This is a genomic window from Oleiharenicola lentus (assembly GCF_004118375.1).
Classification (GTDB): Bacteria; Verrucomicrobiota; Verrucomicrobiia; order Opitutales; family Opitutaceae; genus Lacunisphaera; species Lacunisphaera lenta.
In genome coordinates this window covers 341,740-399,410 of the sequence record NZ_SDHX01000001.1, presented here as the reverse complement: position 1 = coordinate 399,410, position 57,671 = coordinate 341,740, and the positions used below count along the sequence as shown (strand labels likewise).

The following is a 57,671-nucleotide window of genomic DNA, read 5'->3' as shown; positions in this document are numbered from 1 at the left end:
AGGCCCCGACCGCCGACTTCGCCGGCGCCAAGGACCCGGGCGTGATCTCCGTCACCCAGATCTACAGCTATTACAAGAAATTCGGCTACAAGACCGAGGTCATGGGCGCGTCCTTTCGCAACACCGGCGAAATCCTCGAACTCGCCGGCTGCGACCTGCTCACCATTGCTCCAACGCTGCTCGCCGAACTCGCCAAGAGCGAGGCCCCCGTCGTCCGCAAGCTCGACGCCAAGGCCTCCGCGAGCGCCAGCCTCAAAAAGGTCAGCTTCGACGAAAAGGGTTTCCGCTTCGCGCTCAACGAGGACGCCATGGCGACCGAGAAGACCGCCGAGGGTATCCGCCTCTTCTCTGCCGACATCGTGAAGCTGGAGCAACTCATCGCACAGAAGCGCGGCTGAGCCCCCGCATCACCGCAGTTTTCGAGGGCCGGCGCATGCCGGCCCTTTTCGTTGATTGCGCCGCGCGAAGTGCCCGGCCTGAATCCAACCGATGATCCGCGCTTTCCAGTGGGACCTCGCCCGGCAGGTCGAGCGTATCGATTTCCTCAAGAAACTGCTCCCGCGTTACGCGCGTTGGGGCTACGAGGAGCTTTACCTGCATTTGGAGGACGCCGTCCACTACCCCACCCTGCCCGGCATCGGCCGCGATGACGCCTACACCTATGAGGAGCTCGGCGAACTGGTGCTGACCGCCGCCCAGTGCGGCATCCGCGTCGTGCCGATCATCAACCTGCTCGGTCACACCCAGTATCTCATCAAGCATCCCGGCCTGCGCGACCTCAACGAACTGCGCGACGAACGCGGCGGCGCGCTCGCCAGCGGCCAGATCTGCCCGCTGCACCCGCGCACGCTGGGAGTTGCCGAGAAACTGCTGCGCGACATGGCGCCGTATTGCACCGCGGGCAAGGTCCATGTCGGCCTCGACGAGTCGTTCCACCTCGGCCAGTGCCCGCGCTGTCGCGAGGAAGTGGCGCGCCTTGGCCTCGGCGGGCACTTTGCCGGTCATGTCAACCGGCTGCACAAGCTCGTCGGCGGTCTTGGCCTGCAAATGGGAATTTGGGCCGACATGCTCTACTTCGTGCCGGAGGCGATTCCGCAGCTCCCGGCCGGCATCACGGCCTACGACTGGTATTACTACCCGTTTAAACGGAAGCCGCGCGTGGAATTCTTCAATTTCGCCGAGCGCGACCTGCACCCCGCCCTGAAAAAACAGGGCATCCGTTACTACGGCTGTCCGATGAACGGCGCCTTCCGCTACGAGCCGATGCCGGTCTTCGGCGACCGTCTGGCCAACATCCGTTCGTGGTGGCAACGTTGCCAGCGAGTGAAGTCCGACGGCCTGCTCATCACCTCCTGGGAGCCCTACCGGCTCGCGCTGGAGACCACCACCGTCGTGGACGCCGCCGCCGCCACCCTTTGGCTTGAAGCCGACCACGATGATGCGACCACGATGCTCGCTCGGGGGCTGGAACGAGCCCTCGGCTCGAAACAGGCCCGGCCACAAGCCCGCGCCCTGCTGGCCGCTGATGCCCATGCCTTCGCCGGCTACGCCCGTTGGCAGATCAACGATCGCTGGGATGCCTTCGCGGGAGAGGAATCACTCAAGCCCTATTTCGCCGAGGTTAAGTTCTTCGAAAGAATGAGAGCCGTCGCTTATGACTGGCCAACGGCCCTTTCCTTGAGTCTCACGTTCCGGCTCTATCTGGCCAAGCGAGATGCTTTTGTGCGGCAGGCCGCCCGCGATGTGTTTGGATTGCGGCGACTGCTCAAGCGGGGTGAGGTAAAAGCCTTTGATCTCAAACTAAGCCAAATGCTCTTGGCCGGCGCGGCCTTTGCACAAGACTGCAGAAAAGGCCTGCACGCCGCCCGCGCGATGGGGCGTCGCACCCGCCTCGCCACCCGTGGCCAAAATCAAATGGTCGTGGAGACCGACAAAAGTCGTCTGACCGCCTGGATGGGGTGGCTCCGGAAGTTGGCTCGGCAACGTGACCTAGTTAACGGACCCAACCTGATGTGCGGCCCTTGGCAGCTGAACCTGAGGGTGCACAATTTTGCCCCAGCTGTCCAAAAAGTGATTGTCGAGCAACGGAATGCCGACGGTTCTTGGGAAGAGTTAATGGGCCGTTATACCATCGAGTTCCGTGCATATGCCGCCCGAGCCAAGACCAAACTCTGGCGCGAATTATCCGTGCCGATTGCCAACTGCGATGCCGTCCTAAGAATACGAATGGGGGGCGTGGGCCAGGTGCAGTTTAGCCATGCAACCCTGACGAATGGCACTATGCAAAAACGCCTTCAGCCGGCCACAAAACGGAAGCGCTTGGGTCGGCGCGCGCCAGCTCAGGGTTTTCCCGTGCTGGTGGCAAAAGACGAGAAAACATCGGTTTGGGAGCTGCCGAGAGTCTAAAGAGTAGTGTTTTGGCCGGTGTCGGCCGGCGGTAAATATGCGACGAAACGCTAAAATTTCAGGTTGAATGTATGACACAGCCGTGTTTGTTCTTAACCGAACACACAACAGAGCGGCCGCTGAAAAGCGGCGTTCTGTCCTAACACAACACACTACTACTAACTATGAACGCTCGTTCCGTTAGGAATAACGGAGTGCCTAGCGCACTCACGCGCATTCGCCACATGGCGGGTGCTTTTACAATGGCGACCGTGCTTGCGCTCACCTACTCGGTGACCAGCAACACGGTTTACGCACAAAGCACTGCTGGTGCCCTCTACGGCAAAGTCTCGGCCGGCAGCACGATTACTGCGGAGAGCGCAGACACCGGCTTCACCCGCACTGTCACGGCGGCAGCTGATGGCAACTTCCGTATCGGCTCGCTTCCCCCGGGTAACTATAAGGTTACGTTCACCCAAGATGGTCAACCCGTGACCAAGGAAGTTTCCGTTTCGATTGGTTCTAACACCTTGGTCGGATCGGGCAGCGAAGTTCTTGAACTCGAGAAGTTCACGGTCGGTGGTTCTACCGTGAATCCCATCGACTTCGGCAGCGCCGAAGCGGTGACGATCTTCAACGAGAAGCAGATCGACCTCCTCCCGGTCGCCCGTAGCACGACCGCGGTGGCCCTGCTCGCCCCTGGCACCACGCTTGGCGACTCCGCTTTCGGCAACCTCGCCTCCTTCGGTGGCGCTTCGGTCGCCGAAAATGCGTATTACGTCAATGGCATGAACATCACCAATTTCCGTAACGGTTTGGGTGGTGCTACTGTGCCCTTCGAGTTCTACAACCAATTCGAAGTCAAGACCGGCGGTTACTCGGCCGAATTCGGTCGCTCGACCGGTGGCGTCATCAGCTCCACCACGAAGAGCGGTTCCAACGAATATCACGCCGGCTTCAACGTCTACTTCGAGGCTGACGCTGGCCGCGAGAACAGCCCGGACGTCTATCAGAATGGCAACACTGCCACCCCTTATATCTACAACAGCGCCGACTACCGCCAGGATCTGACCGCTAACGTTTACGCCAGCGGTCCGGTTCTGCCCATGCTGCGCAACAAGCTCTTCTTTTACGGCCTCTATCAAATTCGCGACTTCAAGCGTGAAGATGTGGTCAGCTCTGGCGGCCGCCACTCGACCATCACCTCCGATGATCCGTTCTGGGGCGTAAAACTGGACTTCTACCCCCTGGATAACCACCACTTCGAGTTCACGATGTTCTCGGATGAAGAGACCGAGTTGGGCAAGGAAGTTGATTACAACTTCGCCAACAAGACCATCACCGGCACCAATCTGAGCGAAAGCTTCACCTACTTCGGTGGTGACACCAAAATCGCCCGTTACACCGGCACCTTCTTCGAGAACCTCACGGTTTCGGCCATGTGGGGCGAGAGCACCCAGAACCGCACGGCGGTCAGCGGCGATGACCTGATTCCCGCGGTTTACGACGGTCGCTCCGGCAGTCTCCTCTATGTTCAGGGTAATCCTGACATTCTCTACGAGGATGCCGCCATTGACACCCGTGAAGCCAAGCGCCTTGACCTTGAATATTCGTTCAACCTGTTCGGCGCCCATCGTCTTCGTGCCGGTTACGACATCGAAGAAAACGTCTCCACCTCCCTCGCTCAGTATTCGGGTGGCGTCTACTACCGCTATTATGCGATACCCGGCAGCGGCCTCATCAATGGTGTGACGGTCCCGACCCCCAACGTCGGTGCCGTTCGCGTGCGCAAATACAGCAACTCGGGCAGCTTCCAGGTTAAGTCCGACGCGTGGTATGTTGAAGACAACTGGACCCTGATGAACGAGCGCCTGAACCTGCGCCTCGGTCTCCGCAATGAGTCCTTCGAGAACCTCAACGGCGCCGGCGACCAGTTCATCAAGGTCACCGGCCAGAAGGCCCCCCGCATCGCCGCGGCTTACGATCTGACGGGTGACAAGAAGACCAAGATCTTCGCCAACTTCGGCCGCTATCACCTCCCGATCGCGTCGAACACCAACGTCCGTCTGGCCGGCGGTGAGTTCTTCACCCAAGAGTGGTATGCCCTCACGGCGGTAAACAACAACCTGCCGACCCTCGGCGCCAAGCTCGGTTCGACCACCGTCTTCTCAAGCGGCCAGATTCCCGACACCCGCACCATCGTCGACCTCGACATCAAGCCGATGTATCAGGACGAGTGGATCGCCGGTATCCAGCACACGCTCAACAAGGACCTCACACTCAAGGTCGCCTTCACCACCCGTCAGATCAACGGCACGGCCATTGACGACATGATCGTTGACCATGCCCTGACCTACTGGGCGCAGACCAACGGTTTCGGTGGCTACAGCGCTGCGGGCAACAATCACTACGTGCTTGGCAACCCCGGTCGCGATATTCGCACCTTCTGGGACTTCAACGAGGATGGCGACATCAGCGCCAACGAAGAGGCTGTTCTCACCAGGGACATGCTCGGCTATCCCTCCGCCAAGCGTAAATACTACGCCGTGGAAGTGGCCCTCGAAAAGGTCTGGAACGGTAAGTGGAACGCCCAGCTCTCCTACACCTGGTCGCAGTCCTTCGGTAACTACGAGGGCTGGGTTCTGTCCGACAACGGTCAGGACGACGCCGGTATCACCATCCTGTTCGACACGCCTGACCTGACTCTCAACAGCGATGGATATCTGGCCAATGATCGCCGCCATCAGTTCAAGGCTTTCGGCTCCTACAAGCTGAACTCCGAGTGGACCATCGGCGCCAACCTGCTGCTGGCCTCCGGTCGCCCGAAGAACAAGTTCGGCAACTATCCGGACCGCGTGGTGGGTTCGGCCTACGGTCCCGACTACTTCATGGGCTACCGCGGCGCCGCCGGCACCTCCGACTGGCAGTTCAACGCCAACCTGTCCTTCCTCTACAAGCCGAAGTGGGGCAAGGATCGCGTGACCATGGGTCTTGATGTCTTCAACGTTCTCAACAGCCGCACGGTTCTTGAGACGGTCGAGACCTATGAGACCTCCGCTGGCGGTCTGGAACCGACCTACGGTCTGCCCAACGCTTGGCAGCGTCCGCGTTACTTCCGTCTGTCGTTTGGCTACGACTACTAAGTCGACCAGTCATCCCGTCTGACCTTCAACTCCCGCCCGCAAGGGCGGGAGTTTTTTTGTGCCCGCTTCGGACACATGAGCCGTTGGCGCAAAGCGAACTCGCAGTTTAGCGATACAGCTCGGCCTTGGCCACCCGGGCCCGGGCCAAAGCGGACTCTACGTCTCCCGCCAGCACGTTAAAGTGCCCCATCTTCCGCCCGGGACGAGCCTCGGCTTTGCCGTAAAGATGCAGATGCGTGTCCGGACGCGCCCGCAAGGCGGCCCAGTCGGGTTCACCCTTGGCCCAGGCATCACCCAGGATGTTGACCATCACGACCGGTGACCTCAGCGCCGGCTTCACGAGCGGCAGGCCGCAGATCGCGCGCACCTGCTGCTCGAACTGGGACACGTTGCAGGCGTCCATCGTGTAGTGTCCGCTGTTGTGTGTGCGCGGCGCCAGCTCATTGACCAGCACCTCGCCGCCGTGACCGACGAAAAGCTCCACCCCCATCACGCCTACGAGCCCGATGCGTTCGGCTATTTCCTGGGCCATGGCTTCGGCTCGCGACGCCACCGCAGCCGGCACGCGCGCCGGCACGATTGAGAAATCCAGGATGTGATTGGTGTGGATGTTCTCCGCCACGGGAAAAACCTCCATCTCCCCCGCGGCCGAGCGCGCCACGACCGCCGACACCTCGCAGGTGAAATTGACGAACTGCTCGATCACCACCGGCTGGCCGGCAAAACGCTGCAAAGCCGCCGGCACATCCGCCTCGGTCATCACCTTGAGCTGGCCTTTCCCGTCGTAGCCAAAATCCGCCGTTTTCACCACACAGGGCACCCCGGCCTCGCGGATGCCGGCCAGCAGGTCACCGTTGGCCGCAACCTCCGCGAACCGCGCGTGGGGAAATCCGTTCCGCTTCAGCCAATTCTTTTCGCGCGAACGGTTTTGTGCGGTTTCCAGCACATTCCAATGCGGACAAAGCTTGGTCAGGCTTTCGATGGCCCGCAGCGGTGCCGACGGCACATTCTCAAATTCGTAGGTGAGGACATCGCACTCGCGGGCGAAAGCCGACAGCACCGCGATGTCCTCGTAGGCCGCGTTGACCTCCATGTCCGCAACGGCTCCGGCCGGGCACCTCGCCTGCGGCTCGAACACGTGCAGGCGGTAACCCATCCGTTTGGCCGCTTGGGCCAACATCCGGCCAAGCTGGCCGCCACCAAGCACGCCGATGGTTTTGCCTGCGGGAATCACCTGCGCCTCGCTCACGGCAACTTGGTTTTCAGAACTTTCTTGGTCTGGTCGGCGCGAAACTTCCTCCACGCGCGCTGCGTGCGCCCGTCGCTTTGGGCCAGCAGTGAGGCCGCGAACAGCGCGGCGTTGATCGCCCCGGGTTTGCCAACGGCAAAGGTCGCCACCGGCACGCCGCCCGGCATCTGCGCGATGGAAAGCAATGAATCGAGCCCCTTCAGCGCCTTCGATTCCACCGGCACGCCCAGCACGGGCAGCGTGGTCAGTGAGGCCGTCATGCCCGGCAAGTGGGCGGCACCACCGGCCCCGGCGATGATCAGCTTGAGGCCGCGCTTCTCGGCCGACTCCGCGTAAGTCACCATAAGCTTCGGAGTGCGGTGCGCACTCACCACGCGCTTCTCATACGGAACTCCCAGGGCATCCAACGTTGCCGCGGCATGCTGCATCGTCTCCCAATCCGAGGAGCTGCCCATGATGATTCCGACCAGTGCTTTCGCCATAGGCTACAAGGCTGTAGGGGAGAAAAGCCGGACTCGGCAAACGAAAAGGCGGGGCTGAAACCCCGCCTCGCGCCATGGCCTGAAATCCCTGGTTTTACAGCAGCGCCGTGCCCTTCGGCACTTTGACGATGGTCGTGCCGGCAATCTTGTCGTGCCAGCTCTGCTTTTCGTCGTCGAACGCCACCCAGATGAAGCCCAGCCCGGCCACGGCCAGCGACAGGAATCCGCCCAGCGCCCGCACGACGCCCACGCCCCAGTCTAGCGGGCGATCGTCCACTCGCACCACTTTCAGGCCGCAGATGATGCCGCCGATGGTGGTGCCCTTGGTGACCCACATGACCACGCAATAAACCGCGAACCAGAACGGCAGACTGCCGCCCGGAGTGAGCCAACCATGAAGCAGTGACGAAGACATGGCGGTCACGATGCCAAGGAGGATACAGTCCAGAAACGAGGCGGCCACGCGGATCCAGAATCCGGCCCGGGGCAAAGTGACCGCGGAGATCACGGGCAAAACCGCGCCCATCTGCGGAGTCACCGGCGGCGGGGCAGCCTCGGCGGAGGTCGGCGGCACTCCGACCGACTCACTGACGGCACCGGAGGCGACGACAGCCATCGGGGCCGCGGGCGCGGTTGCCATGGGCGCTGCCGGAACCGCAGCGGCGACCGGCTTCACCGGTTTGGGCGGACGGCTGGCCTTGATCTGAAGGATGATGGTGTAAACCACCACGCCCAGACCGAGGATGCCGAGCAGCTTGTAGATGATGAATCCGGCGACCGGCACCGTGTAGAGCCCCAGCACCAGCAGGCCACCGATAAGGACCCCGAAAACCGGGTGCGCCAGCGGCCCGTCGCCCAAGAGGCGGGTGAAGCGCTTACCGAGCCAGGCCAGCATCACGATCTTGCCGAACAACGAGGCGCAGAAGAGCCCGAGGGAGAGGACCGGGATGAGCAGAAACCCGACGACGATGGCCAGCGTGAGCGAGAGCAGGATATAGGCGACCGGCGTGAGCAGCAGGGTCAGCAACGCGGCCAGCAGTGACGAGCCCGGGCGCTGCTCCAGTGTCTCGACGCACTTGTTGACCCCCGTCGGCGCGATCAGGGCGATCAGCGCATAGAAACCCAACAATCCCAGCGCCACGCACCAGAAGATCCAGAGATCCCGATGGAACGCCAGCGGCCGGCCATAGAGCAGGCATTCGTGGAACCAGGTGGTCAGCGCCGTGAAATCAAAGTTCCGACCGGCAATCGCGATGTTCTGGATGTTGCCTTTCAGCACCGCCGTCTCGGCGCGCTTGAATTGCCCGCCGATACACACGACTTCACCGTGCACGATGGCTTTGGGGCCAAGCTCAACATTGCCCAACACCGTCACGACTTCGCCGCGCACCTCGCCATTGATGTAGGTGTTGCCGAGAACTGAAACCACCTCTCCGCCGACGGTGCCACCTTCCACGCGACTGCCGCCCAGAATCGAAACCACTTCACCCTGCACCTCGCCGGCGCTGGTTGATGAACCGAAGATGGAGATAACCGCCGCCGCGCTCTCGCCTTCCGTCAGGGTGCTGTTGCTGCCAAAACTGACGCGTTCGCTGTTGCGCCGATGGTTATTCTGCTCCGGCTTTTCGTCGCCCGCACTTGGCTGGTCCGCAGTCTCCGCCTTTTCTGCAGTTTCAGCGGGAGGGGCCTCGGTGCCGGTTAGCTCGCGCATCTCCGGCTCCTTTTCCTCAATCACCACGGCGGGAGCGGCGACGTCCTTGGCTTCATCGGTCACGACCGCGGGCGCCGGCGGAGCCGCGGGCTTATCGGCTTCGGCGGGTGCCGGAGGAACCGGCGGCGCTTCTTGCGCGCGGAGGGTGCTCCCGAGCATCAGCCCGAGGCCGAGCAGCAGGAACAGAAAATACTTGGAATGACTGAAAGGTTTCATGAAAGGGAACTCAGTTGTTGCGATAAAGGTAGCGGTAGGCGGCGGCCCCCAGGCCGACGAAGGTGGCATACATGGCCGCAATGAAGGCCAGTCCGCCGTAAAGCCAGAGTGGCGGAAGGTCGGCGACGAGTTGACGGCCGAAGTGGTAGGTCCAGGAAACGACTCCGGTGATCCGGCTGATCCAACCGAAGCCCGTGGCCACTTCCTGCATCACGGTCTCGGCGGCGGCACCCTGGCTGAGCAGGTAGAAGGTGGCGACGGCCGCGGCGGCAAACCCGGTGCCGACGGCGAGGAACGCGGCCCGGACCGGTGCGGGCCAGTAGCTCCAGCTCTTGTGATACCAGGCGACGGCGGCGCGGCGCTCGATCTCGGCGAGCACCCGGGCCTCGAAGCCGGCGGGGGCTTTGCGCATCGGGAGCGCCCGCAGCTCGCGGTGGACCAGTTGTTCGAGCCGCACGGGCGCGGCGGCGGACTGCGTGGTGCGGCTGGCCAGCGCAGCCTGCATGCGGGCTTCGAAGCCCGCCGGGGCCTTGCGCGGCGGGAGCGCCCGCAGCTCGCGGTGGATGAATTTTTCCAGTTCTTCAGGGGTCATTTTTTGGTTCATGACACGCCTCCGGTTTCAAATTTTTCGTGGCTGGCGCCGCTCCGCACCAAAATCTTGGCGAGAGCTTCGCGGCCGCGCAGAATGTCGGTCTTCACCTTGCTGAGCGACACGCCGGTTTTTTTGGCGATGTCCTCGTAGGGCAGGTCCTCAAAGTGATAAAGCACCAGCGGGATGCGCTGGTGGTCGGGCAGTTTCTCCAGGGCGCGCTCGACCCACTCGCGACGTTCGCTGCTGTCCACGCCACTGAAAAACGTGTCGGGCGCGGCGAACTCGACCTCCCGCTCCTCGCCCTCGTCGCTCTTGTGGACGAGATCGGAGAAGAAGCTCCAGCGCTTCTTGTAGCGCTGGATGTGGTTGATCGAGAGGTTGGTCGCCACGGTCTTCAACCACCCGCCCGCCGTCGGACTGGTGCGCAGGTTGTCGAAGTGCTCGTGGGCTTTGATGAACACTTCCTGCGCAATATCCTCGGCTTGCGTCTCGTTGCCAATGAGCCGCACGGCCGTAGAATAGACCATGTCTTGGTAGTTGCGCATGAACGTGGTGAAGTCGGGCGGGATCACTCCCTGGGTAGAGTCTTGCACTGTGGGATCGTCATTCACGTTCAGAACACGCCGTCGCGCGACCAAGTTGCAGAAACCTTCTGCCACGCAAATAACGTCCAGCCAAGCCGATAACTCATAACCCCGTTCGCCACGCCGAGTTTGAACCACGTCGGCCTAAACACGCCGATTAGGCGCGATGCTGCCGTAGTCCATGGCCCGCCGGCCCTTGCCTATTTATGACACGTCGGGAAACTCGCGGCAAAAAATCCCCATGTCCGCCTTCCTGACCCCCGACCCCACCCTCGAAGCCGCCATCAAAGCCAAGGGCGAGCGCCTCTTTGCCCTCATGGATCAGCAGCCGCCCCCGGCCCTGTTCTCCAAGAAAGGCGCCTACGCCCGCCTGATGGAGTGGTCCATGAAAGACCCGGCTTTCAAGACCCAGCTCTTCCGCTTCGTGGACGTGCTGCCGACGCTAAAGTCTTCCGGCGATATTGTCCGCCACCTGCAGGAATACCTCGGCGACAAGGCCGTCGAGCTGAACCCCGCGCTCAAGGCCGGCCTCGCTGCCTCGTCCTTCGCCCCGGCTCTCGTCGCGACGCCGGTGAAGGCGCAAATCGTGGACATGGCCAACCAGTTTGTCGCCGGCGAATCCGGCGACGACCTCATCAAGCAACTTCGCCGCAACACCAAGCTCGGACTCGCCACCACCATTGACCTGCTCGGCGAGACCGTCGTGAGCGACGCCGAGGCCGACATCTTTCTCCAGCGCAACCTCGAGGTGCTCGACTCGGTGTCAAAGTTCTTCGCCAAGGAAACTGCGCCCGCGTTCAGCGACCTCGGTCCCAAGGGCCCGCTCCCGCGCCTCAACCTCTCCGTCAAAATCTCGGCCCTCACGCCCGACGTCCACCCGGCCGACCCGGAAAACTCCATCGTGGCGCTCAAGGAACGTTTTCGTCCGATCCTCCGTCGCGCGGCCGAGGTCGGTGCGCTGGTGAACTTCGACATGGAGAGCTACAAGCTGAAGGACCTCACGCTCGCGCTCTTCAAATCCATCTTCGAGGAACCCGAGTTCCGCTCGCAACCAGCCATCGGCATCGCGATGCAGGCCTACCTGCGCGACTGTGAGCGCGACCTGCGCGACCTCGTCGCCTGGGCCCGCCAGCACAACCGCCCGCTCAGCATCCGCCTCGTGAAGGGTGCCTACTGGGACTACGAGACCATCGTCGCCCAGCAGCGCGACTGGCCCATTCCGGTCTGGCAAAAGAAGCCCGAGTCCGACGCCAACTACGAGAAGCTCACGCTCTTCCTCCTCGAGAACATCGACCTCGTCACCCCGAACTTCGCTTCGCACAACGTCCGCTCCTGCGCCCACGCCATCGCCCAGGCCGAGCGCCTCGGGATCGATCCACGTGCCTACGAGTTCCAAGCCCTTTACGGCATGGCCGACGAGCTGAAGCTCTCGCTCCTGCAGATGGGGCACCGCGTCCGCGAATACTGCGCCATCGGCGAGCTGCTGCCCGGCATGGCCTACCTCGTGCGCCGTCTGCTGGAAAACACGTCCAACGAGGGCTTCCTCCGCCTCAAGAACATGGGCGAGGCCACCAAGGACGCCCTGCTCGCCAACCCCGTCACCCAGATCGCCGCCGCACCGAGCCCGCTCTCGCGCAAGGCGCCCGCGCCCGGCTCCTTCGTGAACGCCGCCAACACGGACTTCTCTCAGGCCGCCAACCGCGAAAAACAAAAGTCCGCACTCACCACCGTGTCCGGGCAGCTTGGCCGGAAATGGCCGCTCATCATCGCCGGCAAGAAGATCGCCGACCGCGACTACGTCGCCTCCGTCAACCCGGCCAAGCCTTCGCAGATCATCGGCCATTGGGCCCGCGCGACCGTCGCCGATGCTGATGCTGCGGTCGCCTCCGCGCGAGCCGCCTTCCCCAAGTGGCGCGCCACGCCCGTCGAGGAACGCGCCAAGCTGCTCGAGCGCGCCGCCGACCTGATGGAATCGCGCCGCCTCGAGCTGAATGCGCTCCTCATCCTTGAAGCCGGCAAACCCTGGATCGAAGCCGACGGCGACACCTCCGAGGCCATCGATTTCTGCCGCTTCTACGCGGTAGAGATGCGCAGGCTCGCGAAACCGGCCGTCACTCAAGCCGTGCCCGGCGAGCGCTGCGTGCAGACTTGGACACCCCGCGGCGTCGGCGTGGCCATCGCGCCCTGGAACTTCCCGCTCGCGATCCTCACCGGCCTCGTGGTCGCCCCGCTGGTCGCCGGCAACTGCATCATCATGAAACCCGCCGAACAGACCTCCGTCATCGGCGCGACGCTCATGGACATTCTCATCGAGGCCGGGCTTCCTGCCGGTGTCGTTAACTTCCTCCCGGGCTACGGTGAGGACATCGGTGCGCATCTCACCGGGCACAAGGACGTGGACTTTATCGCCTTCACCGGCTCACGCGCCGTCGGCTGCGCAATTTGGGAAGCCGCCGGCCGCACCAAGTCCGGTCAGGCCAACCTCAAGAAGGTGGTCTGCGAGATGGGCGGCAAGAACGCGCTGATCATCGACAACGACGCCGACCTCGACGAAGCCATCCCGGCCGCGCTCTACAGCGCCTTCGGCTTCAGCGGACAAAAATGCTCCGCGCTCTCCCGTCTCATCGTGCTCGACGAGGTTTACGACGCCTTTGTTGAGCGCTTCCTCTCCGCCTGCCCGGCCATCCCCGTCGGCAATCCCGCGCTGCCCGGCACCGTCGTCGGCCCGGTCATCGACCCCGACGCGCAGCAGAAGATTCTCGGTCTCATCGAACAGGGCAGGAAGGAGGCCCAACTCGCCTTTCAAGGCACCGCACCGGCCGAGGGTTTCTTCGTCCCTCCGACGGTTTTCACCCACGTGAAGCCGTCGCACACCATCGCCCGCGAGGAGATCTTTGGCCCGGTCGTCGCCATCCTGCGCGCCAAGGACCTCGACGAGGCCTTCGCGCTTGTGAACGGCACCGACTACGCGCTGACCGGCGGCCTGTTCTCCCGCAGTCCGCGTGCCCTCGAGCGCGCGCAGCAGGAGCTGCTCGTGGGCAACCTCTACCTCAACCGTGCCATCACCGGAGCCATTGTGGAGCGTCATCCCTTCGGAGGATTCAAGATGTCCGGCGGCGGCACGAAGGCCGGCGGCAAGGAATACCTGCAGAACTTCCTGTTCCCGCGCGTGATCGTCGAAAACGTGATGCGCCGCGGCTTCACGCCGCCGGAAGAAACCTGACCCCTGGCTTATCCGCGCAACGCGCTGATGACCTGATAAGCGCCCAGCGCCGTCATCAGCAGTGACGCGACGATCAGGCAGGTCACCGACAACCCGCCCGCCCGCAGATCGCGGTGCGGGTTCGTGTAGTGGTAGTAGATCGCCGCGCCCGCCAAGAACGGCAGCATCAGCCCCTGCCCGACCGCTCCAACAAACACCAGGCTCACGGGCGCGCCGACGAGAATGAAGACCGTCGTGAACGCCACCGGCAGCGCCACGCAGGCATATTTCAACCAGCGGGCCCGCTCGGCGGGATCGCGGTAGTGCTTCACCTTGAAGAGATCGAGCGCATCCACCGCGAGACGCGCATTCGAGGCGGTCGCACCGAAGATCGTCGAATAGAGCACGGCGAACGCGCCGACGAGAAACATCCAGAAGCTCCACTCGCCAAACACTTCGCGATACATCAGCGAAAGCGTCTCGATCATCCTGGAATTATCCACCTTCACCTGTTTCGCGTGCAGGATCGCCGCTCCGAGGAGGTAGAAGGCGAGCGTCGAGGTCGTGTAGAGCGTGAACGACACCCAAGCGTCCACCCGCATGATCTTCAGCCAGCCGCGCGCGTTTTCCCGCCAAGCCGGCGTGCCGTCATCGGGCCCGATGTGCTTCGCATAGCCTTTCTCGAGGCACCAATACGGATAATAGATCAGCTCCGACGCTCCCACGCCGATGATGCCAAAGGCCGCGAACGCCGTCACCAATTTGTCCGGCAACCCAAAGGCAAAGCCCTCCACCAGCTGCGCACCGGTCACCGCATAATCCGTCCGCTGCAGCATGGCCACCGCCACGAGCGTCGCCACCGTGAACAGGGCCACGAACACCGTGGATAGCTTTTCGACCAGCTGGTAACGACCGATCACGAGCAACCCGGCCGTGCAGCCGCCGATGATCACCGCCAGCGCGTTGACCGGCAGCGTCAGCCCGCCGAGGGAAAACACCCGCGCCACCCCGCCCACCATGCCGGCGACCTGAAACACCAGCGACAGATACATCGCCAGCCACAGCCAGAGCACCCACGACACCACCGCCCGCGGTCCGGGCAGCGTGTTCAGACCGACCAGCGTCGTCTGTCCGCGCAGCACGGCATGACGACCCAGTTCGATCTGCACGAAAACCTTCAACAGGCAGCCGAGAATGATGAACCACAGGAGCTTGAACCCCTCTTCCGCTCCGAGCTTGGGCGTGACGATCAGTTCGCCCGACCCAACGATCACCGCGCTGATGATCAGGCCTGGTCCGATCTGCCGCAACACGCCGCCGAGAGAGCGCGGCGGCGGCAGGCGGACTGATTCTTGAGATGCCATGATGAGGCAAGATGGCCGGTTGGAAACCGGCCCCGCTTCAATGACCCATGCCGGCCTGATGCTCCTGGATGTATTCCTGTTTCAGGCCGAGCTTCTCGGGCGCGTGCAACACCAGCATCTTCATGCGGATGTCGCCCGGCACCTTGGCGGCCGTGAGCTTGGAAACCACGATCATGAGCGTGATGGCCAACGGCACGGTCCAGATGGCCGGTTGCTCGCAGAGGATGCGCAGCAGCGGGTTGGCTTTCCAGAAGTCCGCCAGATTGACCAGCTTGAGGTCGCTCAGGTTGATGATGGTCGTGCAGGCCAGCGCCGCGAGGCCGCCGCCCAGCATGCCCGTGGCCGCGCCGGTCATCGTCATGCCGCGCCACCACACGCTCATGAAGAGCAATGGGAAGTAACTCGCCGCCGCGATGGCGAAGGCCTGGCCGACCATGAAGTTGATCTGGAGCTGCTCGACCTGTGAGCCGAGCCCGATGGCCACCGCACCGATGATCACGGCCGAGACCTTGAACATGAACATGCGTTCCTGCGGCGTGGAATTCGGCCGGAGGATGCGCCCATAAACGTCGTGCGCCAACGCGCCCGTCATCGAGACCAGCAGGCCGGAGAACGTGCTCATGAACGCCGCAAACGCACCCGCGCAGGTGATGCCGCTCAGGATGCTGCCCCACACGCCGCCGACCACGCGCGGCAGCTCGAGCACGACCTTGTCGGTGCCCTTGGCCCCGGTCGCGGCATAGAGTTCGGGCATCAAGTTTCGTCCAATGACACCGAACACCGGCGGAAACACGTAGAAGACGCCGATCAGAATCATCACCCACATCGTCGTCTTCTTGGCCGCGACGCCGTCGGGGTTGGTGTAGAACCGCACGAGGATGTGCGGCAGGCCGGCCGTGCCGCAGACCAGCGCGATGATCAGCGAGTAGGTGTAGAGCAGCGAATAGGGTTTGGCCTGTTCCTCGGAGAGACCGGCCGCCTTGGCGGCCTTCGTCGTCAGCGGTCCGAAGGGCGAGATCCACGGCGTGTCGGCCGGGGCCTTTTCGCTGAGCGGCTTGCGCTCGACCGTCTGCACCAGGGCGGCGGGTTCGCCGGCTGCGACCGGGCGACCGTCGTTGACGCCGAGGTGGGCGTTGTAGAAGCCGTAAACCGACATCACCACGAAGATCGGCACACAGATCGCGAACATCTTGATCCAATACTGGAAGGCCTGCACGAGCGTGATGCCTTTCATGCCGCCGAGGGCGACGTTGAGCGTGATCACCGCGCCGACCAGCACCACACCGCCCCAGTAGGGCATGCCCGGAAAGATGTAGGCGAGCGTCGTGCCCGCGCCCTTCATCTGCGGCATCGTGTAGAAGAAACCGATGAACAGCACGAAGCAGACGGCGATCTTGCGGAACAGCGGCGAGTCAAAGCGGCCCTCGGCGAAGTCAGGAATCGTGTAGGCGCCGAACCGGCGCAACGGGCCTGCGATGAACAGCAGCAGGAAGAGGTAACCGCAGGCATAACACACGGGATACCAGAGCGCGTCGTAACCGCTCGACATCACCATGCCGGCCACGCCCATGAACGAGGCGGCCGAAAGGTATTCGCCGGAGATGGCGGAGGCGTTCCACCCGACCGACACCGAGCGGCCGGCCACAAAGAAGTCGCTGGCGGTCTTCGAGGTCTTGGCGGAGCGGAAGCCCATCCAGACGGTCACGACCACGGTGATGAAGGAGAAACCAAAGATCCAGGGATCGACGCCCTCCATGAAGGCGAGAGGCAGCAGGGAAGTCATGGTCAGCGCGCCTCCGTTTCGGATTTCACTTGCCGCACTTCATCCTCCTCCAGCCAGATGGACCGGCGGATGAAGATCCAAGAGATGGCCCAGACGGCCGGGAAAAACAGCACGCCGAGGATCAGCCAAGTAAGCGTGAAGCCGAAAACCCGCGTCGCCATCAGGTCCGGCGCAAAGTAGTTGGCCAACGGCAGGCCGAGCAGCACCACCAGAAAGGCGGCGGCGCAGGCGATGGAGAGCTTCAGTTGGCGGCGCATCAGCGTATGCAGGAATTCCTCGCTGTGCACCCGGTCGTCGTGGGGGTTCGGGGTGGCCATGAAGCCCGACACCATGCGGATGCCCGGCCGCCTGACAACTCCCGTTATCGGCCAACACTAGCCTGACCGTCCGCTCGGGGTGGACCTTGCTCCGGGATCCGCGTTTGCCGGGTTGGCGCTCAGGCCGCCTGAGACCACTCGATCATCGCAAACCGGCCAAACTGCTGCCGGGCGTCGGCAACGGCGCCCTCGAGCAACTCCGAATCAAGCCCGACGAGGGCCAGCAGCGCATCGTCGCGCTTCCACAACCCGGCGCCTTCGCCCGGCAGGGCGCAGCCCCACTCGGCCGCGAAGCTGCATGCCAGATGCAGGGTGGACGCCCCGGCCGTGAACTCGCCGGCATCGGCCGGATGCGTGTGCGTGCAGACCGCCCCGGAAATATCCAAGGGGAAGCGCCAGTGGTCGAGCAGCATGGCCGTGGCCTCGGGTGAACTCAGGCCGTGCAAAGATTTTTCCCACGCGAACACATCGGGCTGGGCTTCTTCGCCGGGGTAGCGGGCGGCAGCGGCGTGGTTGTTGAAGATGATCTTGCCCAGATTGCGCAGCAGGCCGGCCGAATAAACGCCCGCGCTGTTGCCGCCGGCGCGGGATGCGAAAGACGACCCCAGGGCACCGACCGCCACCGCGTTTTCCCAGAGACGCCCCGCCGGGATGCCGTAGTGGGTCAGGTCACCCTGAAACACCTGGCGCGACACGATCAGGCCGACCAGTTGGTGAATTTCGCCAAAACCCACGCGCGCCACCGCCTCGTCGAGCGAGTGACACCGGCTCTTCAAGCCATAGAGGGCGCTGTTGCTGAGCTTGATGATCTGGAAGGTCAGGGCCGGGTCCACGTGCAGCAGCTCGACGATATCGTCGAGATCGCAGTCAGCGTCGTCCAGCAGCGTACGGAGACGCCCGAAAATACCGAGGGCCGGCGGCAGCTTGCTGCCGAGTGAAATGATGGTGTCGCGTCCCAAGCTCATGGAGGGGGTGTCCTCCCATCGGCACAGTCGCCGCCGACTGTAGCCAAACTGCGACAAATTGCCTCGGGGTCGCCCTCCCTCGGCGAGACCTATCTGTGCAAATCACACCGCCATCGCATCGTAAACGATGACCTTGCTCCAGAGGTGGGAGCATTCGGATACGAACTTCTGGTGCAGCGGGTGGACTTGGTAGGCGTCCTGGCCGGCGACGTCGTCGAAATACAAGATCTCCGACGCACTGAAGCTGTTGTCCACGACGGGACGCTTCTCCGTGCTGGCCGGAACGCCGACGTGGATACCGCGCACGGTCTCGATGGCGGCGAGGCCGCGGATGCCGGCGAGGAGCTTGGCGAGGTCTTCCTTGGAGTCCGGATTCTTCAGCCAAAAGAACACGTGATGGACGAGCTTGGGCGGCGTGTGGGCTGAACCACCGGTGGCAGCGCTGGCCGCAGCGGCGGCTCCGAGGGTGGCGGCGGTGGCGAGGAAGGTGCGGCGGTCGGGGTTCATCGTGGGAGCAGGTTCGCGATTTTGTGGGGATCGGCAAGCCGGGAGGGCACGGCTCCGTCCTGGTCCGACTCGATCCTTCACTGCGCTGGATGACAGGAACGGATATCTCTCCCCGAAGCGTGTCATTCTGAGCGCAGCGAAGAATCAAGCCGCCCGTAGGCGCAAGCCCAGTAGGACGTAGCTGCGTTGGAACGAAGTGACAACGTGGCCGGGCGACTTGGCGCGCGCGGAAGGTCACGCTTTCGCCCGCGTAGGCGGGCCCAGGCGCGGCTACAGGCCGGCGGGGCGGCGGCCCAACCTCACATCGGCGGGGTCGAGCCTTCGGCGCTCACGCGGGTCACGCGGACGCGGCGGACGCGTTCGGCGCTGCACTCGAGCATGGCGAGGCGGTATTCGCCGGAGGCAAACTGGTCGCCGCGCTTCGGCAGGGTCCCGCCGGAGAGTTTCTGGGCCCAGGTGGCAACGGTGTCGCGCGGCGACCATTCCAGCGGCCAGCCGGTCTCAGCCTGCAGCTCGCGCATCGTGAGCGATCCGGCCACGACGATGGCGTGTTCGGTGCGCTCGTAGATCGGGCCGCTCTCGATGTCGAATTCGTCGCGGATGTCGCCCACGATCTCCTCCAGCACGTCCTCAAAGGTGATGATGCCGGCGAGTTTCTGCTCCGCGTCGAGCACCACGGCGAGATGGCTGCGCGAGAGGCGGAACTTCTCGATCATCGTGTGCAGCGGGGTCGTGAGCTCGAACTTGATCACCGGCCGAATCAGCGGCTCGAAGGTGGCATCGGGCCCGAGCAGGCTGATCTGCCAGAGCCACTCGCGGATCAGCAGCAGGCCCTTGACGTTGTCGAGCGAGCCGTCGCACACGGGGAAACGGCTGTGGCCGCTGATCTGCGCGGTGCGGAGGTTCTCGGCGAGGGGCTTGTCGAGCCAGAGCGCGGTGACCTGGTCGCGCGGGCGCATGATCTGCTGCGCCTGGGTCTGCCGGGCGCGCAGGGACTGGACCATGAGCTTGTTGATGGCGGCGTCGCCGGGGTGCGTGTGCCGGGCGTGGCTGAAGACGTATTCGAGCTCCTCGGCGCTGAAGGCGTGCTCGCCCTCCGTCGCGGGCCCGAGGCCGGCCCAGCGGAGGAAGCGGTTGGCCGTGCCGTTCAGGACATAAATGAACGGCAGGAACAGGTAATAGAAGAACATCAGCGGACCCGCGGTCCACAGCGACACGCCCTTGGGGCGCTGGATGGCGAGGGACTTGGGCGCCAGTTCGCCAAACACGATGTGCAGGAAGGTGATGATGCCGAAGGCCACGGCGAACGCGATGGACGACACGGCCTTGGGGTCGGTGATGCCGAAATTGGCCAGCAACGGCTCCAACCGGTGCGCGAGGAACGGCTCGCCTACCCAGCCGAGGCCAAGGCTCGACAGCGTGATGCCCAGCTGGGTGGCCGACAGGGCGGCATCGAGGTGCTGGGTGGCCTTCAGCGCCATGTTGAGCCGCCAGCCGGCCTTGCCCTTCTTGGCCAGCGGCCGCAACTGGCTGGCCCGGACCTTCACCAGCGCGAACTCGGCGGCCACGAAAAAACCGTTGGCCAACACCAGCCCGAAGATGATCAGGAGTTCGAGGGTGATGCCGAAAATGGTCTGCATGGTACGAGGGCCGGTCAGACTACCGGACGGACCCCGCCTAACCAGCGGGAAATTAATTTTGTCCAAGTTCCTGTTGCGCAACGCCTGACGCCGTCCCAAGCTCCGCCCCATGGCCGCCCCCGCCTCCGACCAGCTCGCCAACCGCATCCTGCGCGGACTGGCGGTCGGCGTGGTCCTCGGGGTCGTCACCCTGCTCGCCGGACCGAAGCTCCCGCTGCCGGCGGGTTTGCAGGAGTTGCTGGTGCATGTCGGCGTCAAGTCCTCGGCCAACCTGCTTGAGGCCATGCGCGGGATCTCGACCGTGCTGCTCGATCCTTTTGGCCGCGTATTCCTGCGGCTGCTGTTCTTCGTGATCGTGCCGCTGGTGTTCGCCTCGCTGGCCACCGGCGTCGTCCAGCTCGGCCGGCCCGACAAGCTCGGCCCGCTCGCCGGGCGCACGTTCTTCCTGTTCTTCCTCAACATGGCCATCGGCGTGGCGCTCGGACTGATCATGATGAACACGCTGCAGCCGGGCGGACACATCGACGCCGAGACCAAGGCCCGGCTGATGGCCGAGTTCGGCGGCGCCGCCCAGAAACACGTGGCCACGCAGGCCGGCCAGAGCGGGCTCTCGCTGACGGTGATTGTCGAGATGTTCATGCCCGCCAACCTCCTCGCCGCCGTCGTCGGCTCGAGCACGGCCCGCATCGGCGACGTGCTGCCGCTGATCCTCTTTGCGATTCTCGTCGGCGTGATCGGCATGTCCTTTCCCGACGCCAAGCGCCGCCGCCTGCTCGACGCTCTGGAGCTGGTGACCGAGCTGATGACCGGCATCGTGCACCTGGCCCTGCGGCTCGCGCCCTACGCCGTGCCCTGCCTCATCTACAGCGTGCTGGTGAAGTCCGGCCTCGACATCATCTGGGCGCTGATCTGGTTCCTGCTCGGCTGCGCGGCCGTGATGGCGATCCACCTCTTCGGCACGATGTCGCTCTGGCTCAAGCTCTGGACCCAGTGGAGCCCGCGCGCCTACTTCGCCGCGATCAAGGATGTGATCGTGACGGCCTTCTCGACCAGCTCCAGCAACGCCACGCTCCCCACGGCGCTGCAGAACGCCACGGAGAAGCTGAAGCTCTCGCCCAGCACGGCGGGCTTTGTGCTGCCGCTCGGCACCACGATGAACATGAGCGGCACGGCCCTCTACGAGGGCTGCGTGGTGCTCTTTGTCGCGCAGGTGTTCGGCATCGACCTCACGCTCGGCCAGCAGGTCACGCTGCTGTTGCTCTCCGTGCTCAGCGCGGTGGCCGTCGCGGGCATTCCCGGCGGCTCGCTGCCGCTGATCGCGGGGCTGCTCATCACCTTTGGCATCCCGCCCGAGGGCATCGGCATCATCCTGGGCACGGATCGCATCCTCGACATGTGCCGCACCGCCACGAACGTCGGCTGCGACGTCACGACCGCCGTGGTCGTGGACGAGATGACCAAGCGCGCCGAGGCGCGGAAGGCCGGTAAGTAGCCGTGTTTGAGCCCCACGCCCGCGGGGCGAAAGCGTGGCCTTTGTCAGGCACGGCCGTGTTCCCGGCCACGCTGTCGCCGTTTCGACAAGCTCAAGGCCCCGCGCCTATCGAGGGGCTTTGCTCCAGCGCGGCTACCGCTCTCCCTTACCGCGGCGGCGTATAGACCGCGCCCTCGGCCATGCCGAGGAGCTGCTGGTAGGGCTCGCCCTCCTCGTGGTCGGCCATGATCTGGACCTTCAGGTAAACCGATGGCGCCAGACGAATCATCCCGAGCATGAAAAATTTGTATTCACCGGATTTGGGCGGCAGGCCGACCATTTTGCGGTCCGTCATCACGGCGTAGTAGCCGAAACCTTTGGGCGGATAAAACGGCTTGATCACCGGCTTGCGTTCCACGAAGTCGCCCGAGGACAAAATGCGCTCGGCGACGCGATACATCTGCTCCTGGAGTTTTGCGTCCGTGGGAAAGTCGTCGGAGCCTTCGGTCGCCACGCTGTAGATGGCGCGGGCGTTGATCTTGGGACTGTCGGGCATGAGGACGATTTTGAGCTCGCCCACGTCCTCGCTCGAGAGGGCCCAGCGCCCGACGGGAAACAACTCTAGGCGCCCGCCGTTGGGCAGCTTGAAGATGGTGAAGGCCTCGGCGAGGCCGCCGGTTGCCGCAAGCAGGAACACACAGACTGCCATCCAAGCTTTCACCCCCCTACTAAAAACCAAGTCGTCCGCGGTTTCCAGCCGCGTTTTGTGAAGAGATGGCTACCTGGAGCAACAAGGTCCCAGCTGGAGCTGGGCCCTCCACAAAATTCTAGTTTTTAGATCCCCGATTTTCAGTTTTCACGAACTCCCTTCCCTCACGGCAGCCGCTTCAATCCTTCCGCACGCACCTTCCATGTCCCGTCCTTCGGAATGCCGGGGAACTCCTCGGTGTTGCCGTCCCAGCCGGCGATCATGAGGGCGGCGGCGGCGAGGAAAGAACCGTTGGCGGGCAGATAGACCGCGATCTCGCGTTTGCGGGCGCCGGCCGGGGCGCCGGGGTCAACCTTCGTGTCGCTGCGCACCGGGGCGTGGCCGTTGGGCAGGTAGATGTTGTTGGGGCCATCGCGGAGCAGGATCTCCACGGCGGTCTCGGGCCGGCCGAGACGCGCGGCGGTCATGGCGATCATCGGGTAATCCCAACCCCAGATCTTCGCCGCCCAGTCCCAATGCGCGAGCACGGCATCGAGCGTGCGCTCCATCGTCGGGCGGTCCGTGTAGGGCGCCTGCGGCGGCAAAAGGCCGATCGGGGCGAGCATCGTCGGGTGATCGTGACGGCTGTCGATGTTGTCCCAGGTGTCGGGATGCGAGCCGAGGGCGACATATTTGCCGTCCTTTTCGGGAATCGGGGCGAGGTGCGCGATGACGTGGTCCCATTTCTCATCGCGCGGCAGGCCGAGGCGTTCACGCCACTGCTGGGCGAGGCCGAGCGTCCAGCGCCAGTAGGCCAGCTCGAAGGAGGGGTTCTGGCTCGTGGCCTGGTCGTAAATTTCCTGCGCGATCCAGAGCGGCGGGCCGAGGTCGTATTGTTTTTTGGCCTCGTTCCAATGCGCCATCGTCGCGAGGCAGTCGGCGGTCTCGAAGACGAGGTCGCGGTAGTGCGCGAGCGTCACCGGCGTGGGCGAGTTGCGGTAGAGCAGCTCGGCGAGGTAGATCGGGTGCGGCTGGTTCCAGATGATAAGCGGGTTTCCGCCCGGGCTCTCGCGCATCTCGGGCCCGGTCATCTTGGCCCAACGCGCGCCCTTCAGGCCGCGGCTCGCCGCGAGCGCGCGGGCCGCGGGGAGTTGGCGGATGAACCAGTCGAGGTTCTTCGCCAGCGCGGCGTCGTGGCCCCAGAGCGCGAACTGCGCCGTGTGCCACCAGATCATCTCGGTGTGGTGCTTGCCATACCAGGTGTTGCAGGTGAGCCCGCTCTCCTGCGGCGGCACGTCACCCACGGACTGCACGGCGGTCAGGTAGCGCGAGAGGACGATGCGCTTCTCGAACTTCTCCGCCAGCGGGTTGGTGCTGCCGGAGAAATCGACGGCGGCGGTGGTGCGCCAGAACTTCTGCCAGTGGGCGGCGCTGGCCTCGAGCACATCTGCGGTGGGCGCAACCATCCGTTCTGAGCCTTGATAGAACTGAAACGTAGTCTCTATACGGCCGCTAGCTTCCAACGCTTTTACCTGAAACCGGTGTGCCCCGACAGGCTTGAGCTTGTTTTTATGGGACACCGATACCACGTATTCGAGTCCACCCACCGAACGCTCCACTGTATTGCTGTTCTCTCCGTGCTTTAATCGCGAGACATGCCCCTCTGGGTGCGCCCAATCCAGAGCCGGCGTATTCTTGGTGTTGATGTCATGACCCCGAGGGAAAGTCAGTAGCAGGCTCAATTCTCCTCTCTCAATCAAGGGTGAGTCGATTTTCACTGCCACACGGTCTACGCGAACCCCTCTGTCGTGAGGTGGAGCACACGCCGTCACCACCGTCACCGGCACGCCGCCGAGCTTGAACTTGCTGGTGAGGATGCCGGTCCAGAGGTCGAGGGTCTGTTCAGGTTCCTGGATGTCGGCGGGGGTGAAGGCGGAGCCGTCGGGCTTGTTCCACACGAGCTGGAGCTGGCCGACGGGGAAGGCGCGCGGGTTCTTGCGCAGCCAGTCACCGGCGGGGACGGACGAACGCGTGGGGAAACCCAGCACGCGGCCGTCAGGGAGCGTGAAGTCCTTGTTGGCGTCCTGCAGCGTGTAGTTCTCCGGATTCTCGTCGCTGACCCAGGCCCAGCGGGCCTGCGTCTCGGTGGGCACGCCGTGGCGGTGGTAGTCGTAGGCGAAGGTCTGGAGGCCGGTGATGTCGGCCGTGAAGGCGAAGCCACCGTTGCCGACGGTGAGCGGCGAGTCGTAGTCCACGCTGCGGACGACGGGGTTGTGCCGGCGCACGAGCGCTTCGCGATCAATGGGGGCGGCCCCGGCGAGCACGCCGAGGAACAAAAAGAGGGGCAGACGGATCATGGGGCGGGGAGCAGCAATGTTCCCGACTTTGCCAAACCTGCAACCCCGCAGTGCGACCTACCGTCCCGGCGCCGAGGTGCGGATCGCGTAAAGCGAGCCGCGCGCGGCAATCAGCAGCGTGCGGCGGTCCTCGCCGGCGAAGGCCAGCGCGCTGGGGCGCTCGGGCACCTCGATCACGCCAAGCGGATTGCCGCTGGGATCGTAAACGAAGACCTGCCCCGCACAGACATAGACGTTGCCCGCCGCATCCACGGCGGTGCCGGCCTCGCCCTCCTCGGCGTGCAGCTGAGGCGAACCGAGCGTGCCGTCGGCGTCGGGCGTGAAACGCCACGTCGTCTGGCCGAACTCGTCGGAGACGTAGAACGGTTCGCTGGCGCGGGCCGGACCGAAGGCGTAGGCGCGAGCAATGTCGATCGTGCCAAACCAGCGCCCGCCCGAGGCGGGAATCTTGGTGAAGATCTCCGGTGCGGGAATGAACACCGAACCATCGGGCGAAACGTAGTGCAGCGACTCGCGGCGCGTGTTGGCGTCGAGCCAATCGTGGCCGTCGCGCCAGCGATTGAGCGGCAGCCAGGCCGTGGCGCCCGGACGCGGGGCCGCGGGCTGGGGTTTCAACACGGTGATGCCCGCATCGCCCAATGCGGGATTGAACGAGTAGACGCTGCCGTGCCGGGCAACGACGAGGAGGTCGCCGTTGCGTGCGGGCACGAGCGCCACGGGCTGCGGAATCGCATCGGTTGCGAGGAGCAGGCCTTTGTCCGCCGACCAGCGGAAGATACGCCCTTCAGCTTGATCCACGAACCACGCGACCCCGGCCGCGTCGGTCACGAGACCGTCGGCGTTCGTGAAACCGGTGGCGACTTGGGTGAGCTCCGCTTGGGGATCGTTGGAGGGCACTTCTCCTGATGTGCCGCGGTCCAGCGGGAACTGGGCCCTCCAGGCTGAGGCATTTCCCGACACATCGAGCCGAGCGATCTCACGGGCACGGACAACCGCTCCAGTGGTGCGGTCCACGAGCGTGTTGTCGTAGCTGAGCTTGCCGGGGCTGTAGACGTGTACGCCGCGGAACTGCAACCGGCGGGAGTCGGCGAGGCGGATGCCGGTCTCATACGGGATCGGCGTGTCCACGCGGTAGATGAAGAAATTGGCGAAGAGCAGATCGGACGAGGACTCGATCTCCAGCGGCAGCATGCGCGGACTCTCGTGACGCTCGGCCTCGGTCTGGAGCGCGTAGAACGACCAGTTCGCCACGTTGCGGAGCTTCACCTCGGTGCGGACGTGATGCTCGCTCGACAGCGCATAGACGCGCCCCCGCGTGGCGGTGTCGGAGACAAATAAACCGGCTGACGAATACGGGCTCGGCGTCCAGATGCCCTTGAACACGCCACCGCCTCCCGCCGTCACCCACAGGCTCGCATGCTGTGAGTCCCAGCGGCGGCGCGAATCGGGATCGCCACTGCGAGTGTCGTTGTAGATGCGCAGATAAACGCCATCGGGGCCGTAGGTGCCGTGGCCGCCGAGGAAACGCACGTCGTTCACGTTGGATTTTTCTCCGGCCATCCACTTGAGGCCGACCGCGCGGTTGTTCACGCCACCGGTGTCGAGACCCAGTCCGTTGACGAGGTTCAACCCGCCAGCCGGGGCCTCGATCAAGGCCATGGGAGCAGCGGTGCCGGGGAACGACGGCGGGATGCCCCAGCGCGGATTCGTCGGCGGGGCGGGCGGACCGGGCGGGGCGTCGGGACTTTGGAAGGCCGGGGTGTAATCGTGGATCAGGATCTGCGTGGTGATCGGGTTGAGCCCGATGAGCACGGTGTCGGGGCGGAGCGTGATCGTGTCGGTGACGCGATAGCGGCCAGTCGGCAGATAGATCACGCGGTGCTGGGCGATGGCGGAGCGCAACGCGGCGGTGTCGTCGATCTCGCCGTCGCCCTTCGCCCCGAGCGTGCGGAGGTTCACCCACTCCGCCATCGGCGGGAGCGGGATGAGATCGCTGGGCACCGGCGCGGGCACGGCGGCGACGGCCGTGGCGTCCCAAGTCGTGCGGATGGCCGGATTCGCCCCGAGGTCGTCGAGGTGCAGGCCGTGGGAAAATTCCTTCACCACGTAGCGTGTCCCCTTCCCTTCCACGCGCCGGCCGCTCTCGCGGAAATGCGCAAACTCCGGCACGTTCACGCAGGAGAGGTTGCGGACATTGATCCAGGTGCGCGCGCTGGTCTCGTCGCTGATGACCAGCGCGGGACCGGAGAGGTTCTCGAAGCGCGAATCCTCCAGCCAGAGTTCCTCGCAGCGATCAGGGCGGACGAGAAGGGCGGTCGGCGTGTTCTTCACGGAGAGCCGGATGAGCGTGAGCCCGCCCTCTTCGGTCTCGATGGCGGCACGGCGCTGGCCCTCGAAATGCGTGTCGAGCAGGACAAAGGGCCAGCTCGGCGACGGCTTGTGCGTGGTGATGCCGAACTCGCCGCCGAAGAACCGCAGGTGCGAAAACTCGTTGCCCACCTCCTCCACGCCGGCGCGGCCCTGCCCGATGTGGAAATCCATGTGGGAGAGGAAACCGTGCTGGGCGAAATGCGAACGTACGCCCACGGCGGCCGGATTGCCGTCGCGGATCTCGATGTCTAGGTTGCTCATCGCCGAATAGAACGTGCCGGGGTTGGCGTCGCGCACCGGTTGGTCGGGCGAGGCCGGCCGCTCGCTGACGAAGTGCACGAGATACTTCCGCTCGCCCTCCTGGTAGCCGGGCGTGTTTTCGCCGAGCACGAACACGGGGCGGGTCGGTCCGTAGCCGATGAGGCGGATGCCGCTCCAGACGAGCAACGCCGACGTGAGCCGGTAGCGGCCCGAAGGGATGAACACGATGCCGCGCCGCGTCGTCTCCTGCACGCGGTTGATGGCGGCCTGCAACGCAGCGGTGTCGTCGCCCATGCCGTCAGCTTTCACCGCAAAGTTCTCCGCCGTGACGTATACCGCGGCGGGATCGTCGGGGCGATGGGTGAAGACGGAGGGCCCGGCGAAGAGCGCGGGCGCCAGCGCCGCGAGGAGCAGGAGGCGACGGATCATGGGGAAAGGAATTCTTGATCACGTTTCCTGCATGTAGGGTCGCTACTGGCGGCGACCTTTCACGCGAGGTCGGCGCAAGCGCCGCCCCCACAGCGGAAGCTACGCGAGCGAGTAAACCCGCACGTAATCAATGCGGTATTCCTGCGGGAACTCCGTCGTGGCGTCGGGATAACCGGGCCATTTGCCGCCGACGGCGAGATTGAGCAGGAGGAAGAACGGCGTGTCGTCGAAGACCCAGGGCGCACCCTTCGGCAGGTTGCTGGGCGTAAGCGTGTGGTAGAGTTTGCCGTCGAGCAGCCAGTCGATGCGACCCGGCTGCCAATCCACGGCGAAGACGTGGTAGGCATCGGCAAAGGTCGTGCCGGCGGGCAACTCGGTGAACTTCACCAGCCCCTCACCCGCGGAGTAGCCGGGGCCATGCAGCGTGCCGTAGAGCGTGCCGGGCTGGTGGCCGATCATCTCCATGATGTCGATCTCGCCGCAGGCCGGCCAGGGCACGCGGCCGAAACCGTCCCCGAGCATCCAGAAGGCCGGCCAGATCCCCTGTCCGCGCGGCAGCTTCAGGCGCGCTTCAACGCGGCCGTGGGTGATCGAAAACTTGCCCTGCGTGTTGAGTCGCGCGGACGTGTAGCCGCCGGCCGCATCGCGCACCGCCCGGATGACGAGCGCGCGGCCGTTGAGCGCGGCCGCGTCCTCGACGACTTCGCTGTTCGCGCGCTCCGCCGTGTAGGCTTGCAACTCGGCGTTGCCCCAGCCGCTCGCGCCAAGGTCGTGCGACCAGCGGGCGGAATCGGGCCCGGTGCCCAGCGGCTGGTCGAACTCATCCCGCCAGATGATCGTCCGGCCGGAAGGCGTCACCGCGGAACTGACGGCAGAGGGGTTCAGGGGACTTTCCTCCGGTAAACGCGCACATAGTCCACTTCCATCCGGCGCGGCCAGATGGTCTCGTCGATGCCCTGGGCGCCGCCCCAATCGCCGCCGACGGCGACGTTGAGCACGAGGTGGAACGGACGGAAAAACGGCCACGAGGTCCAGTCGCCGCCCTCCTTGCGCGAGGTGAAGTAGTGACGGTCGTCCACGAACATGCGGATTTCGTCCTCGTCCCATTCCAGTGTGTAGGTGTGAAAGGCCTCGCCGGCATCGGGCACCTCGATTTTGGCCGTGCGCTGGGTGTTGATGCGCCACTGGTGCTTCTGCGAATGCGTCGAGGCATGGACGACGCCGGGGTCGTAGCCGACGTGTTCCATGATGTCGATCTCACCCACGTCGGGCCAGTCGCCGTTGCCGAGGTCCCATTTGGTCGGGAGCATCCAGATGGCGGGCCAGGTGCCGCGGCCGAGCGGGACCTTCGCGCGGATCTCGAAGCGGCCGTAGGTCCAGTCGCCCTTGTTCTTCGTGACGAGGCGCGCGGAGGTGTAGTCGTTGCCTTCCCACTTCTCGCGGCGCGCCTCGAGGATGAGATGGCCTTTTTCGATGCGGGCGTTTTCCGAGCGGGCGTCGGTGTAGAACTGTTTCTCGCGGTTGCCCCAGCCCTTGCCGCCTACGTCGTAGCTCCACTTGGCGGGATCGGGCTGCGTGCCAGAGTCAAATTCGTCGGACCAGACGAGGTCCCAGCCGGAGGGGGCGGCGGAGAGGGAAGGCAGCAGAAGTGCCCACAGAACACACGGAAGAAGCCGTTTCGCGCAGGGAATTGCATCGGCCCAAACGCGTTGGAGAACGCGGGCGAAGCTACGGGAGGAGCGGGCGGTGAAGATCCGGTGGGGTTTCATACTGTGTGTTCCGTGTGTTCCGTGGGCCATGACTCAGGCCGGGGCGGGCACGCCCTTGCGGGCGGCGAGTTCGCGCTCGATCTCCTTCATCTTGGCCTCATCGAGCGGGTAGAGGATCGAGACGAGACCGGCGCCCAGCGCGAGGATCCCGGGGAGCACGTTGAAAATGAGGGATATGCCGTGCAGCACCCGCGGGGTTTGATCGAGGTTGGCGACGAAGCCGTAGTAGGCCAGGAGCCAGCCGATCATGGCGCCGCCGAGCGCCATGCTCATCTTGTGGGCGAGCACCATGGCCGAGATAAGCAGACCGGTGGCGCGACGGCGGAACTTCCATTCGCCATAGTCGGCGGTGTCGGCGTAGAGCGACCACACGATGGCGGGGGTCGGGCCGGCCGCGAAGCTTGCGATGATGTTGCAGGCGTAGAGGAGCGGCAGGTTCTGCGGATCCACGAAGTAGCAGGCGAACATGCCGCCCCCGTTGACCAGGGTCAGCACGATCAGGAGCGAGCGGCGCGACCAGCGCGCGGTGAAGAGCTTCGTCGCCAGCGCGCCCGCGATGAAGCAAAGGAAGCCGACCTTGTTGAAATTGCCCATGGCCGCCTCGTTGCCGTGGACATACTTGAAGTAGTAGGCGCCGGCGCCGCTGCGCAGGCCGACGTTGGCGAGATTCAGGAAGCCGACGAAAAAGAGGACCATCCACGGCCAGTTTGACTTCAGGTCGCCGAGGTCCTCGCGCAGCGAGCTTTTCTGCTCGGGCGGGTTCACCACGCGCTCCCGCGTGTTCCAGAAGGTGAACAGGAGCATGGCAACCGAAAGCACGGCGAAGATCGCCATGGTGTTGCGGTACCCGTCGGCCGCCGAGCCGCCGGCGGGCGTGAGCGCCGCCTTCAGGTCGGGCACGAAGCCGCCGATCAGGAAGGCGCCGAGAAAGGCGCAGGCAAAGCGGTAGGAATTGAGCGAGGTGCGGTCATCGGAGGAGGGCGACATCACACCCATCAGCGCGCCGTAGGGCGTGTTCACGACCGCATACACCACCAGGATGAGCGTGTAAGTGACGTAGGCGTAGGCCAGCCGGCCGCCCGGGCTGAGCGAAGGGCTGGCGAAGAGCACCCAGGCCAGCACCCCGAGGGGCAGTGCGCCCCAAAGAATATAAGGCCGGAACTTGCCCCAGCGGGTCTCGGTGCGGTCGGCGAGCGCGCCGATGACCGGATTGAGAAAGGCGACGACGAGCGGGACGACGAACATGAGCGTGCCGGCGGCGGCGGCATCGAGCCCGAAGGTGTCCGTGTAGTAGATCGCCAGGAAGATGTTGATCGCCTGGAAGCAAAAATTGCAGGCGGTGTCGCCGAGGCCGTAGGCGAACTTTTCCCGGAAGGAGAGACGGGCGGGGGGAGTGGTGGTCACGAGGGGGATGGGGTGGGAAGGACGGTGGCGCGGCCACCGCCCGGACCCGACGATGCGCCCGCTGGGCGGGCATCGGAAGTGGAAAAGCCGGCGGGGAGTGGCGCGCACCGGACCCAATGCCGGTGCGCGCCCGTTAACCCAGTTTGACCTTAGACTTGTTGGCGGGGTAGCCGCGCTGGAGGCGAAAACGAAAGCGTGGTCGGACGGACCCCACGTTGTCGCTCCGCCTCAACGCGGCTACATTTCATAAGAACCTTAGAAGCTGTAGCCGAACTCGACCTTGATGTTGCGCCCGGGGGCGTAGATCAGGCCGTAGAGGTCCTTGTCGTCCGCGATGTTGTTGACGTTGAGCTGCACGAACGCGTCGCGGTCGCTGATCTTGAACGGATAGCGGACCATGAGGTCGGTGTTGAGGCGGGCCTTGTGCTTGAGGATGGTGAGCTCGCCCTTGCCGTTGGTCTGCTTCTGACCCGCGACCGTGATGCCCGAGAAATACTCGCGCTCGGATTCCCACTGGCCGCCGATGCCAAAGGTCAGGCCGTTGAGCCTGCCCTCGGTGAAGCGGTAGCTGGCCCAGCCGCTGACCGAGTGCTTCGGCGTGTCGTCGCGGCTCTGGCCCGCGCCCCAGCCGATGCCGGTCCAGGTGGAGGTGTCAGCCGGGTCGGTGTAGACCTCGTCCAGGGAGTAGCCGGTGAGGCCCCAGTTGCTGTCCGGGAAATACCAGATGGCCCAGCGGTTCTCGGGATGCGGATACTTGATGAACTTGCCCGGGTTGGTGATGGTGCGCTTGGTGTGGGCGTAGCTCAGCACCACCTGGATGTTGTCGTTGGGCGTGAACATCAGCTGGGCGTCCCAACCGTCGGATTCGTCCTGCTGCTGCACATAGGACTGGTAGCCGTTGCCGTCACCGCGGTCTTCCCAGCTGTTGTTGGTCTCGGCGTCCGCGATGTAGAGCCAGCCCGGCCAGCCGGGGTTGGTGGTCTTGGTCAGGTTGAACACGCGGTCGAGATACGCCGCGCCGGTGGTCTGGGAGGCGTTGACATACCATTGGCCGTTTTTCTGGTAGATGGCGCCCGCCGTGACGCCGGCGTTCCATTGCGGGAGGGCGGCGTCGGCGGCGCCGTTGCCGCCGTTGCTGCCGCCGGGCACGCTGCCGGGGCTGAAGTTGCCGACGTTGTAGATGATGGGGCGGTTCGCGTCGAAGGTGTTCTTCAACGTGGGCATCCACCACTGGCCGAAGGGCACGCCGGAGCGCTCGATCTTGAACTTGCTGATCGTGCCGGAAATGCGGCCCTCGAAGAAATCAACCTTCATGCCGACCTCCTTGCTCTTGGCGATCGTGGGCCCGAGGGGATCGCCCGCGGGATCACGGAGGCCGTCGAAGTTGGGCTGCAGGCCCTCGGCTTGGAGCGCGTAAACACTGATGCGCGGGGTGATCCGGAAGGTCACGCCGAACTGCTTGGTGTCCTCGCTCTGGGAAGGCCGGCTGACCGAGCTGGTGCTGGGCGTCGGGTGGAAGACCGCGGTGTCCACGGTGTTGTCATTCTTGTCGCGGCGGAGGCCGGCTACGAGCACCAGGCGATCATCGAGGAATTTGCCCTGATAAATCGCGTAGTCGCCGGTGTTTTCCGCCATGGCGTTGATGCGGTTGATGTCCAGCGTGCCCACATCGGGCGTGCCGTCGCCCTGCTTGCCGTAGCGGATGTAGGAGGTGTCCGTGGGCTTCTTGTAGTTGAAGAGGCTGTTCGGGTTGCGATTCAGCCGGGTCATGCGGTCGGCCTTCTCGACGGAACGGCCCACGAGGAAGCTGTTGTCGATCTTGAGCCACTTGCGGTCCTCAAACAGCTTGAACGCCCAGTTGAGTTCGACGCGGGCCTGCTCACGGGTGTTCTCCTCCTTGTTGTGCGACCAGAGGTATTCGAAGATCGTGTTGGGCGCCTGCGAGCGGGAGAACTCGCTGCTGCCGTTGGCCACGTCGATCGGGATCACGGTGATGGTGTCGCGGAGGGCGACGGGGCCGATGTTCTGCCGCATGGAGCCGTTCACGTCCCGCACGTAGAAATCCACGTTGGAGCGGTTGTAACCGGCGAGCAGGTTCAGGCCCGGCACGAGCTCCTGCGTGAGCTGGATCCGGAGATTGTCCGAATAGGAGCGGCGGAAGGTGTCGGGACCGGACCAGCGGAAGGTGCGGTTGTCCTTGCCGGCAAACTCGACGAAGCCGGAGCTCTGGAGGCGGTCGGCCTGGCCGATGCCGTCGATGTCGGACCGGGCGCGCACGCTCAGGAAGCCGAGACCGGTCATTTCCTGTTCGCCCGCCTCGAAGTCGACCGTGATGTCGGTCTTGGGGAAGGGCTTGAAGTTGACGCTGGGGGAGATGAACCAGTGATTCTCGTTGAAGAGCTCGGTGTGGTCGCCGCCGTCCTGCCAGGCGGCGGTGACCCGGTAGGCGGCCTTGCCGTCGCCCATGAGGGGGCCGGTGGTGTCGAGCCAGGCGCGCTTGAAGTCATGGCTGCCATAGACGAGGCCGAGGTCCGTGTGCTGCTTGGATTGCGGGGTCTTCGGCAGGTAGTTCACAATGCCGCCGAAGTTGCCGATGCCGTAAAGCAGCGCGGCCGGTCCGCGGATGACCTCCACGCGGCCGATGTTGATCGAATCGGTCGCGCTCTGGCGGCGGTAGCCGTCGCGCAGAACCACGTCGGAAATGTAGCCGCGAATCTTGTAGGACGACTGGGTCTTGTTGGCCGTGACGCCCTCGGGGTTGTGGACGCCGCCCGCACCCGAGAAGGCATTGGAACCCTGGTCGTTTTGCGACTGCAGGATGATGCCGGCGCTGTAGCGGAGGCTCTGGCGCAGGTCGGTGGAACCGGTGTCGCGCAGGAACTGCTCGGTGATGACCTCAATGGGCATCGGCAGCTCCTTGATCGCCGTGTCGAGGCGCGTGCCGGAGATGGAGTTGGTGGCGAGGTAGCCCTTGTCCTTGGTCGTGGTGACGACGAAGGGGGACAGGTGCACGACTTTTTCCTCTTCCTCCTTGGTCGGAGTCGAAGATGTGGCCGCCTGCTGGGCGGAAGCCACGAGCGGCCACGTCGAAAGCGCGGCCGCGCCAATCATTAATCCCGCGTAGTAGGCGGAACGCTGTTTGAGGTTCATGGGGGGTGGTTTGGTGAACTCGGAGCAACTCACGGCGACGATTTCCAACGACGGAAACAAACGCACGTCAGCAGACCGAGAGGGTTGGGGTTGGGGAGGATTGCATTCGGAGGGGACCGAATATCTGCCTAAAAGGGAGCGCCCGATGTGCACATCTGTCAAATTTTATGTGCATAGTTTGTTGCATTACTGTTTTTATACTAGAGCATACTTTAAGTTACTAACTTACAATATACTTAAAGTTATTTAAGTAATTCTATGCGTACATTTCTAAGCAATTGTGTTTATTTTGTTGCACAACTTTTCCGAGCGACTGTGCTTTCCGACATTGAAGCCCCTGCCCTACTCCGCGAACCCTCAACGCGCCCCCCTCGGGCGCTCCCATGAGCATGTCACGCGTTAACCAGGAACTCATCGCACAACGGCTGAATCTCTCGCGCGCCACCGTCTCGCGCAGCCTCGCCAATCATCCCGCCATCAGTGCAGAAACCCGGCAACGCGTGCAGGAGCTGGCGGAGAAGCTCGGTTACCAGCAGACACCCGGTCGCATGGGGCGCCGCGGCCGCAATTCCCGTGCCCTCACCGTCGGCGTGCTCATCGGCGTCCCCGCGGGCAACGTCGTGATGGCCACCTTCCCCTATATTTTGAAGGGCATCCGGGACCGCGCGGAGATTGAGCATGTCACGATCGACGTCTGCTACCAGGCTCCCGTGGATTTTCACCCTGAGACCGGCCGCCAGCCCGTGATCCGCAACATGCGCCAGGGCAACTGGCGCGGCGTGATCCTGATCTACCCCTTCGCTGAAAAAGCCGTGGAAATGATCTCCCAACGGCTCTGCACGGTCGCCGTGCTCGAGAGCTACAACCAGCCGGGCATCGACATCATCGACACCGACGACGCCTCGGCCATGGTCGCGCTCGTCGAGCGGCTCGCCGATGCCGGACACAAACGCATCGGCTTTCTCTCCTGGGACTACCCGATCGGAGGCCACTGGGTGGCGCGACGCTTCAGCGGCTACGTCGAGGCGCTCTTCCTGCAAGGCCTGCCCTTCCGCCCCGAGTGGGTGCTCAACGTGGACAAGAACACGCCGCGCCTGTCGCCCGCGCAGACGGCCGACGCCGTGGCGCGCATCGTGCGCGAAAACCAGGTCACCGCCTGGGTCTGCGCCGCCGACCACCAGGCCTACCAGCTCGCGATCGACCTGCCGCTGCGCGGCCTGCGCGTGCCCGAGGATGTCTCGATCACCGGCTTCGACGGCCTCGACCCCGCCACGGGCCAGAAGCGCATCACCTCGATGCGCGTGCCGCACGAGCAGATCGGCTCCGCCGCGGTCACGCGCCTGGTGAACCGCATCCAGCACCCCACGGCCCCGCGCCGCAAGATTCTCGTCGAGGCCGAGCTCGTCGCCGGCGAGACGATCGCGAAGCCGGGCGGCGTTTGAAATGACCGCCGGCCGCAGGCCGGGCTTTGTTTTTCGGAAGGTAAATTGGCTCGCGCCCCCGCAACCGGGTCGCACATTTCTGGCTAGACAGGGGCTTGTAGCTCAACGGTTAGAGCAGGGGACTCATAATCCCTTGGTTCCGGGTTCGAATCCCGGCGGGCCCACCAAAATGAGAATTTTGAGAAATTCTCGAACGTTTCCCCACCCCCCGCGTCTTACACTACGTTCAATCGTTCATTTTGGTGTTAGGGTAAATTCAGTGTGTGTTAGAAATCAAAAGGCCGCTCAGGGGTGAGCGGCCTTTTCCTTGTCCAGGTCGGACTTTCGGCAACCAAGCGGGGCTACTTCAACGCCTGGTAGATCGTGACCTTGAAACGCTGGTTGAGCTTGTTGCCGCCGTCGGGATTGAGCTGGCACATGAGCAGGCCGATCAGACGCTCCTTCGGGTCCACGAAATACTGCGGGAAATACGCGCTGCCCCAGCCGTAGGCGCCCTCGCCCATCAGCTCGCCCTGCGCGCCGGGATCCTGGTTCACCCAGAAACCGAGGCCGAAGGCCTTGGTGTCCCACTTGAACAGGTCGCGCGTGTGGTTCTCGTGCATCAGCGCCACCGTGCGCGGGCTGAGCAGGCGCACGCCGTCGAGTTCGCCGCCGTTGAGCAGCATCTGGAGAAAACGGCCGTAGTCCGACGCCGTGGAATAGAGCCCGGCTCCGCCGCTGAAAAGTTTGCGCGGGCCGTCAATGAAATCGCTGCGCGTGGCGTCCTCTTTGCGCACCAGCTTGCCGCCCTCGAGCCCGTAGAGCACCGCGAGGCGTGCGGCCTTCTCCTTCGGCAAAAAGAAACCGGTGTCCGGCATCCGCAGCGGGCCCAGGATGCGCTCCTGCACAAACCGGTCGAGCGGCATGCCCGACACCACCTCGACGAGGTGGCCGAGCAAGTCGGTGCCGTAGCCGTATTCGAAGGCCTCGCCCGGTTGGGCGCTCAGCGGCAGCGTGGCGAGCCGCTTCATCGCGGAGGCGAGCGTCTCGTCGTGGCCCATGAGATACCAGCCCTGCAGGTTGGCCTTCTTGTAGTCGTCGGCCACCAGCCCCCAGCCGTAGCCGAGGCCGGCGGTGTGGGTCATGAGATCGCGGATGGTGATCGCGCGCTTGGCGGGCACCGTCACGTATTTGAGGTCGGCGGGCGAGCCCGGCGGCGGCGGGACGGCGACCACGGATTTCGAAAATTCCGGGATGAACTTGCCGACCGGGTCGTTGAGCAGGAAACGGCCCTCCTCGTAGAGCATGAGCGCGGCGACGGTCGTCACGGCCTTGCTCATCGAGGCGATGCGGAAGATCGCGTCGGTGCGCATCGGCACCTTGTTTTCCACGTCGTTCGCCCCGTAGGCCTTGAGCACGGCATCCTGCCCGTCGCGCTTCACGATCATCACCGCGCCGGCGAGCTGCCCGGCGGCGATGTCACGCTCGATGACCTGGTCGAGCCGCTGCAGGCGGACGGGATCAAATCCCAGCGCGGCCGGGTCGGCGGCGCGGGCGAGCCAAAGCAGGGAGAGAAACAGGAAGACCAGTCGGGGTGTTTTCATGGGGCAGATGACTTCCGACTATCTGGGGCCACGAGGACGCTTCACGCAAGACTGCGAAAATTCACCGCGCCGCGGATCGTCCGCCCCCCGCGGCTTACTTCTGCTCCGTGCGCCGGCGCAGGTAGTCGAGGAGGACGGCGGCGATGATGATGCCGCCGGTCACGATCTCCTGCACCCAGTTGGAGAGACCAAGCTTCGTGCAGCCGTTGGCCACGACGCTCATGATGAGCGCACCGACCAGCGTGCCGGTGATCGTCCCCTGCCCGCCAGCGAGGCTGGCGCCGCCGATGACGACCGCGGCGATGATGTTGAGCTCAAGTCCAACGGCCGTCGTGGGGTCGCCGCCCGTGAGATATGCAAACTGCAGCACGGCACCCAGGCCGGCAAAGACGCCGCCGAGGAGATAAACGAGGACCTTCACCCGCTCGACCGGCACGCCGCAGAGACGGGCGGTGAGTTCGTTGGAGCCGACGGCAAAAACATGACGGCCGAAGCGCGTGTAGCGCATGGCCAGCGCCACCAGCACCGCCAGCACCAGCATCAGCCAGACGCCGCCCGGCAGGCCGCCGACGCCGCCGAGCTGCATGAGACCGTTGAGCCAGGTCTCGTCGGGATACACCGGCTGCTCGTTGGCCACGCCTTTGGCCGCGCCGCGCAGGGCGCCCATCATCCCGAGCGTGACCACGAAGGGCAGCAGGCGCAGGCGGGTGATAAGCAGACCGGAAATGGCACCGCACAAAGCCGACACCCCGATGCCACCCAACGCGGCGACCAAAGGTGAAGCCCCCTGCTGGAGCAGCAGTGCAATGACCACCGTGCCGAGCGCGATGATGGATCCAACGGAGAGATCGATGCCACCGGCGACGATGATGAGCGTCATGCCCAGCGCCGTCACGCCGATGACGGCCGTCTGCTGGAGGATGATGGCGAAGTTGTCGCGCGTGACAAAGGTCTCGAAGCGCAGCGCGGCGAAGAGCACGCACACGGCCGCAAGCCCGATGAGCGGCCCGAAGGCGGTGAGCGCGTGGCGCAGCCAAGAGGTTTTGGGGGTGGGGTCAGACATCGGAAATGACGGAGGACAGAAGCTGGAGAACGGAAGGTGTAGAGCCAAAAACAGATGTCCCACATGGCGTGTCATCCTGAGCGAAGCGAAGGATCCAGCAGGATGCGCGAGTCCCACTGGATTCTTCGCTGCGCTCAGAATGACAGGTTATGGAAGTCATGGGATGTTCTGGAGCCGGGTCTTCAATTTTCGGTTCAGCGTCCTCAGTTCTCCGCTCCGGCGGCCGTCCCCGTTGCCGCGAGCATGATGCCGTGTTCGGTCCACTCTCCCACCGGGCGGGCGGGGCCGAGCACGCCGCGGCACATCACGGCGATGCGATCGCAGGTGCCGAGGAGCTCGGGCAGGTAGCTGCTGACCATGAGCACGGCCTTGCCGGAGCCGGCGAGCTCGTCGATCAGACGGTAGATGTTCTGCTTCGCGCCGATGTCCACGCCGCGCGTGGGTTCGTCGAGCAGGAGCACGTCGGCGCCGTTGCGCAGGAGGCGGCCGAGGGCGATCTTCTGCTGGTTGCCGCCGGACAACGCGCCGATTGGCTGACCGGGACCGGCGCAACGCACGCCGAGCTTCGTGATCCAGGAGGCCGTCTCCGCCGCCAGAGCGGCCGGTCGGATAAAAGGGTCGAGGCGCGGGAGCGTGAGATTGTTCTCCAGGCTCAGGTTGAGCGCGAGGCCCTCGGTCTTGCGGTCCTCGCTGAGTATGCCGAGGCCCTGTTTCCAGCGCAGCAGCGGCGAGGCCGGACCGGCGTGCACACCCACGCGCACGGAACCGGCGCGTACCTCGTCGAGCGCGAAGATCGCGCGCAGCAATTCGCTGCGGCCCGCGCCGACCAGGCCGGCCAGGCCGAGCACCTCGCCGCGCCGCAGCTGCAACGACGCGGAGGCCGGCTTCACGGGGCCGGCGAGGTTGTCCACGGTCAGGAGCGGCTCGCCGGGCGTGCGGGCGTGGCGCACATAAAGCTCGTCTACCGTCCGCCCGACCATGAGCTGGGCGATCTTGTCCATCGTGATGTCGGCGGTGCGGCCCGTGGCCACGCTCCGGCCGTCGCGCAACACGGTGTAGCGGTCGGAAAGCGCCGACACCTCCTCGAGGAAGTGCGAGATGTAGATAACGGACTTGCCCTGCTCCCGCAGGCGACGGACGAGGGCGAAGAGCTTCTGCACGTCCGCCTGCGTGAGGCTGCTGGTCGGCTCGTCGAGCACGAGCACGCGACAACCCAGCGCGAGGGCGCGGGCGATCTCCACGAGCTGCTGCTCCGCGATGCTCAGCGTGCCCGCCGGCACGTGCAGCGGGATGTCGGGCCGGCCGAGTTCGGTCAGCGCGGCTCCGGCGATGCGGCGCGACTCGGCGTGTTTCACGAGGCCGCCGCGGCCGGGCTCGGCGCCGAGCACGATGTTTTCCGCCACGCTCAGGTGCGGTGCGATGGCCAGCTCCTGGTTGACCATCACCACCCCGGCGCGGCGCGCCTGGAGCGGACCCTCCGGTGCATAAGCGGCGCCGGCCAGCGTCATGGAGCCGGAGTCGGCCGCATGCGCGCCGGAGAGGACCTTCATGAGCGTGCTCTTGCCCGCGCCGTTTTCGCCGACGAGCGCATGGACTTCGCCGGGCGCGACCTCGAAGCTCACGCCATCCAGCGCCACCGTCGCGCCGAAGCGCTTGCGGATGTCGGTGAGCTGGAGGATGGCGTTCATGAACGATTGCCCACGGAACACACGGAAAACTGTCCTTGGACCGCGCCGATGGATCGGCATTCCGTGTGTTCTGTGTGTTCCGTGGGCTCTCCTAAGATTAAATCATTTCCCGATCACGGCTTCGACCTCGGGGGTGTGGCGGTTTTCCTTGGTCACGAGCACGCACCCGGTGTCCACGACGGTCTCGACCTTTTCGCCGCGCAGGTGCTTCACGGCGGTGACAACGCCGAGGTAACCCATGCGGACGGGATTCTGGGCAACCAGACCCTGCACGTCGCCCTTGGCGAGGGCACCGAGCAGGAAGGCCGAAGTGTCGAAGCCGACGAATTTCTTCTTCCCGGCCAAACCGGTCTGGCGGAGAGCGAGGATCATGCCCTGGGTGGAGGACTCGTTGGGGCAGAAGATGCCGTCGGCCTCGCGGACCTTGTCGATGAGGTTCATGGAGGCGTCCTGCGCCGAGCTGATCGTCGGCCCGGCGTAGCGGTTGTCCACAATCACGGTGATGCCCGGGTGCTTCTTCATGACGGACATGAAGCCGGCCTCGCGCTCCCCGGTGCTGGCCGAACCTTCGGCGTAGCGGAGGAGCACCACCTTACCCTTGCCGCCGAGCAACCGGGCGAGCTCTTCGCCGCCGATCTCGCCGCCGCGCGTGTTGTTGGTCGCAACGTAGCTGAGGAAGTCCTTGCCGGGCTCGCCCTTCAGGGCCGAGTCGAAGATCACGACCGGGATGTTGCGCTCGGCGGCGCTCTTCACCGGCCCGCGCAGCGCGGTGTCGTCGAGCGGGGCCAGCACGATGGCATTCACGCCAGAAGAAACGAACTGCTGGACCACGGCGATCTGCTGGGCGCGGTCGTCCTCCTTGAGCGGACCCTTCCAGATGATCTCGGCCCCGAGCTCGGCGCCGGCCTGCTTGGCGCCGGACTCGACGGATTTCCAGAAGCTGTGGGTCGTGCCTTTGGGGATCACGGCGATTTTTTCGCCGGCGGCAAAAGCAATGAGGGGAGCGAGGGCGAGGGGCAGGCAACGGAGGAGTTTCATCGTGGGGAGTTTTGGGGGGAGTAAGGCATTACCATTTGTCATCCTGAGCGCAGCGAAGGATCCAGCGTGATAGGTGCGCGTCTGGATTCTTCGCTGTGTTCAGAATGACAGGGGGTGGAGGTGACGGGGAAGTTTGCTGGTTTTTCCCGGTTTCGCGAACACGGCGCAAACAGAGAGATGTCGAAGGGTTAGACTAGACCGGCTCCAGCGCCACGGAGTTCGTGAGGGCGCCGATCTTTTCGATCTCGATGGTGACGGAGTCGCCGGGGCGGAGCCAGCGGGGCTCCGGCTTGCGGGCCATGCCGACGCCCTGCGGGGTGCCGGTGAGGATCACGGTGCCGGGCACGAGCGTGGTGCTGCCGCTCAGATACTCGATGATGGCCGGCACGTCGAAGATCATGTCCGAAGTGTTGGAGCCCTGCACGCGTTCGCCGTTCAGCGTGGTGGAGATGGCGAGGGCGTTGGGATTCGGAATCTCGTCGGCCGTGATCAGCCGCGGTCCGAGCGGGGCGAAGGTGTCGAAGAACTTGCCGCGGCACCACTGGCCGCCGCCGAGCTTGATCTGGTGGTCGCGGGCGGAGACGTCGTTGGCGCAGGTGTAGCCGAGCACATGGCTCAATGCATTAGCGCGGGTGACATTCTTCGCCGGCTTGCCGATGACGACGGCCAGCTCGCATTCGTAATCCACTTCGTCGCTGCGCAACTTCTGCGGGATGAGGATCGGGTCGCCGGGATGGGCGAGGGTGTTGATGCCCTTCACGAAGAGGATTGGCCGCTCGGGGATCTTCGCCTTGGTCTCCTCGGCGTGCTGCCGGTAGTTGAGGCCGATGCAGAGGATCTGGGCGGGCACGACCGGAGCGAGGAGCTTGCGCAGGTCGGCGCGCTCGGTGGTGACGCGATGCGCACCGTAGATATCACCCTCGATGCGGAGGGCGGAGCCGTCGGGTTGTTCGCTGCCGAAGTGGGCGCGGCCGGCGGAGTCGAGGTAGCGGATGATCTTCATTTTTGGGAAAGGAGTTTCTGCCAGACGGCGCCGTGCGGGTAGGTGTGGTCGGCGAGCGAGGCGGGTTTCATGGTGATGCTGGTGCCGGGGGCGCGGGGCGTCTGGTAGCGTCCGCCCTTCACGACACAGGGGTCAAGGAAGTGTTCGTGCAGGTGGTCCACAAACTCGGTAATACGCCCCTTCAGCGAGCCGCTCACGCAGATGTAGTCGAAGATGGACTCGTGCTGCACGTATTCGCAGAGGCCGACGCCGCCCGCGTGCGGGCAGACCGGCACGCCGAATTTGGCCGCGAGCAATAGAACGGCCACGACTTCGTTCACGCCGCCGAGGCGGCAGGAATCGATCTGGCAGTAGGCGATGGCGCGCGCCTGGAGGAGCTGCTTGAACATGACGCGGTTCTGGCAGTGCTCGCCGGTGGCCACGCCGATGCCGAGCGGCTCGAGCGCGCGAGCAATGGCCGCGTGGCCGAGCACGTCGTCGGGTGAGGTCGGTTCCTCGATCCAGAGCGGCTTGAACGGCGCGAGCGCCTTGGTCCATTCGATGGACATGCCGACGTCCCAGCGCTGGTTGGCGTCGATCATGAAACCGCGGTCGTAGCCGAGCACCTCGCGGAAAATGGCGGCGCGGCGCAGGTCGTCGGCGCGGTCGGCGCCGACCTTCATCTTGAAATGCGTGAAACCCTCCGCGATGCCCTCGCGGCAGAGGCGGCGGATCTTCTCGTCGGAGTAACCGAGCCACCCGGCGGAGGTCGTGTAGGCGGGATAACCGTCGCGCAGCATCTCGGCCTCGCGGGCGGCGCGCGTCGGGGCGAGCTTCTCCAGCATCGCCTGCGCCTCGGCCGGCGTCAGCGCGTCGGTGAGGTAGCGCCAGTCCACCATCTCCACGATCTGCGCGGGCGAGAGGTCGCTGAGGAGTTTCCACAGCGGCTTCTTTTCCAGCTTGGCCCAGAGATCCCAGAGCGCGTTGACGACCGCGGCCGTGGCGAGGTGGATCACGCCCTTCTCGGGTCCGATCCAGCGCAACTGCGAGTCGCCGGTGAGGTGTTTCCAGAACGCGCCCGGCGCCGACGTGAACGCCGCGATGGACTGGCCGACGACCAGCGGTTTCAGCGCCTCGATCGCCACGGCGATGATGTCGTTGCCGCGACCGATGGTGAACGTGAGGCCGTGGCCCTCGACGCCGTCACCGCGATCCGTCGTGAGCACGACGTAGGCCGCGGAGTAATCCGGGTCGGGGTTCATCGCGTCGGAACCATCGAGCGACAGCGAGGTGGGGAAACGCACGTCGAGGACGCGCAGACCGGTGATTTTGCCAGGGTGATTCAAGAGTGAAAGACGGTTAACCACTAATGAACACTCATGGGACACTAATGGACTGATAGATTAGTGGGATCTTAGTGGAGATTAGTGGTTAAACAGGTTTGCTCAGGCTCATTTCCCGGCGGACCAGCCGCCGTCAATGAGGAGGTTGGAGCCGGTGACCATGGACGACTCGTCGGCGGCGAGGTAGAGCGCGGCGGCGGCGATCTCGTCGGGTTGGGCCATGCGGCCGTTCAGCTGGGTCGAGGCCATCTCGCGGTAGGCCTTCTCCGGGTCGGGATACTCGGCGAGGCGCGACTTCACGAACGGCGTCTCCACGCGCCCGGGGCAGATGGCGTTGAAACGCACTCCCGTGTGCGAATGGTCGAGGGCCAGCGCCTTGGTCAGGCCGACCACGGCGTGCTTCGTGACCGTGTAGGCGAGGCGGTCGCGCACGGCGACGACGCCGCCGATGGAGGCGAGGTTGATGACGCTGCCGCGCTTGCGCTCGAGCATGGCGGGGACGAAGGCCTTGCAGAGGTTGAACGGGCCGCGAACGTTCACGGCGTGCAACCGGTCGAGGTCGGCGGCGGCGGTGTTGAGCAGGCTGCCCACGTGGCCGATGCCCGCGTTGTTCACGAGGAGATCGAGCGCCGGCAGGCGCTTCGCGAGCGCGTCAACGGCGACGGGGTCGCTGACGTCGAGCTCGGCGTAGTCGGCCTGGCCGCCGGCGGCGCGGATCTCGGCGACGACGGCGGGGCCGGCCTTGGGATCGCGGTCCGCAATCCAGACGAAGGCACCCTGGCGGGCGAAGAGCAGCGCGATGGCGCGACCGATGCCGGAGCCGGCTCCGGTCACGAGGGCGGTTTTGGAGGCGAGGGAGAACATGGGAAAATCAGGCGAGGAGGTAAACCCGGAGCGCGTTGCGCCGGAAAATGGCGTCCTGGTCGGCGATGGGCAGATGCGACACCAGGGAGCGGGCCGTGTCGAGCCAGCGCGGGTAGGCGCCGGCGAGCTTGGCCACCGGCCAGTCACCGCCGAAGAGCAGGCGTCCGGGTCCGAAGGTGGCCAGCGCGTGGTCCACGTAGAGCTTCAGATCCGCCGGCGTCCACGCCTGGTGGTCGGCCTCGGTGATGAGGCCGGAGAGCTTGCAGTCCACATTGGGCAACGCGGCCAGCTCGGCGAAGTGCGCGCGCCACGGATCAAGGAGCTTGGCACGGATGCCGGGCTTGCCGAAGTGATCGAGGATGAAACGCGTGTCCGGACAGGCCTGCACGAGGCGGACGACGGCCGGCAGCTGGTGGTGAAAACAGCAGAGATCGAAGCTCAGGCCCGCCGCGCCCACCGCGCGCACGCCGGCGATGAATTCGGGGCGCGCCGCGAAATCCGCATCGGGCTCGTGTTGCACCAGATGGCGCACGCCGCGCACGAGCGGGTGCTTTTTCAGCTCGGCCAGGTTGGCCACCGTCGTCGCGCCTTCGTTGACCATGCACTTGGCCACTATGCCCGCGATGCGCGGCTCGGCCGCGGCGAGTTGTTCCACCCACTTCACCTCGTCGAGCCAGGGCGCACCGCATTCGACGAAGACGATCTTCTCGGGAAAACGTCCGCCTGCCTCGGCCTGCAGTTCCGCCGGCCGGTGCGGCCCGGCGATGGCCGGCACCTCGTCGAGCCACGGATAGGGCAGGTGGCCGCGGTCCCAGAAGTGGACGTGGGTGTCGATGTAGGCGAAGCTCATGGGACGAGATGGTCTTTTGTAGGGTCGCCGCTTGCCCGTTCGACGTGCTCAGGGCCCCGAGCCAGTCGAGGGGCGGCGACCTCGTGCGCAAGGTCGGCGCAAGCGCCGACCCTACATTCACGGAGCTGGCACACGCCGTTCATCGCTCAATCCTGGTGAAACACCTCTTCCATCCGCGACCACCATTCGCCGGAGGCGCGGTCGGGATAGGGCTCCTGCATCGGCTCCATCAGCGCCCACCACTTCTGCGTGGTCGGATCGGCGGCCATCCGTTTCATGTCGGCGGCGAAGTCGTCGCCCCAATACTCGAAGTGCGAGAACAGCACGCCGTCGCGGTGGTAGATCGTGTAGTCGCGGATGTGGCAGGCGGTGATCATGGCGAGCACACCCGGCCAGACGGCGGCGTGGTGCCGCTTGTATTCCTCGAACCGCTCCGGGCGCACGCGGAGGGTCATGCCGTAGCGGACGGGTTTCTTGGAATTCATTCGGAAAGAAGTGGCGTAAATTTCACCGGAGGAAACCAAGAGGGTTTTGTGCCGAGGCTCTCTGATATCTCCGTTAGCTCCTGTGCAACGGGTTGGCTCAGGTGCTGGCCTTGGTCGTGCAGGCGCGGTCGAAGTGCACGTAGCCGCCGTCCACGTAGAGGATCTGGCCGGTGGTGTGTGACGAGCGCGGGCTCGCCACGAACACAACGGTGTCGGCGATTTCCTCCGAGGTGGTCATGCGGCGCTCGAGCGGGATCGTGGCCTTGATCGCGGCGAGCGACGCAGCCGGATCGGGCCGGGTGGACAACCAGCGCTCGTAGAGCGGCGTCATGACCTCGGCGGGCAGCACGGCGTTCACGCGGATGCCGTGCTTGGCGAGGTCGAGGGCCCACTCGCGGGTGAGGCCGTTCATCGCGCCCTTGGCGGCGACGTAGCCGCTGGTGCCGCCCTGCCCGGTCACGGCGCACTTCGAACCGATGTTGATGATCGTGCCCTTGCTCGCGATGAGCGCGTCGAGGGAGGCCTGCACGAGCACGAAGCACTGGATGATGTTCTTCTCCAGCGAGGCGCGGAAATCGGCGACCGGGCTGCGCAGGCCCACGCCGTCGTTCACGCCGGCATTGTTCACCACGCTGTCGATACGCCCGTATTTCTGCTGCACGGCGGCGACGGCGGCGCGCACGGCCGGCTCGTCGGTCATTTCGCAATGGAAGCTGTCGGCTTTGCCGCCCTGGGCCGCGATCTCGGCGACGAGCGCGGCGGCCTCCTCGCGATTGCGTCCGAAAATGCAGGCGACGGCGCCCTCGGCCGCGAAGGCCCGCGTGATGGCGGCGCCGATGCCCTTGGCACCGCCGGTGATGATGGCAACTTTGTGTTCGAGTCCGAGGTTCATGGGGAAATGAGTTGGATCCAGGGTCTGGGTCTAGGACCTGGGGGTGATGGCGGGGGCGGCGGCCGCGAACGGCCGGAGGAGTCAGGATGACGAATCAGAGCCCGGCTTCCACCCCTTCCCAATGTATATAGCGGGCTATGGGATGGATATTCTTGCCAAGTCTTGCCAAGACCCGGGCGACCGGCCTACCCCATTGGCGTGCCCCGCCCCACCCCCAGCGACGCCGTCCTCTCGACCCAGGTCTCGGGTTCGCGCTATTTCTTCCTCGGGCTGACGGGCACGAGCAAGGCGGGGGTGCTGCCCGCCTATGGCGGCTTCGAGCAGTGTGATCCGGACTACGTGGTCCAGCGCGAGCACTTCGCCTTCTGCTCGCTGGAGTTCGTCGTGGCCGGAGAGGGCACGGCGCAGCTCAACGGCACCACCCACCCGCTCCGCGCCGGCAGCCTGTTTCACTACGACCAAACCACGCGCCTCGAAATCCGCACCGATCCGGCGAGCCCGATGGCGAAGTATTTCCTGTGCCTCACCGGCGCCCGCGCCCGCGCCCGCCTGCGCGCGGCCGGGCTCAGGCCGGCCGGGTTGGTGCAGCTCGCCATGTTCACCGAGGTTCAGCGCCTGTGGGACGATCTCATCCGCGAAGGCGGCCACCACCGGCCGACCGCCGGTCGCCTCTGCGCCGCGCTCACCGAGGTGCTGCTGCTCAAGATCGAGGAACTGGCCGGGCTCTCCGTCTCGCCCGGACAGGCGGCGGAGGAGAGTTTCCTGCGCTGCAAGAGCGTGATCGAGACCCAGGCCGCCACGCTCGGCACGCTGGCCGACATCACCCGCGCCGTCGGCGTCGGCCCCACCCGCCTCAGCCGGCTCTTCCGTCGCTACCAAGGCCTGAGCCCTTACCAGTTCCTGCTCCACCGCAAGATGACGCTCGCCGCCGAGCTGCTTATGAACCCCGCCACGCTCGTGAAGGAAGCCGCCGCGCAGGTCGGTTTCGCCGACCCCTACCACTTCTCCCGCTGCTTCAAGCAGGTCCACCGCGTCGCCCCGAAGGATTTCCAGCGGTCACTCAAGCACGTTTGAGCGATTGGACCAATGACCTTGAACACAAAGGAGCCAAGCAACCAAGGGTCTGGCTTTGCTGCTTGGCTGCTTCGTGTCAGTTCTCACTCCGACTTCGCCCTCTGACTTCTGAACTCTGACTTCTGAATCCATGCTCACCATCGTCCTTGAGAAACCCGGCCAGTTCACCGCCGCCGACCGCCCCGAGCCCGCCGCCGCGCCCGGCACCGCCCTCGTGCGCGTGCACCGCATCGGCGTCTGCGGGACCGACCTGCACGCCTTCGCGGGCAAGCAGCCTTTCTTCACCTACCCGCGCGTGCTCGGTCACGAGCTCGGCGTCGAGGTGATTGACCCGGGCGACGAGCCCCACGGCCTGCGCGCCGGCGACCGCTGCTCGGTCGAGCCCTACCTGAACTGCGGCACCTGCATCGCCTGCCGCCGCGGCAAACCCAACTGCTGCACCGGCCTCCAGGTGCTCGGTGTGCACACCGATGGCGGCATGCGCCCGCAGTTCCGCGTACCCGCGCGCAAGCTGCACAAGTCCACCAAGCTCGACTACGACCAGCTCGCCCTCGTCGAGACGCTCGGCATCGGCGCCCACGCCGTCGAGCGCGCCGCGCCGACGAAGGACGACTTCATCCTCGTCATCGGCGCCGGTCCGATCGGCCTCAGCGTGATCCAGTTCGCCAAGGTCACCGGTGCCACGCTCGCCGTCATGGACGTGAGCGACCAGCGCCTCGAGTTCTGCCGGAAACAGCTCGGCGTCCAGCACACGCTCAAGCCCGGCGCCACCGCCGTCGAGGAACTCAAGAAGATCGGCGGCGGCGACCTGCCGACCTGCGTGATCGACGCGACGGGCAACCCCGCGTCCATGATGGGTTGTTTCGACCTGCCGGCGCACGGCGGACGCATCGTCTTCGTCGGCCTCTTCCCGGGCGACGTCACGTTCAACGACCCGAACTTCCACCGTCGCGAACTCACCGTCATGGGCAGCCGCAACGCCCTGCCCGGCACCTTCCGCGAGGTCATCCGCCTCGTCGAGGAGGGCCAGGTGGACACGCGTCCGTGGATCACCCACCGCTTCAAGCTCGCGGAGACGCCGACGGTGTTTCCCCGCGACATCGCCGGCAACCCGGCCGTGCTGAAGGCGATGATCGAAGTCGGCTGAGCGCACGGAGGAAGGACAAGGGACCAAGGACTAGGGAAAAAGGACCGAATACGACCGCCAGCATTCTGCATGGCTCCGGTCCGTCACCTGACCACGCTTCGTCCCGCGGCTGCGGGGACTTAAGCGCAGCTGCGACTCTCATGAAGCGCAGTAGTCCATGGTCGTTCGTCCCTTGTCCCAGGTCCTCCGCGCTGTCCTGCCGGCAAAACATGCGGACTGCGCGGACTGCCCCGGCTTCAGCGTGGACGCGTCGCCCGGCCTGCGGTTGACTGCCGGGCATGACGACCCCCGCCGCTTCCGCGATCCGCTTCCTGCAGGCCGACCTTGAACGCCCCGACCACCAAGCCGCGGTGCTGGCGATGGTGGACGCCTACTCGCGCGACCCGATGGGCGACGGCGCGCCGCTCTCGGCCGAGGCCCGCGAGCGCCTCATTCCCGGCCTGCGCGCACACCCGACCACCCTCGTCTTCCTTGCCTACGACGGCGACACGCCCGTCGGCGTGGCCGTAAGCTTCCTCGGCTTCTCGACCTTCGCGGCCAAGCCGCTCGTGAACCTGCACGACGTCTGCATCGTGTCCACGCACCGCTGCCGCGGCATCGGGCGCGGCCTGCTCGCCGCCGTCGAGGCCAGGGCCCGCGCACTCGGCTGCTGCAAGCTCACGCTCGAGGTCCTCGACCAGAACCATCACGCGCTGAAGACCTACACCGCCGCCGGCTTCAAGCGCTACTCCCTCCAGCCCGGCGCCGGTGAGGCGATCTTTCTGACGAAACCGTTGGCGTGAGATGAAACCTTTCCTCCAGGTTAAGCGCGCTGCTCCCCAGCGCGCTGGTTTGTAGCCGGGGAACAGAAAGCGCCTTGAGGAGCAAGTCGCTCCACCTCGTTTGCCTGCTTCCGGCCGCGGCGCCTTCAGCTCTCCTCGCTTTCGAGGAGCAGCCTTCCGGGGCCGCGGAACTGGACGCGTTCCTGCCATTGCATCGAGCCGGGGACCAGGCGCGCGCGCGGCAGGTGCGCGAGCAGGGTCTCGAGCACGATGCGCGCCTCCATCCGCGCCAGCGCCGCGCCGAGGCAGAAATGGATACCGTGGCCGAAGGAGAGATGCTCGATTTTCGGACGGTGGAGGTTGAACACCTCGGGCTCCGCCATGTTGGTCGGGTCGCGGTTGGCGGCGCCGATCACCTGGAAGACCATCTGGTTCTCGGCGAACTCCACGCCGGCGAAGGTGTGGGCCTTTTTCACGCGCCGGAAATTTCGCTGCTTGGGCGCCTCGTAGCGCAACGCCTCCTCGATGGCCGGCGCGATCAAGGTGGAATCGTCGCGCAACGCGGCCCACTGTGCGGGGTGCAGCAGGAGCAGATGCACGAGGTTGCCGATCAGGTTGGTGGTCGTCTCGTGCCCGGCGGTCAGGATCGTGTTGCAGGTGGCGAGCAATTCGTCGCGACTGAAGCCCTGTCCGCCTTCCTCCGCCAGCGCGAGGGCGGTGATCAGGTCGTCGCGGGGCGTGCGGCGGCGGTCGTCGATCAACGCGTTCATGTAGGCGAACATCTCGACCAGGCTCTTTTGCGAAACCATTGCCGGTCCGAACGTCGTCTGCCCCGTGCCCTGAAACCCAAGGATGTCGGCCGACCAGCGCTTGAACAGGTGCCGGTCCGCCACCGGCGCGCCGAGCATCTCCGCGATGAGCACGACCGGCAGCGGGTGCGCGACCTCGTGGATGAAGTCGAAACGCCCGGTGCGCACGGCGGGGCCGATCAGGTTTTCGGCCAGCTCGCGGATGCGCGGCTCCAGCGCGGCGATGGTCCGCGGGCTGAAGGCCTTCTGCACGAGGGCGCGCATGCGCGTGTGGTCCGGCGGGTCGGAGCCGATCACGTCCTTCTGCGCGAAGTAGTGCCGCAGCGGACAAAGGCTCTGCCGCTCGTCGTCGGTCAGCCCGGCGAAGAGCAGGGCCTGCCGGTTTTCGTTGGAGAGGTTCTCCTTGTCCTTGAGCGAGGCGGCCACGTCGGCGAAGCGACTGACGACCCAGGCGTTCCAGCGGTCGCTCCAGAACACCGGCTGCTCCTCGCGCAGGCGGCGGTAGGTCGGATAGGGATCGACCATCATGGCGGGCGCCACCAGCAGGGCGTCGAGGGCGGGATCGGGGCAGGTCGGCGAGCGGCGGCGAAAGAGCATCGGGGTGTGCCGAGGAAAACACGCCGGCCCGCCTTGGCCGCAAAAAAGCGGGTGAAATTTCATCCCGCCGCCGGATTCTTTGCCGCGGGCGCGCGGGCGTCAGGCGAACCGGCGCGACCTAGAGGTCAAAGGGAAACGGATCCACGCCCTCGAACCGGGCGCCAGGCATGCCCTTTTGCTTGGCCCAATATTGCAGCCCGGAACCGCCGCAGAACGTGCAGGCGCGCACCATGCCCTTGCCGGCCGAGTTGAGCCCGAGGCCGTTGCAGGTCTCGCAGAGGGATTCGAGAACCTTGCTGAGCGAGGCGGCATTCGCAGCGTTGGCCGCCTGACGCGTGGTGTAATAGGGACGACGGGCGGCGGAGCCTTCCCGCACGATCTCATCGCGCGCGACGCCCAGGCTCTGCAGATAGCGGATGCGCTCCCGGGCCTGGTCGGCGAGTTCGCTTTCGCGGCGCTGGCGCGCGAAGATGCGCTCCTCGGCGATCCGGCGGGCTTTCGCGTCCGCCTCGGCGGCGGCCTGGCGTTCCCGCGCCAGCCGCTGGGCGCGTTCGTGGTTGGAGATGAGTTGTCGCGCCGGCTCGAGCTGGGCGGGGGTGGCCCCGGCTTCCGCCGCGGTTTTTACCGTGGCGCCCACCTTCTCCCAAAGCGCGGGCGCCTCGGCGGCCGGCGCTTTTTCCGCCTGTTGCGCAAGGACGGTGGCGTCGCAGGCCAGCAGCCGGCCTTGTTGCGCCGCGATCACGCGATTCTGCGGGGCCTCGCGTCGGCAACGCTCGACCAAGGCGCGGAAGGTGCGGCCCTTGACCTCCGCCTCGGTGAGCCCGTCAAGAAAGGCTTCCTGGAAGACGTTGCGCTCCAGCAGAGCCTCGTAAGCCTGCCAATGCCGCGCTTCCGGCACGTGGTCGGCCGGCACCCGCGCAAAGAGCTGGGCGTAGAGGTTGAGCCGCTCGCGGTCGCTGTTGAGCACGTTGTCGGGATCGGCGGCGAGCTGCTCCGGCGTGTAGCCCACGCGCGCGCGGGTGATTTTGGCCAGATAAGCGTGGTCGGCCCGGCGCTGTTCCTCGCTAACCGGCCGGTCGGCCAGGCTGGCGAGACTGAACTGGATCCGCAGGTCGTCCGGGGCCATCCGGGCGAGGTGCGTGATATAGGCCAGAGCCACGGGCAGTTCGGCAAAATGCTGCACCAGCGCCCCGTTGATCCGGAGCCACGCCTCGTCCTGCGCGTGAGCGGGCGCCTGCGCCAGCACCAGCGGGAGGGCGCGCCGCGGATCGCCCGCAAGCTTGGCCAGCGGGATCTCCAGCTCGGCGTCGGCGATGCGCTGCGTCTCGTCCAGGGCGCGCACGGCGTCGATCAGGCGCAGGGCATGATAGGCGTCACCGGTTTTGCCGAATTTCACCGCGAGCCGGGCGTAGGTTTGCAACCGTTCCGGATAGTTGTCGCCAAGCCCGTCGGAAATTTCGGCGAGCGCCGCGCGCCCCTCGGGCGACAGGCCCGGGCCGCCGTCGGCCGCGAATTGTTTCCGCCACTCCGCGAGACGCCGCCGGGAAGCGAGCAGGCCCTGCCGCAGGATGATCAGCCGGGCTTCGTCGAATTCCGGTCGGTCGGGCAGCACGGCGAGGTGCGCCGCCACATTGCTTGGCGAACTGTCGGATCCGACGGACGGCAGCTCTGACGCACGTCGCCAGACGGCAATCTCGTCGTCGGAAAGACGCGCATGCTGCGTGTCTCGGAGCAAGGTATGTTCATCCCGTGGGGCGCCGAAGGCGAAAAGGGCGCGCAGGAACGGGCGGTTCCGCTGGTGTTCCAAATGCCGTTGGATGACCGCCGCCCGGTATTCATCTTCGCCGTCGTAGAATTCGCCGATGGAGCAGGCGAGAACCAAAAAACGGCGGTGATAGCCCGGCCGACCTTGCGCCGCCCGGTTCGTGGCGGCCTCGATCTCCCGCCGGGCGGTGGCGAACAGTTTTTCCGCGTCGGGGTGCAGGGGCCCGAGTTGGCGCCACTGGATGAAAGCGTCGAGCGCCAGAAGGTAATGCGCCGCGGGATGGTCAATATCCCGGCGTTGATAACCTTTGACCAATCTCAGGGCCTGATCGCGCTCCCCTTGAAAAAGCCAGGCCACCCCCGCGATCCACACCAGGTTGCCCTCCACCGGAGCGTGCTCGTCTGCCTGCTCCATGAAACGGATGGTCGCCGCCGTATCACCCGCGTCGAGGGCCGCGAGCGCGAGCCGGGTTTGATAGTCGTAGGGCGTGACCCCGGCGGGCACAGGCGGGATTTCTCCCTTGAGCAACTCCGCCAGCTCCTCGCGCTCGCCGAGTGCGACCGCATTCTGGACCCGGTCAAACCACGGAGCGGGCGGCGTGCCCGGGACCGGGTCCGCGCTCAGCGCCGGCAGGATTCCGAGACTGAGCAGAAGCAGAAGGAGGAAGAAATGGCGCATGAAAATGATCGTAGGTCGCCCTGCCAGATTCGGCCCGTGCACCGTGAGGTCAAACGCCGGCTCAAATTCCCGCCTGCGTATTGCTACGTAGGCCAGCGTCGGCGAAGCGATCTTCCTGACTAAGCCGCTGGCTTGAGATTTTGAACACGAAGCAGCTAAGGAGCTAAGTCCGAACTTTGCTGCTTCGCTCCTTTGTGTGTGATCGCCCAACTTTGGCCACGGATGACACAGATGGTCACAGATCAACCAGTCACTTTTGCTCCGTCATCCTGAGCGTGCGAAGGATCCAAGCCGATGTGCAGATTCCCTTGGATGCTTCGCCCGGCTCAGCATGACGCGCCACAAATTATTCCTCTATCCGTGCCCAACCGTGTATTCCGTGGTCAAGCAGCCGCCTGCCGTCCTCAGCCCTCAGGTTTGCTCCTTCGCCTGCCCACAGGGCGCCCGACTCAGTCGGCCTCCGGCCATGGCTTCGCCATGCCATCTTCGCGCTGCCGCGCTCCGTCAGGTTTCTCTGAAGATCTTCTCCATCGCCTTCCCCTTGGCCAGTTCGTCGATCATCTTGTCCAGGTAGCGGATTTCCCGCATGAGCGGGTCCTCGATCTCCTCCACGCGGTAGCCGCAGATGAGGCCGGTGATGAGCTTGCGCTTCGGGTTCTTCTTCGGCGCGTCGGCGAAGAAGGTTTCGAAGTCGGTCTGGGCCTTGAGCACTTTCTCCAGGCCCTTGGCCGTGTAACCCGTCAGCCAGCGGATGATCTCGTCCACCTCGGCCTGCGTGCGCCCCTTCTTCTCGGCCTTGGCCACGAGGAAGGGATAGACGTTGGCAAAGGGCATGGTGAAGATGCGGTGCTTGGTCGTCGTGGGCTTCGGCATGGGCCCGAGTTGAACACAAAGGAGCGAAGGAGCAAAGGCCTGAACGGGGTTAACCACCGAGCCGTTCTTAAACCACTAATCTACACTAAACCCTCACTAATCATTAGTGCTTCATCAGTGAAAATGAGTGGTGACCACGGCTTGGTCACGTCACGGCATTGATGCCACCATCCTTCTCGGCCTGCTTGACCAAGCTCATGGCGACATCGAGGTTCAGGTCTTCCAGCTTCTTGAAGTTGATGCAGCTGCGGCCGCACTTCACCTTGCCGAGTTTCTTGGCGTTCTTCTCGACTGAGTAGCCCTCGCTGCCGCCCGAGCAGATGTGGAGGCTGTAGTAGGCCTTGCCTGCGGCCAGGCCGATGAGGAACCACTCCCCTTCCCGCCCGCTGGCCGACTTGTAGCGGTATTTGCCGTAGCCGATCAGGCCCAGTCCCATGCCCGCCGCCACGAATGGCTTCTGCTTCGGCACGGTTTTCTTGATGGCCTGGTGCACCGCCGTGATCGTGGCCCGGCGGTCAGCCGGCAGGGAGGCGAGAAACTCTGCGACGGTGGGAGGTGTAGCTGATTTAGGCATATGCTTTCAGGTCTCAGGTTCAGCCCTCAGGTTTCTCTGTTTCGTGTCGCCTTGTGCACTCAGCGACGATGGGGGCGATCTTGGGCATGGCTGCAACATTAACCACGGAGGCCCGAAGGCACAGGAAAAACACCGGGCGATTTTGGCCACGGAATACACGAAACTCCGATCCTGTTTCCGAGCCGTTTGGCACCACTAATCGACCCTAATGGCACACTAATCTCAGAGCCATCGATCACTTTCTAACGAATCACCACAGTTACTTGATGAACCCGGCAAAACCCGTCTCCTGATTGGTGCCCGATTAGTGAAGACTAGTGGTTAAACTCCGTCTTGGTCCGACGCTTTCGTGTGTCTTGTGTATTTAGTGGTGACCATGGCCCGGAATCGGGAGCTGCTTTCCGGTGAGTTCCCGTTTAGGCAGTGTGGGCATGTCCGATCCACCACCGGATTGCCTGCGCTGCGGGGCCTGTTGCCACTCGCCGGCGGAGCGTTTCGTGCGGGTAACCGGAGCCGACTGGGCGCGCCTCGGCGACGCCGCGGAGCGCGTCGCGCATTTCATCGGCCGGGGCCACGAAGCCTACATGAAGATGACGGCCGGCCACTGCATCGCCCTCGAGATCCGCCCCACGGACGACGGCGCGCCGGAATATTTCTGCACGCTCTACGACCGCCGCCCGCAAATCTGTAGAGACCTCGCCCGCGGCTCACCCGAGTGCGCCGGCGAACGGACCGTGAAGGCAACCTGCGCCCGAACGATTTGACGCGAAGGACGCGGAGAGCGCGGAGATGAAACCGATCAGGGCGGCGGCTTGCCGTGCTTGCGGGCGAATTTGCGCAACGCGATCAGCTCGCGTTGCCGCGCTTTCCGGAAACGGCGCTGCCGCTCGGCGTTGACCCGGCGCTTTTCCTCTGGCGACTTCGCCGGCCGCCCGGCCCGCAGCCGCAGCGGCAGATCCACCGCGGGCGTGAAGATGTTGCGCCGCTTGAAGGCCAACGGCGACCGCGCCAACGCCAAGGCCCGCAGCGCCGGGGTGTCGCCACCTTCGTCAAAGAGCGGTTCCGCCGCGCTGCGCTCCGGGGCAAACGCCCACGCCGGTGCCGCGACGCCGAGTTTGCCCGCCAGATGCTCGGCGTAGGCACCCAGCCAGGCATCCGCCACCTCTCCCTGCGAAAATTTCCCGGCCAAACGCGGCGGCTCCTCCGCCACGGCCGCCGCGGCTTGCGGACGCGACGAAGCCCGCCGCAGCTCGTGCAGCCAGTCGCGCAGATGCAGGCCGAACTCCGCCAGCGACGCCGACTGCGCGGCGACTTCCTTCAGGGTTTTGGGCCGGGGGTTCATGACTTGGCCGGAAGAGCGCTCTTCACGACTTCCCGGGCGGTTTCCGAAAGTTCATCGTGCGGAAAGAATTTGTCATGGACGGCCTCGGCTTCCCGCACCGAGCCGAGCGCCATTTTCTTCACGAGAAACCGGATGTCGCCGTAATCCCCGGCGTAACCCGGCAAGGGCGGACGACAGGCCCGCAGCTTCATGGCCAGCAGGTAGGCCGCCGTCGGCACCGACACCCGGAGACCGGGTCCGAAGTCCACTTCGATCAACTGCCGCTTGGCCTCCTTCTCGGCAAGAAACTGCTTCACATCGTCGTTGAGCCAATCCTCCGGCAGCCCAAGCTCCTTGGCCACCTGCCGGGCGAGCTTCTGCGCCACCGCACTCTGGCGCACAACCGCATCCACGTCCTTGGTCGCCTCCCGCGCGCCATAGACCAGGGTGAAAACCGCCCCGCCGTAGAGGGACACCTCCAACGTCACCTTCTGCCCGTGCGCCAGCTCACCCAGGCGACGCAGCGCTTGGGCGAGGCGTTTTCGGTTGAGAGGCTCGTAAGGCATGGTTTTATAGTTACGTAACGTTTTATCCAAAGACAAGCCTCATCCAGACGTCACTTAATAGGTGACATGTGCGCGACCTTGCCCGCGGCTCGCCGGAGTGCGCAGGGGAACGCGCCGTGAAGGCGGGCTAACCGTCCTGCGTGTTTGATTTGCCCTCTGCCTCTTTCTTTTCGAATGCGCCGACCATGCCCTCGAGCTTGACCCTCTGTTTCTTGGTCAAACCCGACTCCAGGTTGTTGAGCAGGTTCATTGCCAGGTAGAACTCCTCGGTCGTCTGGATCGTCCCCCGCTTCAGCATCCTGGCCTCGGCGCGGTTCAACTGCGCCTCCATTTCCGCAAGGCCGGGCAACCCCTTCCCGGCCAACGCCGCGTCGATCGCGCCGGCCTGCAGCCAGATATTGCTGAAGTCAGACGCCGCACCTCGTGTGGTGTTCAATCACGAACCCGATTTGGGCAACACGCTCTCGAGACCTGACGTCTTTGGTTTCGCCCGCCGGAAGGAAAGTGAGGCCGGTCAGTTGACCTTCAGAACCAGCGGCGCAAGCGAGCGCCACCATTCACTGTAGGCGACGAACGGGCTGATCACGGTCAGCGGCACCATTGTGCCAATCAACCACCACGTTGCCGGATGGACGCGTCCAAGTGTGCGCCGGTCATAGATGGCGAGGACGATGAGGAAAATCTGGGCGGTGAGGTTCGGCGCCATTTCGGTAAACAGCCCCGGTTCCGGCACCTTCACGAACCAAGGCCCGAAATACCAACGGGAGATGGCCGGCCCAACCAGGCTGATGGCCGCGCCATAAGTCAGGCGCCGATGCCACGGCAAGTGGCGGGTGACGGCGGTAATGCTGGCGGTCATCAGGATCGTAAAGCTGGCCAGGTCGCCGAGGTTATACCAAGCGTAGTCGAAGGGATGGGCGTGGCCGGCCTCGATCCGGCGTTGGATGGCGAGGAGCGTGGTGTCCACGCCCAGCGGCAACAGCAGGGCGGAAATCGCAATGCCGGCCAGGCCCAGCTCGCGGTGCCGTCCGGTGCGCCCGGTGACAACGAGATGCGTCTGCCAGGCGTAGAGCCCGATCCAGGCAAAATAGAGCGCCGCGTGGATGTGGTGCGTCAGGTGAAAGGGCCGCGACCCGGTGACCAGAGGCGAAAAATACGAGAGCGGAAACGCGCTGAGGACCATGACGAGCATGATCCAGGCGGTGCGGGCAAAGAAGACCGGGCGAACGGCAGAGCC

At 65.0% G+C, this 57,671-nt stretch carries 46 protein-coding genes and 1 tRNA gene (2 of these 47 only partly in view); 11 read left to right on the top strand and 36 right to left on the bottom strand.

Features of this window, described 5'->3' with window-relative positions; translation table 11 throughout:
• The 3 genes from tal to ESB00_RS01620 all read left to right on the top strand — a co-directional run.
• Positions 1–398 carry the 3' end of a transaldolase gene (gene tal, locus ESB00_RS01630; RefSeq protein WP_129045987.1) on the top strand. Its footprint begins 547 nt before the window's first position, so only the last 398 of its 945 coding nucleotides appear in the window; the start codon falls outside the window, past its left edge; it ends in the stop codon at positions 396–398.
• A gap of 91 nt (positions 399–489) precedes the next feature.
• Positions 490–2,406, top strand: a complete 1,917-nt coding sequence (locus tag ESB00_RS01625; protein ID WP_129045986.1) for a family 20 glycosylhydrolase — start codon at positions 490–492, stop codon at positions 2,404–2,406.
• Between the two features lie 242 nt (positions 2,407–2,648).
• On the top strand, positions 2,649–5,528 hold the full coding sequence (locus ESB00_RS01620; RefSeq protein ID WP_164975979.1) for a TonB-dependent receptor: 2,880 nt from the start codon (positions 2,649–2,651) through the stop codon (positions 5,526–5,528).
• A gap of 106 nt (positions 5,529–5,634) precedes the next feature.
• On the opposite strand, the gene ESB00_RS01615 is transcribed toward ESB00_RS01620, so the two are convergent.
• From ESB00_RS01615 to ESB00_RS01595, 5 genes are all read right to left on the bottom strand, one after another.
• The gene (locus tag ESB00_RS01615; protein WP_218938658.1) at positions 5,635–6,777 is read right to left on the bottom strand and encodes a 5-(carboxyamino)imidazole ribonucleotide synthase; all 1,143 of its coding nucleotides are present in this window, start codon (positions 6,775–6,777) and stop codon (positions 5,635–5,637) included.
• A complete protein-coding gene (purE, locus tag ESB00_RS01610; protein WP_129045984.1) occupies positions 6,774–7,259 on the bottom strand; it encodes a 5-(carboxyamino)imidazole ribonucleotide mutase in 486 nt (161 codons plus the stop codon). The genes ESB00_RS01615 and purE overlap by 4 nt, the downstream gene beginning before the upstream one ends.
• 94 nt (positions 7,260–7,353) lie before the next feature.
• Positions 7,354–9,186 (bottom strand): RDD family protein, encoded by a 1,833-nt coding sequence (locus ESB00_RS01605; RefSeq protein ID WP_164975978.1) that lies wholly within the window; start codon positions 9,184–9,186, stop codon positions 7,354–7,356.
• Positions 9,187–9,196: 10 nt separating this feature from the next.
• A complete protein-coding gene (locus tag ESB00_RS01600) occupies positions 9,197–9,778 on the bottom strand; it encodes a hypothetical protein (protein ID WP_129045982.1) in 582 nt (193 codons plus the stop codon).
• An 8-nt stretch (positions 9,779–9,786) separates the two neighbouring features.
• Positions 9,787–10,323: an RNA polymerase sigma factor gene (locus ESB00_RS01595; protein ID WP_129045981.1), complete on the bottom strand. Its 537-nt coding sequence runs from the start codon at positions 10,321–10,323 to the stop codon at positions 9,787–9,789.
• Positions 10,324–10,603: 280 nt separating this feature from the next.
• On the opposite strand from ESB00_RS01595, the gene pruA reads away from it, so the two are divergent.
• Complete coding sequence (gene pruA / locus ESB00_RS01590) at positions 10,604–13,585, top strand: L-glutamate gamma-semialdehyde dehydrogenase (protein ID WP_129045980.1); 2,982 nt, start codon at positions 10,604–10,606, stop codon at positions 13,583–13,585.
• A gap of 8 nt (positions 13,586–13,593) precedes the next feature.
• Here the strand turns inward: pruA and ESB00_RS01585 are convergent, their stop codons facing one another.
• The 6 genes from ESB00_RS01585 to ESB00_RS01560 form a co-directional block, all read right to left on the bottom strand.
• A complete protein-coding gene (locus tag ESB00_RS01585) occupies positions 13,594–14,928 on the bottom strand; it encodes an Nramp family divalent metal transporter (protein ID WP_129045979.1) in 1,335 nt (444 codons plus the stop codon).
• Positions 14,929–14,965: 37 nt separating this feature from the next.
• Complete coding sequence (locus ESB00_RS01580) at positions 14,966–16,711, bottom strand: solute symporter family protein (protein WP_129045978.1); 1,746 nt, start codon at positions 16,709–16,711, stop codon at positions 14,966–14,968.
• Positions 16,712–16,713: 2 nt separating this feature from the next.
• The gene (locus ESB00_RS01575; RefSeq protein ID WP_164975977.1) at positions 16,714–17,028 is read right to left on the bottom strand and encodes a DUF485 domain-containing protein; all 315 of its coding nucleotides are present in this window, start codon (positions 17,026–17,028) and stop codon (positions 16,714–16,716) included.
• Positions 17,029–17,147: 119 nt separating this feature from the next.
• Positions 17,148–17,993 carry an HDOD domain-containing protein gene (locus ESB00_RS01570; RefSeq protein WP_129045976.1) on the bottom strand — a complete coding sequence of 282 codons (846 nt, stop codon included), beginning with the start codon at positions 17,991–17,993 and terminating at the stop codon, positions 17,148–17,150.
• 102 nt (positions 17,994–18,095) lie between these two features.
• Positions 18,096–18,500 (bottom strand): Dabb family protein, encoded by a 405-nt coding sequence (locus ESB00_RS01565; protein ID WP_129045975.1) that lies wholly within the window; start codon positions 18,498–18,500, stop codon positions 18,096–18,098.
• A 299-nt stretch (positions 18,501–18,799) separates the two neighbouring features.
• Complete coding sequence (locus ESB00_RS01560) at positions 18,800–20,140, bottom strand: hemolysin family protein (protein ID WP_129045974.1); 1,341 nt, start codon at positions 20,138–20,140, stop codon at positions 18,800–18,802.
• 109 nt (positions 20,141–20,249) lie between these two features.
• On the opposite strand from ESB00_RS01560, the gene ESB00_RS01555 reads away from it, so the two are divergent.
• Positions 20,250–21,632 (top strand): dicarboxylate/amino acid:cation symporter, encoded by a 1,383-nt coding sequence (locus tag ESB00_RS01555; protein WP_129045973.1) that lies wholly within the window; start codon positions 20,250–20,252, stop codon positions 21,630–21,632.
• A 145-nt stretch (positions 21,633–21,777) separates the two neighbouring features.
• Here ESB00_RS01555 and ESB00_RS01550 read toward each other — a convergent pair whose 3' ends face one another.
• From ESB00_RS01550 to ESB00_RS01520, 7 genes are all read right to left on the bottom strand, one after another.
• The gene (locus ESB00_RS01550; RefSeq protein WP_218938657.1) at positions 21,778–22,308 is read right to left on the bottom strand and encodes a hypothetical protein; all 531 of its coding nucleotides are present in this window, start codon (positions 22,306–22,308) and stop codon (positions 21,778–21,780) included.
• Positions 22,309–22,484: 176 nt separating this feature from the next.
• The gene (locus ESB00_RS19520) at positions 22,485–24,656 is read right to left on the bottom strand and encodes a hypothetical protein (protein ID WP_164975976.1); all 2,172 of its coding nucleotides are present in this window, start codon (positions 24,654–24,656) and stop codon (positions 22,485–22,487) included.
• Positions 24,657–24,713: 57 nt separating this feature from the next.
• Positions 24,714–27,716 (bottom strand): glycosyl hydrolase family 28-related protein, encoded by a 3,003-nt coding sequence (locus tag ESB00_RS01540; protein ID WP_129045971.1) that lies wholly within the window; start codon positions 27,714–27,716, stop codon positions 24,714–24,716.
• 99 nt (positions 27,717–27,815) lie between these two features.
• Positions 27,816–28,574 (bottom strand): glycoside hydrolase family 16 protein, encoded by a 759-nt coding sequence (locus ESB00_RS01535; protein ID WP_218938656.1) that lies wholly within the window; start codon positions 28,572–28,574, stop codon positions 27,816–27,818.
• A 23-nt stretch (positions 28,575–28,597) separates the two neighbouring features.
• Positions 28,598–29,485 (bottom strand): glycoside hydrolase family 16 protein, encoded by an 888-nt coding sequence (locus ESB00_RS01530; protein ID WP_129045970.1) that lies wholly within the window; start codon positions 29,483–29,485, stop codon positions 28,598–28,600.
• Positions 29,486–29,518: 33 nt separating this feature from the next.
• On the bottom strand, positions 29,519–30,889 hold the full coding sequence (locus tag ESB00_RS01525) for an MFS transporter (protein ID WP_246026390.1): 1,371 nt from the start codon (positions 30,887–30,889) through the stop codon (positions 29,519–29,521).
• Positions 30,890–31,144: 255 nt separating this feature from the next.
• The gene (locus ESB00_RS01520; protein WP_129045969.1) at positions 31,145–34,039 is read right to left on the bottom strand and encodes a TonB-dependent siderophore receptor; all 2,895 of its coding nucleotides are present in this window, start codon (positions 34,037–34,039) and stop codon (positions 31,145–31,147) included.
• Positions 34,040–34,422: 383 nt separating this feature from the next.
• Between ESB00_RS01520 and ESB00_RS01515 the strand changes: the two genes are divergently transcribed.
• Positions 34,423–35,481, top strand: a complete 1,059-nt coding sequence (locus ESB00_RS01515; protein WP_129045968.1) for a LacI family DNA-binding transcriptional regulator — start codon at positions 34,423–34,425, stop codon at positions 35,479–35,481.
• Positions 35,482–35,572: 91 nt separating this feature from the next.
• Positions 35,573–35,648: transfer RNA gene (locus ESB00_RS01510), tRNA-Ile, on the top strand.
• A gap of 174 nt (positions 35,649–35,822) precedes the next feature.
• Here the strand turns inward: ESB00_RS01510 and ESB00_RS01505 are convergent.
• The 10 genes from ESB00_RS01505 to ESB00_RS01460 all read right to left on the bottom strand — a co-directional run bounded on the left by ESB00_RS01505 (position 35,823) and on the right by ESB00_RS01460 (position 46,269).
• Complete coding sequence (locus ESB00_RS01505; protein ID WP_129045967.1) at positions 35,823–37,064, bottom strand: serine hydrolase domain-containing protein; 1,242 nt, start codon at positions 37,062–37,064, stop codon at positions 35,823–35,825.
• Between the two features lie 94 nt (positions 37,065–37,158).
• Positions 37,159–38,127, bottom strand: coding sequence for an ABC transporter permease (locus ESB00_RS01500; protein ID WP_129045966.1), 969 nt, complete (start codon positions 38,125–38,127; stop codon positions 37,159–37,161).
• Between the two features lie 203 nt (positions 38,128–38,330).
• On the bottom strand, positions 38,331–39,815 hold the full coding sequence (locus ESB00_RS01495) for a sugar ABC transporter ATP-binding protein (RefSeq protein WP_129045965.1): 1,485 nt from the start codon (positions 39,813–39,815) through the stop codon (positions 38,331–38,333).
• A gap of 102 nt (positions 39,816–39,917) precedes the next feature.
• On the bottom strand, positions 39,918–40,853 hold the full coding sequence (locus ESB00_RS01490) for an ABC transporter substrate-binding protein (RefSeq protein ID WP_129045964.1): 936 nt from the start codon (positions 40,851–40,853) through the stop codon (positions 39,918–39,920).
• A gap of 193 nt (positions 40,854–41,046) precedes the next feature.
• Positions 41,047–41,856: a fumarylacetoacetate hydrolase family protein gene (locus tag ESB00_RS01485; RefSeq protein WP_129045963.1), complete on the bottom strand. Its 810-nt coding sequence runs from the start codon at positions 41,854–41,856 to the stop codon at positions 41,047–41,049.
• Positions 41,853–43,181 carry an L-fuconate dehydratase gene (locus ESB00_RS01480; protein WP_218938655.1) on the bottom strand — a complete coding sequence of 443 codons (1,329 nt, stop codon included), beginning with the start codon at positions 43,179–43,181 and terminating at the stop codon, positions 41,853–41,855. The genes ESB00_RS01485 and ESB00_RS01480 overlap by 4 nt, the downstream gene beginning before the upstream one ends.
• Positions 43,182–43,286: 105 nt before the next feature.
• A complete protein-coding gene (locus tag ESB00_RS01475; protein WP_129045962.1) occupies positions 43,287–44,042 on the bottom strand; it encodes an SDR family NAD(P)-dependent oxidoreductase in 756 nt (251 codons plus the stop codon).
• Between the two features lie 7 nt (positions 44,043–44,049).
• Positions 44,050–44,892: an amidohydrolase family protein gene (locus tag ESB00_RS01470; RefSeq protein WP_129045961.1), complete on the bottom strand. Its 843-nt coding sequence runs from the start codon at positions 44,890–44,892 to the stop codon at positions 44,050–44,052.
• A 146-nt stretch (positions 44,893–45,038) separates the two neighbouring features.
• Entirely contained in the window at positions 45,039–45,377 is a 339-nt protein-coding gene (locus ESB00_RS01465; RefSeq protein ID WP_218938654.1) for an L-rhamnose mutarotase, read from the bottom strand.
• Positions 45,378–45,474: 97 nt separating this feature from the next.
• The gene (locus ESB00_RS01460) at positions 45,475–46,269 is read right to left on the bottom strand and encodes an SDR family oxidoreductase (protein ID WP_129045960.1); all 795 of its coding nucleotides are present in this window, start codon (positions 46,267–46,269) and stop codon (positions 45,475–45,477) included.
• A gap of 198 nt (positions 46,270–46,467) precedes the next feature.
• On the opposite strand from ESB00_RS01460, the gene ESB00_RS01455 reads away from it, so the two are divergent.
• The 3 genes from ESB00_RS01455 to ESB00_RS01445 all read left to right on the top strand — a co-directional run bounded on the left by ESB00_RS01455 (position 46,468) and on the right by ESB00_RS01445 (position 49,272).
• Positions 46,468–47,343, top strand: coding sequence for a helix-turn-helix transcriptional regulator (locus ESB00_RS01455; protein ID WP_129045959.1), 876 nt, complete (start codon positions 46,468–46,470; stop codon positions 47,341–47,343).
• Positions 47,344–47,473: 130 nt separating this feature from the next.
• Positions 47,474–48,490: a zinc-binding alcohol dehydrogenase family protein gene (locus tag ESB00_RS01450; RefSeq protein ID WP_129045958.1), complete on the top strand. Its 1,017-nt coding sequence runs from the start codon at positions 47,474–47,476 to the stop codon at positions 48,488–48,490.
• 278 nt (positions 48,491–48,768) lie between these two features.
• Positions 48,769–49,272 (top strand): GNAT family N-acetyltransferase, encoded by a 504-nt coding sequence (locus ESB00_RS01445; protein WP_129045957.1) that lies wholly within the window; start codon positions 48,769–48,771, stop codon positions 49,270–49,272.
• Positions 49,273–49,397: 125 nt separating this feature from the next.
• Here the strand turns inward: ESB00_RS01445 and ESB00_RS01440 are convergent, their stop codons facing one another.
• The 4 genes from ESB00_RS01440 to ESB00_RS01425 all read right to left on the bottom strand — a co-directional run bounded on the left by ESB00_RS01440 (position 49,398) and on the right by ESB00_RS01425 (position 54,547).
• On the bottom strand, positions 49,398–50,657 hold the full coding sequence (locus ESB00_RS01440; RefSeq protein WP_164975974.1) for a cytochrome P450: 1,260 nt from the start codon (positions 50,655–50,657) through the stop codon (positions 49,398–49,400).
• 118 nt (positions 50,658–50,775) lie between these two features.
• Positions 50,776–53,100: a DnaJ-like cysteine-rich domain-containing protein gene (locus ESB00_RS01435; RefSeq protein ID WP_129045955.1), complete on the bottom strand. Its 2,325-nt coding sequence runs from the start codon at positions 53,098–53,100 to the stop codon at positions 50,776–50,778.
• A gap of 504 nt (positions 53,101–53,604) precedes the next feature.
• Positions 53,605–53,973 carry a DUF2200 domain-containing protein gene (locus tag ESB00_RS01430; RefSeq protein ID WP_129045954.1) on the bottom strand — a complete coding sequence of 123 codons (369 nt, stop codon included), beginning with the start codon at positions 53,971–53,973 and terminating at the stop codon, positions 53,605–53,607.
• Between the two features lie 145 nt (positions 53,974–54,118).
• Entirely contained in the window at positions 54,119–54,547 is a 429-nt protein-coding gene (locus ESB00_RS01425; protein WP_129045953.1) for a DUF1801 domain-containing protein, read from the bottom strand.
• Positions 54,548–54,978: 431 nt separating this feature from the next.
• Between ESB00_RS01425 and ESB00_RS01420 the strand changes: the two genes are divergently transcribed.
• The gene (locus tag ESB00_RS01420) at positions 54,979–55,311 is read left to right on the top strand and encodes a YkgJ family cysteine cluster protein (RefSeq protein WP_129045952.1); all 333 of its coding nucleotides are present in this window, start codon (positions 54,979–54,981) and stop codon (positions 55,309–55,311) included.
• Positions 55,312–55,346: 35 nt separating this feature from the next.
• Here the strand turns inward: ESB00_RS01420 and ESB00_RS01415 are convergent, their stop codons facing one another.
• From ESB00_RS01415 to ESB00_RS01400, 4 genes are all read right to left on the bottom strand, one after another.
• Positions 55,347–55,889 (bottom strand): hypothetical protein, encoded by a 543-nt coding sequence (locus tag ESB00_RS01415; protein WP_129045951.1) that lies wholly within the window; start codon positions 55,887–55,889, stop codon positions 55,347–55,349.
• On the bottom strand, positions 55,886–56,434 hold the full coding sequence (locus ESB00_RS01410; RefSeq protein ID WP_129045950.1) for a hypothetical protein: 549 nt from the start codon (positions 56,432–56,434) through the stop codon (positions 55,886–55,888). Before ESB00_RS01410 ends, ESB00_RS01415 begins: the two co-directional genes overlap by 4 nt.
• A 127-nt stretch (positions 56,435–56,561) precedes the next feature.
• On the bottom strand, positions 56,562–56,870 hold the full coding sequence (locus ESB00_RS01405) for a hypothetical protein (RefSeq protein ID WP_129045949.1): 309 nt from the start codon (positions 56,868–56,870) through the stop codon (positions 56,562–56,564).
• A gap of 78 nt (positions 56,871–56,948) precedes the next feature.
• On the bottom strand, positions 56,949–57,671 hold the 3' portion of the coding sequence (locus ESB00_RS01400; RefSeq protein WP_129045948.1) for a hypothetical protein. Its footprint extends 21 nt past the window's final position; only the last 723 of its 744 coding nucleotides appear in the window; its start codon lies off the right edge, out of view; it ends in the stop codon at positions 56,949–56,951.

Bases quoted from the DNA above. Each gene is read 5' to 3' on its own strand.
- ESB00_RS01625 (WP_129045986.1), top strand. From the start codon at position 490: ATGATCCGCGCTTTCCAGTGGGACCTCGCCCGGCAGGTCGAGCGTATC.
- ESB00_RS01620 (WP_164975979.1), top strand. From the start codon at position 2,649: ATGGCGACCGTGCTTGCGCTCACCTACTCGGTGACCAGCAACACGGTT.
- purE (WP_129045984.1), bottom strand. From the start codon at position 7,259: ATGGCGAAAGCACTGGTCGGAATCATCATGGGCAGCTCCTCGGATTGG.
- ESB00_RS01605 (WP_164975978.1), bottom strand. From the start codon at position 9,186: ATGAAACCTTTCAGTCATTCCAAGTATTTTCTGTTCCTGCTGCTCGGC.
- ESB00_RS01600 (WP_129045982.1), bottom strand. From the start codon at position 9,778: ATGACCCCTGAAGAACTGGAAAAATTCATCCACCGCGAGCTGCGGGCG.
- ESB00_RS01595 (WP_129045981.1), bottom strand. From the start codon at position 10,323: ATGCGCAACTACCAAGACATGGTCTATTCTACGGCCGTGCGGCTCATT.
- pruA (WP_129045980.1), top strand. From the start codon at position 10,604: ATGTCCGCCTTCCTGACCCCCGACCCCACCCTCGAAGCCGCCATCAAA.
- ESB00_RS01585 (WP_129045979.1), bottom strand. From the start codon at position 14,928: ATGGCATCTCAAGAATCAGTCCGCCTGCCGCCGCCGCGCTCTCTCGGC.
- ESB00_RS01580 (WP_129045978.1), bottom strand. From the start codon at position 16,711: ATGACTTCCCTGCTGCCTCTCGCCTTCATGGAGGGCGTCGATCCCTGG.
- ESB00_RS01575 (WP_164975977.1), bottom strand. From the start codon at position 17,028: ATGGCCACCCCGAACCCCCACGACGACCGGGTGCACAGCGAGGAATTC.
- ESB00_RS01570 (WP_129045976.1), bottom strand. From the start codon at position 17,993: ATGAGCTTGGGACGCGACACCATCATTTCACTCGGCAGCAAGCTGCCG.
- ESB00_RS01565 (WP_129045975.1), bottom strand. From the start codon at position 18,500: ATGAACCCCGACCGCCGCACCTTCCTCGCCACCGCCGCCACCCTCGGA.
- ESB00_RS01560 (WP_129045974.1), bottom strand. From the start codon at position 20,140: ATGCAGACCATTTTCGGCATCACCCTCGAACTCCTGATCATCTTCGGG.
- ESB00_RS01555 (WP_129045973.1), top strand. From the start codon at position 20,250: ATGGCCGCCCCCGCCTCCGACCAGCTCGCCAACCGCATCCTGCGCGGA.
- ESB00_RS19520 (WP_164975976.1), bottom strand. From the start codon at position 24,656: ATGATCCGTCTGCCCCTCTTTTTGTTCCTCGGCGTGCTCGCCGGGGCC.
- ESB00_RS01540 (WP_129045971.1), bottom strand. From the start codon at position 27,716: ATGATCCGTCGCCTCCTGCTCCTCGCGGCGCTGGCGCCCGCGCTCTTC.
- ESB00_RS01530 (WP_129045970.1), bottom strand. From the start codon at position 29,485: ATGAAACCCCACCGGATCTTCACCGCCCGCTCCTCCCGTAGCTTCGCC.
- ESB00_RS01520 (WP_129045969.1), bottom strand. From the start codon at position 34,039: ATGAACCTCAAACAGCGTTCCGCCTACTACGCGGGATTAATGATTGGC.
- ESB00_RS01515 (WP_129045968.1), top strand. From the start codon at position 34,423: ATGAGCATGTCACGCGTTAACCAGGAACTCATCGCACAACGGCTGAAT.
- ESB00_RS01505 (WP_129045967.1), bottom strand. From the start codon at position 37,064: ATGAAAACACCCCGACTGGTCTTCCTGTTTCTCTCCCTGCTTTGGCTC.
- ESB00_RS01500 (WP_129045966.1), bottom strand. From the start codon at position 38,127: ATGTCTGACCCCACCCCCAAAACCTCTTGGCTGCGCCACGCGCTCACC.
- ESB00_RS01495 (WP_129045965.1), bottom strand. From the start codon at position 39,815: ATGAACGCCATCCTCCAGCTCACCGACATCCGCAAGCGCTTCGGCGCG.
- ESB00_RS01490 (WP_129045964.1), bottom strand. From the start codon at position 40,853: ATGAAACTCCTCCGTTGCCTGCCCCTCGCCCTCGCTCCCCTCATTGCT.
- ESB00_RS01485 (WP_129045963.1), bottom strand. From the start codon at position 41,856: ATGAAGATCATCCGCTACCTCGACTCCGCCGGCCGCGCCCACTTCGGC.
- ESB00_RS01475 (WP_129045962.1), bottom strand. From the start codon at position 44,042: ATGTTCTCCCTCGCCTCCAAAACCGCCCTCGTGACCGGAGCCGGCTCC.
- ESB00_RS01470 (WP_129045961.1), bottom strand. From the start codon at position 44,892: ATGAGCTTCGCCTACATCGACACCCACGTCCACTTCTGGGACCGCGGC.
- ESB00_RS01465 (WP_218938654.1), bottom strand. From the start codon at position 45,377: ATGAATTCCAAGAAACCCGTCCGCTACGGCATGACCCTCCGCGTGCGC.
- ESB00_RS01460 (WP_129045960.1), bottom strand. From the start codon at position 46,269: ATGAACCTCGGACTCGAACACAAAGTTGCCATCATCACCGGCGGTGCC.
- ESB00_RS01450 (WP_129045958.1), top strand. From the start codon at position 47,474: ATGCTCACCATCGTCCTTGAGAAACCCGGCCAGTTCACCGCCGCCGAC.
- ESB00_RS01445 (WP_129045957.1), top strand. From the start codon at position 48,769: ATGACGACCCCCGCCGCTTCCGCGATCCGCTTCCTGCAGGCCGACCTT.
- ESB00_RS01440 (WP_164975974.1), bottom strand. From the start codon at position 50,657: ATGCTCTTTCGCCGCCGCTCGCCGACCTGCCCCGATCCCGCCCTCGAC.
- ESB00_RS01435 (WP_129045955.1), bottom strand. From the start codon at position 53,100: ATGCGCCATTTCTTCCTCCTTCTGCTTCTGCTCAGTCTCGGAATCCTG.
- ESB00_RS01430 (WP_129045954.1), bottom strand. From the start codon at position 53,973: ATGCCGAAGCCCACGACGACCAAGCACCGCATCTTCACCATGCCCTTT.
- ESB00_RS01425 (WP_129045953.1), bottom strand. From the start codon at position 54,547: ATGCCTAAATCAGCTACACCTCCCACCGTCGCAGAGTTTCTCGCCTCC.
- ESB00_RS01420 (WP_129045952.1), top strand. From the start codon at position 54,979: ATGTCCGATCCACCACCGGATTGCCTGCGCTGCGGGGCCTGTTGCCAC.
- ESB00_RS01415 (WP_129045951.1), bottom strand. From the start codon at position 55,889: ATGAACCCCCGGCCCAAAACCCTGAAGGAAGTCGCCGCGCAGTCGGCG.
- ESB00_RS01410 (WP_129045950.1), bottom strand. From the start codon at position 56,434: ATGCCTTACGAGCCTCTCAACCGAAAACGCCTCGCCCAAGCGCTGCGT.